The sequence below is a fragment of the Mycobacterium sp. IS-1496 genome (assembly GCF_001499995.1).
Taxonomy (GTDB): Bacteria; Actinomycetota; Actinomycetes; order Mycobacteriales; family Mycobacteriaceae; genus Mycobacterium.
Map to the genome: position 1 here is coordinate 54794 of NZ_LQIU01000006.1, position 55862 is coordinate 110655.

A 55862-nucleotide genomic window follows, 5' to 3' on the forward strand; every position below is an offset into this window, starting at 1 on the left:
TTCTCGTAGCGCGGCACGACGTCGACGAGCACCAACTGGGTCACCCGCTGCGGACCCGCCTCACGGGCGACCAGGATGCCGGTCAACCCGCCCATGCTCGCGCCGATGAGCGCCACCGGCCTGCCGATCTGCTCGAGCACCTCGCACGTGTCCGCGCACAGCGTCTCCACCGAGTAGTTCGCCTCCGGTGAGCGGTCGCTGTCGCCGTGGCCCCGGCTGTCGAGCGCCACCACGTGCAGCCCCGCGTCGGCCAGGATCTGCCCGGTCTTCTTCCACGAGAAGCGGTTCTGGCCGCCGCCGTGCAGCATCAGCACGGTGGGCCGGTCGGCGGCCGACTCCGCGCCGCGGTTCCATTCGTCGCCCACGAGTGTGAGCCCTTCTGCACCCCGGAACGACACGGTCTCTGCGGTACTCACGGACACGGGCGTCACGTTACTCGCGGCCGATCACGCCGACCGCGATGAGTTCGCTCGCCGCGGGCGGTCGTTACAGGCGTACCCGAGAAGCAAGGAGAGTCCCGATGCCGCAGATCACCCCGTCGCTCTGGTTCGACAACGACCTGGAGGAGGCCGTCGCCTTCTACACGTCGGTGTTCCCCAATTCCGCGGTCGAGAGTTTCAGCCGCTTCACCGAGGCGTGTCCCGGGCCGACCGGGGAAGTGGTGTCGGGGACGTTCGTCCTGGACGGCACCCGGTTCATCGGCATCAACGGCGGTCCGCAGTTCCCGTTCACCGAGGCGGTGTCGTTCACGGTGGCCTGCAAGGACCAGGACGAGGTCGACTACTACTGGGACCGCCTGGTCGACGGCGGCGAGGAGTCGATGTGCGGGTGGCTCAAGGACCGGTTCGGGGTGAGCTGGCAGATCGTGCCCGACCGTCTCACCGAACTGCTCGACGACCCCGACCCGGTGCGGGCGGCGGCGGCGTCGAAGGCGATGCTGGGGATGCGCAAGATCATCATCGCCGAACTCGAGGAGGCCGTCGTCGCCGCCTGAGCGGTGCGGCACGTCGCCGACTGACACCCGCGGCCCGCCACGTAACGTTTGGCGGAAGGCCGGGATGAGGTGATCCCGGGTGCCGCAGAGGAGCAGACATGGCAGACGATGCCCCCGCCCCCCACGGCGAACCGACCGCGGGTGCCGACGACGAGCCCGCGGTCGACCCCGCCGCCCAATCCGCCGGATCCGCCGAACCGGCCGAACCCGCCGAACCGGCCGACTCCGGCCCGGACGGTGTCTCGTCGGTACGGAAGGTGCTCGTCGCCGGGCTCGCGCTCGTCGTCGCCCTGGCCGCGCTGACCGGCTGGTTCGGGTACCGGGCCTACCAGAACAACCAGGACCAGAAGGAGCGGGAGCTCTTCCTCCAGGTGGGCCGTCAGGCCGCGCAGAACCTGACGACCATCGACTGGGAGCGGGCCGAGGCCGACGTGCAGCGGGTGCTCGACGTGGCGACCGGCACCTTCTACGACGACTTCCAGAAGCGGGCCGAACCGTTCCTCGAGGTGGTCAAGGAGGCGAAGTCCAAGTCCGTGGGCGCCCTCGGCGAGGCCGGAGTGGAGTCGATCTCCGGCGACGAGGCGGAGGTGCTGGTGTCGGTCACGGTGAAGTCGTCGAACGCCGGCGCACCCGAGCAGGCGCCGCGCGCGTGGCGCATGCGGCTCACCGTGCAACGGGTCGGCGACGGCGCCAAGGTCTCCCAGGTGGAGTTCGTACAGTGACCGGCACCCCGAAGGACGAAGAGACGACGGTCGAGCAGCTCGAACCCGAGTCGACCGCGGTCGAGGAGACCACTGCCGAGACGACGGCCGACGACACTGGGGCCGACGACACTGGGGCCGACGACACCGCGGCCGCCACACCGGCCACTGCCCGGCGCTCGCGGTCGTGGGCGCGGATCGTCGCCTTCGGTGTCGTGCCCGCGCTCGCGCTGGTTCTCGCGATCGCCGCCGGCTACCTGTTCTGGCGGAACTCCACGGCCGACGAGACGGACCGGGCGCGCGAGGACTCGGTCGCCGCGGCCCGCAGCATTGCGATCTCGATGCTCACCTACGAGCCGCAGACCGTCGAACAACAACTCGGGGCCGCCAAGGAGCAGCTCACCGGCTCCTTCCGCGACACCTACAGTTCGCTGATCGACACGGTCGTCGTACCGGGGGCCAAGGACAAGCAGATCTCGGCCGTCACCGACGTCCCCGCGGCCGCATCGGTCAGCGCGGAGGCCGATCACGCGGTGGTGCTGCTGTTCGTCAACCAGACGGTGACCGTCGGGGCCGAGCCGCCGACCAACACCGCCTCGAGCGTGCGGGTCACCCTCGACAAGGTCGGCGACCAGTGGCGGATCTCCGAATTCCAGCCGATCTGATGACGCCGCGCTGGTTGGAGGTGGCCACCCCCGCGGGGCAACTGCGGGCGCTGGTCTGGGGCCCGCAGGACGGCCCGGTCGCCCTGTGCCTGCACGGGTTCCCCGACACCGCATACGGATGGCGGAAACTGGCCCCGGCACTGACCGGGGCCGGCTGGCGGGTGGTGGCGCCGTTCATGCGCGGTTACGTGCCGTCGTCGGTGCCGTCCGACCGCAGCTACCACGTGGGGGCGTTGATGGACGACGCGCTGCGGGTGCTCGCCGCGGCGGGGCCGACGGGTCGTGACGTCATCATCGGACACGACTGGGGCGCCATCGCCGGGACCGGCCTGGCGGCGATGCCGCACAGCCCGTTCGAGCGGGCCGTCATCATGTCGGTGCCGCCGGCCGCCGCGTTCCGGCCGCTCGGCAAGGTGCCGAACGGGCTGCGGCTGGCCGCCCAACTGCCCCGGCAGATGCTGCGCAGCTGGTACATCTTCTACTTCCAGCTGCCCTGGCTGCCGGACCGGTCCGCGTCGTGGGTGGTGCCCCGGCTGTGGCGGCAGTGGTCACCCGGCTATCACGCCGCCGACGACGTGCGCCACGTCGACGCGGCCATCGGCGCGCGCCGGCGGTGGCGGGCCGCGCTCGGCTACTACCGCGACACCGTCCGCAACACTCGGCCACCCGCGCAGTACGCCGAGCTGCACCGGCACTGGCTGTCGGCGCCCGCACTGCCGACGCTGTACCTGCACGGCCGCGACGACGGTTGCGCCACAGCCGATTTCACGCCCTGGGTGCAGCGGGTGCTGCCCGAGGGGAGTGCGACCGCGGTCGTCGACGACGCCGGGCACTTCCTGCAGCTCGACCAACCCGACGTGGTCGGCCACCACGTCGTCGACTTCATCGGGACCGTCCGCTAGGAGCGCTTCACACCGGGGTGGGTGCGGCCCAGCATGGGCAGGAGCAACCGCCGGGGGGCAAGGTGGTTGAGCGCCGCGGCGACCCGGTTCGGCGTTCCGGGAACGATGACCGCCCGCCCCGCCGCCAACCCGTCGACCCCCGCCCTGGCCACCTCGTCGGCACCGCGCCAGAGGAACTTCGGCAGCATCTTCTCCGCCTCGTCGTCCGGGATACCGGCCTGTTCGCCGAAGCCGGTGCGGACCGGTCCCGGACACAGGGTCGCCGCCGAGACGCCGGTCCCGCGCAACTCCTCGTGCAACGCGTGGGTGTAGGACAGCACGAACGCCTTGGCCGCACCGTAGGTCGCCTGCCCGGGCACCTGGCCGAACGCGCCGACGGAGGCGACGTTGAGCACCGCGCCCCGGCCGCGCGCGACCATCCCCGGGACGAATCGGCTGCACAGGTCGACCACCGCGGCGACGTCGAGTTCGACCAGCCTCAGCTCGGCCGCCGGATCGGCCGCCGCGACGGGGCCCAGGTTCGCCATGCCCGCGTTGTTGACCAGGATGTCCACCTCGACGCCGAGAGCGCCGATCCGGTCCGGCAGGGCGGCGCGGTCCTGCGGGCGCGACAGGTCGGTGGGCAGGGCGTGCGCGGTGGGGCCGAGCTCGTCGGCCAGCGCCCGCAACTGGTCGCCGCGGCGGGCGACGAGCGCGAGACCGTATCCGCGCCTTGCCAATTCGCGGGCGATCTGCTCGCCGATCCCGGATGACGCGCCGGTGACGAGCGCCACCCCGGTGCTGCTGCTGGCCGGAAGCATGCGGCGAAGCCTAACCTCGGACGCTATGACGGCGCGGCGGCTCGCGGCGGTCGACGCCCAGAATCACTGGATGTCGGCCAAGATGCCGGACGACCAGTTCCTGGTCTACTGCTTCGCCGGGGTGCCGCGGGATCCGCCCCGCACGCTCGCCGCGGTGCTCCACCGGGCCCGGGCCTGCGGGGAGTTGCGGCTGCGGGTGCGTGACCGGGGTCGGCTGACGTATCCGGAGTGGGCCGACGGCGGCGTGGACGTCGGACAAGTGCGCACGCACACCGTCGCCGACTGGCCGGAGTGCCTGGCCGCGGTCTCCGCGCTGACCGCCGACCAACTCGACGCGCGGACGTCCGCCTGGCGCCTGCACGTGTTCACCGCGGTGCGGGGAGTGCCCGGAGTCGAGGGTGAGGGCACCGTGGCGGTGGTGCAGATGTCGCACGCGCTGGCCGACGGGAAGCGGTCCGCGGCGTTGGCGGCGTGGCTGTTCGGCAGGCCCACGCCGGTCGACGCGGTGCCGGTCGCGCCGTGGGAAACCGCGACGCTTCCGGTGCGGGCGGTCCGCGCGGCCCGCGGCCACCGGCAGCTGATGCGCGATGTGGATGCCGGAGTGGTTGCCGCACAAGCTGATCCGCGCCCCGCGCTGCGCAGCAACGCCCTCCCGGCCGAAGAACGGGGGCTGCGGGTCCTGATCCGCCGCCGCGCCGCATTGGGCACTGCCACGGTCACCGTCGGGGTGCTGGCGGCCGTCTCCCGGGCGCTGGCCGACCATCTGCGCGAACTGGGCGACGATCCGTCCTCTCTCGGCGCCGAGGTGCCGATGGCCGGCCCGGGGCCGCGGCGGGCCAACAACCACTTCGGCAACGTCGGGGTCGGGCTGCACCCGGACCTGCCGTACCCCGAGCGCAGAGCGCGCATCGCCGAGGAGTTGGCGCAACGCAGACAGCGGGCCGCACACCCGGGGATGCGGGCCGCCGCCCTGGCGTCGGCCGCCGTGCCCGCCCCGCTGGTCCGATGGGGCGTCCGCGCCTTCGACCCGTCGGTGCGCTCACCGACGGCGACCGGCAACACCGTCGTCTCCAGCGTCCACCGCGGCGCCGCCGACCTGTACTTCGGCGGTGCCCCGGTGGTGCTGACGACCGGGTGTCCGTCGGTGTCGCCGATGATGGGGCTGACCCACGGCGTTCACGGCATCGGCGACACCGTCGCGGTCAGCGTGCACGCCGCCGAGTCGGCCGTGGGGGACATCGACGCGTACGTGTCCCGGTTGGCCGGCGCGCTGGACAGACGCGCGTAGGCACCGGTGGGGTGGTCCCCGGCTTAACACATGGCCTAGATTCTGTTACATGACTGCCTACGACTGGGCCTCGGATACAGGCGTTCTGATCCTGCGAGTGGTGCTCGGCCTGACCATGGCTGCGCACGGCTACAACAAGTTCTTCGGCGGCGGCCGGATACCCGGCACCGCCGGGTGGTTCGACAGCATCGGCATGAAGCCGGGCATGTTCCACGCCCGGGTCGCCGCCACCACGGAGATGGCAGCGGGCATCGGACTCGCCCTCGGCCTGCTCACCCCGGTGCCTGCCGCCGGGTTCGTCGCGCTGATGCTGGTCGCCGCGTGGACCGTGCACCGCGCCAACGGCTTCTTCATCGTCAAGGAGGGCTGGGAGTACAACCTCGTCCTCGCCGCCGCGGCGGTCGCCATCCCGGCGATCGGGCCGGGCAGGCTCAGCCTGGACTACGCCCTCTTCCACGGCACGGCGGTGTGGGACGTGGTGCAGGGTTGGTGGGGTCTGGTGATCGCGCTGGCCCTGGGCCTCGCCGGCGGCGTCGGCCAGTTGGCGATCTTCTACAGCCCGCCGGCCAAGACCGGCGCCTGACATAGGCGCGGACATCCCACAACCCGTTCCGCGAGACTAGAACACGTTCTAATCTTTGGGGCATGGGATTTCTCAAGCCCGACATGCCCGTCGTCGACTTCGCCGAGTGGAGCAAGGGCACGCGCTCGGAGAAGATCCGGCCGATGGCCCGCCACTGGGCCGAGGTCGGGTTCGGCACGCCCGTCGTGATGCACCTGTTCTACGTCGCGAAGATCCTGCTCTACATCCTCGGCGGCTGGCTGTTCGCGCTGGCCACCCCCGGCGTCGACGGTTTCACCGACGTGGCGCAGTGGTGGACCGAACCGATCGTGTTCCAGAAGGTCGTGCTGTACACGATGCTGTTCGAGGTCGTCGGCCTCGGCTGTGGGTTCGGCCCGCTGAACAACCGGTTCTTCCCGCCGATGGGGTCGATCCTGTACTGGCTGCGGCCAGGAACCATCCGCCTACCTCCGTGGCCGGACCGGGTGCGGCTGACCAAGGGCGACACCCGCACCCCGGTCGACGTCGTGCTCTACGGGGCGCTGCTCGTGGTGCTGTTGACCGCGTTGTTCTCCGGCGGCACCGGGCCGGTTCCCGCGCTGGGGACGACGGTCGGTGTGCTGCCGCTCTGGCAGATCTGGACCATCCTCGGGCTCCTGGCAGTGCTGGGACTGCGCGACAAGGTGATCTTCCTGGCCGCGCGCGGTGAGGTCTACGGCTCCTTCACCGTCGCCTTCTTGTTCGTCGGCTACGGCGTGGACATGCTGCTGGCGGCCAAGCTCGTCTGCGTCGCGATCTGGATGGGCGCGGCGACCTCGAAACTCAACAAGCACTTCCCGTTCGTGATCTCGACGATGATGTCGAACAATCCGCTGATCCGGACGAAGTCGTTGAAGCGCAGATTCTTCGAGAAGTTCCCCGACGACCTGCGGCCCGGCCGCGTCTCCAGGTTCATCGCCCACTTCAGCACCGCCGTCGAGATGTTGGTGCCGTTGGCGCTGCTGTTCAGCCACGGCGGCTGGCCGACGGCGATCGCGGCGTTCGTGATGCTGATCTTCCACTTCGGCATCCTGTCGGCGATTCCGATGGGCGTGCCGCTGGAGTGGAACGTCTTCATGATGTTCTGCGTGGTGACGTTGTTCGTCGGCCACGCCGAACTCGGTCTGTCCGAGATGAGCACGCCGCTGCCCGCGGTGTTGTTCGCCGTGCTGGCCGTCACCGTCGCGCTCGGCAACCTGTTCCCCCGCAAGATCTCGTTCCTGCCCGGTATGCGGTATTACGCGGGCAACTGGGACACCTCGTGGTGGTGCATCAAGCCGTCGGCGAACGAGAAGATCGAGCGCGGGCTCGTGGCCATCGCCAGCATGCCCGCCTCCCAGCTCGAGAAGGTCTACGGCAGCCCTGAGCAGGCGATGATCTACCTCTACAAGGGATATGCGTTCCGGGGCTTCAACTCGCACGGCAAGGCGTTGCTGACCCTGGTGCACAACGCGCTCGCCGGACGGAACCAGGACGACTACGTCATCACCGAGGGTGAACGGTTGTGCAGCACCGCCGTCGGCTGGAACTTCGGCGACGGCCACATGCACAACGAGCAGCTGATCGCGGCCATGCACAAGCGTTGTCACTTCGAACCGGGAGAGGTGCGCGTCATCCTGCTCGACGCACAACCCATCCACCGGCAGCGGCAGGAGTACCGCCTGGTCGACGCCGCCACCGGCGAGTTCGAGCGTGGCTACGTCAACGTGGCCGACATGGTGACCGGTCAGCCGTGGTCGGACGACATCCCGGTGCATGTGACGTGGCGCAAGGACGCCGACGGCGCGCCGAGAGTGCGGTCAGATCGCGAATCCGCGCAGTGAGGCCGCTCAGCCCATGACGTCGCGGACCTTCACCGTCTCCAGGCCCTGAAGCAGCAGCGCGCGTGCGGTGTCGAGGTGTTTGCGCCAGTGCGCCTCGGCCGCCGCGCCGTCACCGGACCGCATCAGCTGCAGCAGCCTGCGGTAGGAGCGCATCAGCTTCTCGTAATCGGCCTTCGACGGCGGGTTGCTCTCCTTCATCGCGAACGCCGTGTGGCGCACGGTGATCTCGTGGAGCATGCCGGCCATGATGGTCAGCGTGGCGTTGCCGGACAGCTCGACCATGCGGCGGTGGAAGTCTCCGGTCGTCTCGGCGAGCCGGCCGGACTGCCAGCTGTGCGCGACGTGCTCGTCGAGGGTCCGCTCGAGTTCGTCGAAGGCGGCGGTGTCACCGGATTCGGTGAGCAACCGCACGGCCATCGGTTCGATGCCGGAGCGGGCGGTCATCACGTCGGCGATCGTCGCGCCGGACAACTCCAGCAGCAGCCCCGCCGGGCGCGCGACGATCTCCGGACCGGGCACCCGCACCCGGGCGCCGGTACGCGAACCGCGCCGGACCTCCACGAGGCGCTCGGATTCGAGGACCCGCACCGCCTCGCGCAGCGTCGGCCTGCTCACGCCGAAGTGGGCCATCAGCTCGGCCTCGTTGGGCAGGAAGTCGCCCTCCTTGAGCTTGCCGTCGACGACCATGCGGCGCAGGGTGCCGGCCACCAGTTCCGCCGTCTTGGGGGAGCGCACAGCGGTCGTCGAAGGGCTCGCCCCGATCATGGGGGCCAGCGGTGTCGTTCGAGCCACCTGATCTCCCGGGTCCGCGCCACGCCGGCCGGCGGCCAGCTGTACAACTCAGTAAACCATCTGGACAGGCTGGACTGCGGCAAGCCGGCCCCACCAACCAGTAGGTTGACCTAGTAAACCTTGTCCTCTACCGTCGTGTCCAAGTGTGTGGTTCGGTATCCGACTTCGAAGGAGAAGTGTCATGGCTGAAGCCGTCATCGTCGAGGCAGTGCGGTCGCCCGTCGGCAAGCGCAACGGCGGACTGTCGGGTGTGCACCCGGCCGAACTGTCCGCCCAGGTGCTCAACGGACTGGTGCAGCGCGCGGGCGTCGACCCGGCGCTGGTCGACGATGTCATCTGGGGCTGCGTCATGCAGGCCGGTGAGCAGGCCCTCGACATCGCGCGCACCGCGGTGCTGTCGGCCGGCTGGCCCGAGACCGTCCCGGGTGTGACCGTCGACCGCCAATGTGGTTCCAGCCAGCAGTCGCTGCACTTCGCCGTCGCCGGCGTGGTGGCCGGTCATTACGACGTGGTGGTCGCCGGCGGCGTCGAGTCGATGTCGCGGACCCCGATGGGTTCGTCGCTGGCCAACGGCGGCAACCCTTACGGCGAGTCGTTCAAGGCCCGCTACGACAAGACCCCCAACCAGGGCGTCGGCGCCGAGATGATCGCCGAGCAGTGGGGCCTCAGCCGCACCGAGCTCGACGAGTTCTCTCTGCGTTCGCACGAGAAGGCCGCCGCCGCACAGGATTCCGGTGCGTTCAAGGACCAGATCGTCGGGATCGAGACCAAGGACGCCGACGGGAACGACACGGTCGTGCTCGAAGACGGCGGCATCCGCCGCGGGGGCACCGTCGAGTCGATGGCCAAGATCAAGCCCGCTTTCCGTGAGGACGGCGTGATCCACGCCGGCAACTCCAGCCAGATTTCCGACGGTTCGGCCGCACTGCTGCTCATGTCGGCGGAGAAGGCCAAGGATCTGGGCCTCAAGCCGCTGGCCAAGGTGCACACCGCGGTGCTGGCCGGCGCCGACCCGGTCATCATGCTGACCGCGCCGATCCCGGCCACCCAGAAGGCGCTGAAGAAGTCCGGGCTGAGCCTCGACCAGATCGGCGCGTTCGAGGTCAACGAGGCGTTCGCGCCCGTTCCGATGGCCTGGCTCAAGGACATCGGCGCCGACGAGAACAAGCTCAACCCCAACGGCGGCGCCATCGCGCTCGGCCACCCGCTCGGCGGCTCGGGTGCGCGCATCCTGACCACGCTGCTGTACCACATGCGGGACAACAACATCCAGTACGGCCTGCAGACCATGTGCGAGGGCGGCGGCCAGGCCAACGCCACCATCCTCGAACTGCTGTGACCGAAACGTCGACGGCGCCCGCCGCACTCACCGAGCGGCGGGGCAGGAACGATGACGTACTGGTCATCACACTCAACCGGCCCGAGGCCCGTAACGCCGTCAACGGCGCGGTGAGCACCGCCGTCGGCGATGCGCTGCAGCAGGCGCAGGACGACCCCGAGGTGCGTGCGGTGGTGCTGACCGGCAACGGCCAGTCGTTCTGTGCGGGCGCCGATCTCAAGGCGATCTACCGCCGCGAGAACCTCTACCATCCCGAGCATCCGGAATGGGGATTCGCCGGCTACGTCCACCACTTCATCGACAAGCCGACGATCGCCGCCGTCAACGGCACCGCGCTCGGCGGTGGAACGGAACTGGCGCTGGCCAGCGATCTGGTGGTGGCCGAGGAACGGGCGAAATTCGGTCTGCCCGAGGTCAAGCGGGGTCTGATGGCCGCGGCCGGCGGGGTCTTCCGCATCGTGGACCACCTGCCACGCAAGGTCGCGATGGAGATGATCTTCACCGGTGAGCCGATGACCTCGGCCGACGCGCTGAGGTGGGGGTTGATCAACGAGGTCGTGCCCGACGGCACCGTGCTGGAGGCAGCGGTCGCGCTGGCCGAACGCATCACCGTCAACGCACCGCTGGCGGTGTGGGCCAGCAAGCGCGTGGCCTACGGCGCCGAGGACGGCGTGATCGCCGACGAGGAACCGTCATGGGCCCGCACCGCGCAGGAGATGCGCGCGGTGCTCAAGTCAGAGGACGCCAAGGAGGGGCCGCTGGCCTTCGCCGAAAAGCGTCAACCGGTCTGGAAAGCCAAGTAGGAGAGGCATCACAGGACAATGAAGCGAACGATCTACGACGCCGAGCACGAGGCGTTCCGCGAGACCGTCAAGGAGTACATCGAGCGTGAGCTCGTGCCCAACCACGAGAAGTGGGAGGCCGAGCGCATCGTCGACCGGTCGGCGTACACGGCGGCGGGCAAGTACGGGCTCATCGGGTTCAACATGCCCGAGGAGTACGGCGGTGGCGGCTCGGACGACTTCCGGTTCAACGCGATCATCGACGAGGAGATCGCCAAGGCCGGTGTCCACGGACCCGCACTGAGCCTGCACAACGACGTCGTCGGCCCGTACTTCAAGGATCTGACCAACGACGAGCAGAAGCAGCGTTGGCTGCCCGGCATCACCAGCGGTGAGACCATCATCGCGGTCGCGATGACCGAACCCGGTGCGGGCAGCGACCTCGCCGGCATCCGCACCTCCGCGGTGCGCGACGGCGACGACTGGATCGTCAACGGCTCCAAGACGTTCATCTCGTCGGGCATCAACTGCGACCTGTGCGTCGTGGTCGCCCGCACCGACCCCGAGGCCGGACACAAGGGCTTCACGCTGCTGGTGGTCGAGCGCGACATGGAGGGCTTCACCCGCGGCCGCAAGCTCGACAAGATGGGCCTGCACAGCCAGGACACCTCCGAACTGCACTTCGAGAACGTGCGGGTGCCGAACGCCAACGTGCTCGGCAAGGAGGGTCGCGGCTTCTACCACCTGATGACCAACCTGCCGTCGGAGCGACTGTCCATCGCGATCTCGGCGATCGCCGGGGCGCGCGCGGTGTTCCAGGAGACCCTGCAGTACACCAAGGACCGCAAGGCGTTCGGTCAGCCGATCGGCAGCTTCCAGCACAACCGCTTCCTGCTCGCCGAGATGGAGACCGAACTCGAGGTCACCGAGAACTACATCGACCGCTGCCTGCAGGGCGTCGTCGACGGTGAGCTGACAGCGGTCGAGGCGGCCAAGGCCAAGTGGTGGGCCACCGAGGTCGCCAAGAAGGTCGTCGATCAGTGCGTGCAGCTGCACGGCGGCTACGGCTACATGCTCGAGTACCGCGTGGCGCGGGCCTACGTCGACGGACGCATCCAGACGATCTTCGGTGGCACCACCGAGATCATGAAGGAGATCATCGGCCGCGACCTGGGCGTCTGAGTCGGCTCGCCGACGCGGCGTCTGAGTCGAACGAGAAGCGCCCCGGAACCGTCAGGTTCCGGGGCGCTTTCGCGTGGAGGAGCGTCAGCCCATCGGGGCGTCCGCGGCCGGGATGTCCGCCGCGGCCGCCGGGGTCGCCTCGGCCGGCAGCGGCGCCGACTCCACCGACTCCGCCGTCTCGCTCGAGGTCGACGACGCCGGTGAGGTGCCCGACGGCGTGATCGCATCGGGCGCCGCGGCCGGATCGAGCACGGTGTCGATCAGGTAGATGCGGGCGTTGGCGGCCGGGATGCCGCCGCAGATCACCTTGGTGGTGTCGTTGACCTTGATGTCGCCGTTGGTGCCCTCGACCTTGATCTCGGCGCCCTGCTGGGTGGCGCGCTGACCCTTGACGTCGGCGGGACCGAGCAGGCCGAGGAAGACGTGGTAGTAGTCCAGGTCGGTCAGCGCGGCCGGGTTGGCCTTGAGCGCCTCGAGCTGCCCCGGCGGCAGCTTCGCGAACGCCTCGTCGGTCGGCGCGAACACGACGTACGGGCCGTTGTCGAGCACCGAGGCGACGTTCACCGCGGGGTTGAGCCCACCGGAGACCGCGGCGCTGAAGGTGCTGATGTCCGGAATCTGGGAGAGGACCTGGCTCACCGGCTGGTTGATGAAGCTCTTCCACGTCGGCACGGCGGCCCGGAACGGATCGCAGTCGCCCTCGAGGTTGGGCAGCGGGGTCTCCACCGACGACGGTTCCGCCGGTTCGGCGTATGCGGTCGCCGAAAGGGGCAGCGACACGGCGATGGCGGCGACGCCCACAGCGGCGCCCAGTGTCCTGGTACGGGTCTTCACGATCGGCTCCTCAGCTCGTCAGGACGCCTGCCGATGGGCGGCGTCGGGCCGGCTACCTATGCGGCGCCGCTTCGGATCGTAAGGGCACGAATTGGTCACGGCCAAGTCGTCCCCGACCTCCAGAGCCGTGTGAAGGGGTCTGACCTGCGGCGTTGCGGTTTGTTACGTTGGTTGTCTCACACTCCGGCGGGCCGCCTACGATGTCGCCATGCCGGAACCGCTGATTGTCGCCCTGGGCGAGCACGCCCCTGACTTGCACGACACGGCGTGGGTGGCGCCGAACGCCGCCGTGATCGGTCGGGTGACGCTGTCCGCCAAGGCCAGCGTCTGGTACGGCGCCACCCTGCGGGCCGAGGCCGAGCCCATCGAGGTCGGCGCGGGCAGCAACATCCAGGACGGGGTGACCATTCACGTGGACCCCGGTTTCCCCGCCGCCATCGGCGCCAACGTCAGCGTCGGGCACAACGCCGTGCTGCACGGGTGCACGATCGAGGACGACTGCCTGATCGGGATGGGTGCGGTCGTTCTCAACGGGGCCCGGATCGGTCGTGGTTCGTTGGTCGCCGCCGGGGCGGTGGTCGCCCAGGGTGTCGAGGTCCCGCCCGGTTCGCTGGTCGCCGGGGTGCCGGGCAAGGTCCGCCGCGAACTGAGCGAGCAGGAGGTCGACGGCACCCGCACCAACGCGCTGCTCTACCAGCATCTGGTGGACATGCACCGCCAGCCGTGACGGCGAATGTGGCGTAGCAAACGGCGTTACGACGGTTCCCATCCGCCGGGCCCGGGTACCTAGCTACGGTGAAAAACGTGCGAGTCCTGGTCACCGGCGCCACCGGATACGTCGGATCGCGGCTGGTCAGCGCTCTGGTGGACGTCGGCGCCGACGTGGTGGTGGCGAGCCGCAACCCCGAGCGGCTGCGCACCTTCGGGTGGTACGACGATGTGACTTCCGTCGCACTCGACGCCCAGCAACCGCAGTCGGTCAGGCAGGCTCTCGCCGAAGCGGGTTCCGTCGACGTCATCTACTACCTGGTGCACGCGATCGGCCAACCGGACTTCCGCGACACCGACAACCGGGCCGCCGAGAACGTCGCCGAAGCCGCCCGGGAGGCCGGGGTCAAACGGATCGTCTACCTCGGCGGGTTCGTCCCCACCGACGAGACGCTCTCCGAGCACCTGGCCGGCCGCGCCGAGGTCGCCGAGGCGCTCACCGTCCCGGGCGGGCCCGACGTCGTGTGGCTGGGGGCGGCGATCATCATCGGTGCGGGGTCCACCTCGTTCGAGATGCTCCGGTACGTCGCCGACCGGTTCCTGGTGCTGCCGATGCCGAAGTGGGCGGCCAACCCGATCGACCCCATCTCCGTCCGCGACGCGCTGCACTATCTGGTCGCCGCCGCCGACATCGAGAGGGTGCCCGCGGGCGCGTACGACATCCACGGCCCGGAGACCACCACCTACGGCGAACTGCTGCAGGCCTACGCCCGTCTGGCCGGCAGGAAACGTGCCCCGCTGCCGGTGCGCGGCATCGACACCTCGCTGGTCTCCCAGCTGAGCGGGCTCGTGCTACCGGTGCCCGGGGGGCTGGCGGGCGATCTCATCGAGAGCCTCGACCACCCGATGACCGCCTCCAAGGACGGGCTGCGGGACTTCGTCGACGACCCGGCGGGCGGGTTGACCGGAGTTGACGAGGCGATCCGGCGCTCCCTGTCCCCGCAGCGCCCGCGACCGGTCAACAGGCTGGTCGACGTGCACCACCTCGCCGACACCGATCCGGTCTGGGCCGGCGGCGACAATGAACGCATCACCCGACTGGTCCGCCCCGTCACGCCGCCCATCGCTCGGCCGGCGCTCGGGTTGCTCGGCCTGGTCCCCGGACCGGTGGCGGCCGCGATGCGCACCGGTCTGGACACCCTCGTGAACCTGGTACCGAAAGGGAAGCCGGCATGACCGAAACCGACCAGTCGTCACCGACCCCCGCGCCGTGCGACGAACGGACCGGTTTCTTCCGGGAGGCCCGCGGCGTCGTCCTGAGCGTCGCGTCCCCGGCGGCCGAGTGGCCCGCGGTGATCCGCCGCCGCCGGATCATCGTCGCGATCTTCGTCGTCATCGGGTTCGGCCTGCTCGGCTACTCGCTGTCGATCCCGCCGGGTGACCCCGACTTCTACTGGTTCACCGCCGGACTGGCCGTCTGGTGGACCGCCGGCGCGTTCCTGTCCGGGCCACTTCATCTGGGCCGCATCTGTTTTCGCAGCCGTAACCAGCGGCCGGTGATCACCGGCACCGCCGTCGGGCTGGCGCTGGGCGGTGCGTTCCTGGTCGCCGGGTTGGTGGCCCGCGAGATCCCGCTGATGCGGGAGTACGCCGTGCGCGTTCTCGAACACGCCAACGTGGGTGCGCTGTGGCTGGTCGTCATCATCACCGTCGTCAACGGTCTGGCCGAGGAACTGTTCTTCCGGGGTGCGCTGTACACCTCGCTGGGCAACCGGTGGAACGGCTGGTGGGCGGTGCTCTGGTCCACGGCCGTCTACGTGGTCGTGACGGGTGTGAGCACGCAGAACTTCATGCTGGCCATCGCGGCGACCGTGCTCGGCGCCGTGTGCGCCCTCGAACGCCGCGCGACCGGGGGAGTGCTCGCCCCCATGCTCACCCATTTCTTCTGGGGTCTGGTCATGGTGTTGGCACTGCCCCCGATCTTCGGCGTCTAACGGGTCAGAACAGGTCGTCGAGAGAGGGCGGACGGCCGACGAGTTTGGTGATCGCCCACTGGTTGAGCGACACGCCCTGCTCCGCCGCCTCCACGGCGAGTCTGCCGTGCAGATCAGGCGAGGCGCGCACGACGAACGTGCCGCTGTAGTGCTTGTCGGTGAGGGAGGGCGGGGGGTCGACACGGTCGGCCATCTCAGCGGTGATCTCCCGCTCGAGGGTCTCGATCGCCTCGGCGGCGGTGGGTCCGCGCTTGATCCAGCCGGAGAACTCGAGACACCGCGCTTCGTATTCGCCTCGGCTGGGCGACCATTCGGCTCGATAGGTGTAGGAAGGCATGCCGGAATTCTGGCGCGGGGGTCTGACAAAGTAGGTGCTCGGCGGCGCCCTGGTCGCCGGTGTTTTCTGAAATCCGATATCGCGGGTGATATCAGCTATCGCGGGTGATATCGGATTTCAGAAAAGGGCGCGCCTCCTCGAGCGTGCTCGCTGCGACCCGCTCAGTGATCGGTGAAGGAGGCGCTGCGGCGTTCCTGGAACGCCCGGGTGCCCTCGCGGAAATCGTGCGCAGACAGCAGCTCGAGCTGTCCCTCGGTCTCCCGGCCCAGCGCACCTTCGAGTTCCGTCAGCGTCGACGCGTTGATGGCCTGCTTGGTCTTCCGCAGCGCCACCGCCGGACCCGACTTCAGCAGCGCCAGCACCTTGTCGACCTCCGCGTCGAACTCCTCGGCGGGATGGACCGCGGTCACCAGACCCCAGTCGTACGCCTCGGCCGCCGGGATCCGCTCCGCCAGCAACGCCATCCGCATCGCGCGGATCCGCCCCACCGCCGCGGCGAACAGCGCCGACGCGCCACCGTCGGGCATCAGCCCGATCTTGGTGAACGCCAGCATGAAGAACGCCTTCTCCGAGGCGATCACGACATCGCTGGCCAACGCCAGCGAGGCCCCGACGCCTGCCGCAGGCCCCTGCACCACCGCGACCACCGGCTTGGGTGCCGCGACGATCGCGCGCACCGCACGGTTGGCCGCGTCGAGCACGGCGTTGATCCCGATCTCCGCCTTCTTCGTCTGATCCTCTGCGCTGATGCCCGCGCCGGAGCTGAATCCGCGCCCGGCGCCGCCGAGTCGCACCACCTTCACCGCCGGGTCGTCGGCGGCCCGGTCCAGTGCGTCGGCGATCCCGTTGAGCATCTCGGCGGTCAGCGAGTTGAGGCTGTCCGGCCGGTTCAGCGTCACCGACAGCACCCCGTCGTCGAGCGCCACGGTGAGGTCGTCGATGCTGACGTATGTGCCGGTATCGGAGTCGGTGGTCGTCATGGCTACACCTTCGCATGAGCGGGGCCGTTGGCCCGTGGCCGGTCGAGAAGGTTATACAAGTAAGCTATGTCGGCGGTCAACTACTCCGAAGGGGCGGTAGAAATGGCGGGACCACTGCAAGGTCTGCGTGTCGTGGAATTGGCCGGTATCGGCCCCGGTCCGCACGCGGCGATGATCCTCGGCGACCTGGGTGCGGACGTCGTCCGCATCGAGCGCCCCGGCAAGGGCCCAGGGATCCCGGCGAAGGGGAGTGACCACCTCCTGCGCAACCGGCGGTCGGTCGGTGCCAATCTCAAGACCGACGAGGGCCGCGAGCTGGTGCTCAAGCTGATCGCCAAGGCCGACGTGCTCATCGAGGGCTTCCGGCCCGGCGTCACCGAGCGGCTCGGGCTCGGCCCGGAGGACTGCGCCAAGGTCAACGAGCGGCTGATCTACGGGCGGATGACGGGCTGGGGTCAGACCGGTCCGCGTAGCCAGCAGGCCGGACACGACATCAACTACATCTCTCTCAACGGCGTGCTGCACGCCGTCGGCCGCGCCGGCGAACGGCCGGTGCCGCCGCTGAACCTCGCGGGCGACTTCGGCGGCGGGTCGATGTTCCTGCTCGTCGGCATCCTGTCGGCGCTGTGGGAGCGGGAACGTTCCGGCAAGGGTCAGGTCGTCGACGCGGCCATGGTCGACGGATCCAGCGTGCTGGCACAGATGATGTGGGCCTTCCGCGCGATGGGGATGTGGTCCGACGAGCGCGGGGTCAACATGCTCGACACCGGCGCTCCGTACTACGACACCTACGAGACCTCGGACGGGCGCTACGTCGCCGTCGGTGCGATCGAACCGCAGTTCTACGCCGAACTGCTCGACAAGCTTGGCCTCGACCCGGCCGGACTGCCCGATCAGAACGACATGAGCCGCTGGCCGGAACTGCGCGAGGCGCTCACCAAGGCGTTCGCCGAACACGACCGCGACCACTGGACGAAGGTCTTCGCCGGCAGCGACGCCTGCTGCACCCCGGTGCTGTCGTTCGCGGAAGTGGAGCAGGAACCGCACAACACCGAACGCGACACCTTCTACCGGGAGGGCGACTTCCTCTTCCCGGCGCCGGCACCGCGGTTCTCCCGCACCGTGCCCGCGACGCCCACCCCTCCCGGCGCACCGGGCGCCGACACCGAATCAGTGCTCAACGACTGGGTCTGATCTCAACCAACAGAAAGGTATGTGCGAGTGGAAATCAAAGACGCCGCCGCCGTCGTCACCGGCGGAGCATCGGGTCTCGGCCTGGCCACCACGAAGCGGCTGCTCGACCGGGGCGCCTCCGTCGTGGTGATCGACCTCAAGGGTGAGGAAGCCGTCAAGGAACTCGGCGACCGGGCCAAGTTCGTGCAGGCCAACGTCACCGATCCCGAGCAGGTCAGTGCAGCGCTGGACGCCGCGGAGCAGATGGGGCCGTTGCGCATCAACGTCAACTGCGCCGGTATCGGCAACGCGATCAAGACGCTGAGCAAGAACGGCGCCTTCCCGCTCGACGAGTTCAACAAGGTCATCCAGGTCAACCTGGTCGGCACCTTCAATGTGCTGCGGCTGGCGGCCGAGCGGATCGCCAAGACCGACCCCATCGGTGAGGAGCGCGGCGTCATCATCAACACCGCATCGGTCGCGGCCTTCGAGGGCCAGATCGGCCAGGCGGCGTACTCGGCGTCCAAGGGCGGCGTGGTCGGGATGACCCTGCCGATCGCCCGCGACCTGTCGCGTGAGCTGATCCGCGTCTGCACCATCGCCCCCGGCCTGTTCAAGACCCCGCTGTTGGGCTCGCTGCCCGAGGAGGCGCAGCGCTCGCTCGGCCAGCAGGTGCCGCATCCGGCGCGGCTCGGCGATCCCGACGAATACGGTGCGCTGGCGACCCACATCGTCGAGAACCCGATGCTCAACGGCGAGGTGATCCGCCTCGACGGCGCGATCCGGATGGCGCCGCGATGAGCCTGACGACGAAGTTCACCGAGACGTTCGGTGTCGAGCACCCGATCGTCCAGGGCGGTATGCAGTGGGTCGGCCGTGCCGAACTGGTCGCCGCCGTGGCGAATGCGGGGGCGCTCGGCTTCATCACCGCGCTCACCCAGCCCACGCCGGCCGACCTGGCCAACGAGATCGCGCGCTGCCGGGACCTCACGGACAAGCCGTTCGGGGTGAACCTGACGATCCTGCCGACGATCAACCCGCCGCCGTACGACGAGTACCGCCAGGTCATCGTCGACGCCGGCATCAAGATCGTCGAAACGGCGGGCTCGAACCCGGCGCCGCACCTACCGATGTTCCACGACAACGGCATCAAGGTGCTGCACAAGTGCACCTCGGTGCGCCATGCGGTCAAGGCGCAGAGCCTCGGTGTCGACGGCATCAGCATCGACGGCTTCGAGTGCGCCGGTCACCCCGGGGAGGACGACATTCCGGGCCTGGTGCTGATCCCGGCGGCGGCGTCCAAGATCGACATCCCGATGATCGCGTCCGGCGGATTCGCCGATGCCCGCGGCCTGGTCGCCGCGCTGGCGCTCGGGGCGGACGGCATCAACATGGGGTCCCGGTTCATGTGCACCGAGGAATCGGCCATCCACCAGAAGGTCAAGGAAGCGATCGTCGCGGGCACCGAGCTCGACACGGAGTTGATCTTCCGGCCGCTGCGCAACACCGCGCGGGTGGCGAGCAACACCGTCTCGCGGGAGGTCGTGGAGATCCTCAACCGCGGCGGGCAGTTCGAGGACGTGAAGGATCTGGTCGCCGGCAAGCGCGGCGTGAAGGTCTACGAGATCGGCGATCTGGACGCCGGCATCTGGAGCGTCGGAACGTCGATGGGTTTGATCAACGACATCCCGACGGTGGGTGATCTGGTGAGTCGGATGGTCGAGGAGGCCGAACAGCTCATCACCGGTCGACTGGCCGGGCTGGTTAAGCCCGCTGAGGAGCCGGTCGCGGTCTGACGCAGGTCAACAGTTGACCGCGCAAGGGCCAGCAAACTGCTGATGGACACGTGCGCCCGGTTGGGCGCACGTGTTCATCCGGCTTGAGCGAGCGGGCTCCAGTCATCGAGCTGCTCGGAGGTGTCTCCCTCGACGAGGAAATCGCCGTGGTAGAGGGCCTCGAAATCAACCTTGATGACATCGGCACTGGTGTCGTCGATCCACATGACACTGAGCGTATGAGTCACCATTAAGGATTCATTGAGTCACGTTTCGGAAAATGGTGGCAATCCTACTTTTGGGTAGGTTTCTCGCCAGTAGGTGCCGTGACGTGGAGGGGATTGGTCCCGTTCAGCGCGATCCAGGTCACCACCGCGGCCACGACCGCCACCGCCAGCAGGATCCACGCCGTACGCGTCGACCAGCGGATTCGGGTCGGCAGCCGGGCGTCGACGGAGTAGGCGCCCGCACCGGCGAACAGCAACGCCGTCGCCCCGATCGCCACCAGGAACGGCACGTTGAACGGCTCGGACCAGAACGCCGCGCCGGACACGTTGACCGCCCAGGCGTCGAGCATCGCGGCGATCACCGCCGTCGCCGCCAGCGGGGTGAGCACCCCGAGCAGCAGCCCGATACCGCCGAGCGTCTCCGCCGCGGTGACCATGAACGCTCCGAGTTCGGGCAGGCGCCATCCGCCGGCCCCCATGAAACCCGCGGTGGTGGTGAAGTCGAAGGCCTTGATCAGGCCCGCCTGCAGCATCGTCGCGCCGACGCCGAGGCGCAGCACCAACAGCGCGATGTCCGTGCCGGTTGACGTACGAGTGGGGGCGGTGGTTTCCACATCTGTGCTGGCCATGGTCTCCATACCTGGTGTGTCGACTGGATGGGAGGCGTTCCCATAATCGTCTAGACCGGCCGGCGCGTCCTTTCTCATCGCCGGGTCGGCGTCATGAGTTTGAAAGATTCACCAACCGTTCTCGTGGTTACAAGTAGCGAATCGGTTTGGGCGAGAGGACGCGGACGGTGCTGTCACGAATTGCCAGGTCGGCGATCGCCTCGCCGAAACGGATATTGGCCATCGCCGCCCTGGTGGTGGTGGCGGCCGCCGTCTTCGGTCTGCCGGTGAGTCGCAGTCTGTCCGCAGGCGGATTCCAGGACCCCACCTCGGAGTCGGCGCGCGCCACCCAGACGCTCGTCGACACCTTCGACCAGGGCGACATGGACCTGATCATCAGCGTGACGTCCGACGACGGCGCCCGAGGTCCGGCGGCCACCGCCGTCGGCACCGGCATCGCCGCCGAACTCGAAGCCTCCCCGCACGTCGCGGGGGTGACTTCGACCTGGACCGCGCCGCGGGAGGCGGTTCCGGCCCTGCTCAGCCAGGACCGCAGGACCGGCCTCATCATCGCGGGGATCACCGGCGGAGAGAGCGGTGCGCAGAAGCACGCCAAGGAGCTCGCCGACCGGCTCGTGTACGACCGCGACGGCGTGACGGTCCGCGCCGGCGGTGAGGCGATGACCTACGTCGAGATCAACCGGCAGACCGAGAAAGACCTGCTGACCATGGAGCTGATCGCGATCCCGCTCAGCTTCGCGGTGCTGGTGTGGGTCTTCGGCGGGCTGCTGGCCGCGGCGCTGCCGGTGGTGGTCGGGTTGATCGCGATCGTCGGGACGATGGCCGTGCTGCGGCTGCTCACGATGGTGACCGATGTGTCGATCTTCGCGCTGAACCTGTCGATCGCGATGGGTCTCGCCCTGGCGATCGACTACACCCTGCTGATCGTGAGCAGGTTCCGCGACGAGCTGGCCGACGGCGTCGACCGCGAGCGCGCGCTCATCCGGACCATGGCCACCGCCGGCCGCACCGTGCTGTTCTCGGCGCTGACCGTGGCGCTGTCGATGGCGACGATGGTGCTGTTCCCGATGTACTTCCTCAAATCGTTCGCCTACGCCGGCCTCGCGGTCGTGGGGTTCGCCGCGACGGCCGCGATCGTGGTCGCCCCGGCCGCGATCGTCCTGCTCGGGGAACGCCTCGACGCCTTCGACGTGCGCCGGCTGCTGCGACGCCTGCGCGGCAGACCCGAACCCACGCCCAAGGCCGTCGAGCAGACGTTCTGGTACCGGTCGACGAAGTACGTCCAGCGCCGGTCCATCCCGATCGGCGTGGCGATCGTGGCGCTGCTGCTGCTGCTCGGCGCACCGTTCCTCGGCATCAAATGGGGTTTCCCCGACGACCGCGTGCTGCCGCAATCGTCGTCGGCGCGCCAGGTCGGCGACCAACTGCGCAACGACTTCGCCGTCGACACCGCCACCGACGTCACCGTCGTCGTCCCGGACACCGGTGGTCTGACGCCCGCGGACATCGACGGTTACGCCGCGGACCTCTCCCGTGTCCCCGACGTGCTCAGCGTCGCCGCCCCGGGTGGCACCTATGTCACCGGGGCCCGGGTCGGCCCGCCCTCGGCGGCCAGCGGGCTCAGCGCCGGAAGCGCCTACCTCACCGTCGCCACGAACACCGAACTGTTCTCCGACGAGTCGGAACGACAACTCGACGCCCTGCACGCCGTCGCGACTCCCGGCGGACAGGACGTGCAGTTCACCGGCACCGCGCAGACGAACCGCGACAGTTCGGAGTCGATCACCTCCCGGCTGCCGCTGGTGCTCGGCATCATCGCGGGGATCAGCTTCGTGCTGCTGTTCCTGCTGACCGGCAGCGTGGTGCTTCCGCTGAAGGCGCTGCTGCTCAATGTGTTGTCGCTGTCGGCCGCGTTCGGCGCGCTGGTGTGGATCTTCCAGGAGGGCCACCTCGGGGCGCTCGGGACCACACCGACGGGGACGTTGGTCGCCAACATGCCGGTGCTGCTGTTCTGCATCGCTTTCGGTCTGTCGATGGACTACGAGGTCTTCCTGATGTCGCGGATCAGGGAGTTCTGGCTGAGGTCCGGCCGCCCCCGTGCCGACGGGACCGTACCCGCCCCCCGCGTCCGCAACGACGAGAGCGTCGCGCTGGGCCTGGCCCGGACCGGGCGCGTGGTCACCGCCGCGGCGTTGCTGATGACGATCTCGTTCGCCGCGCTGATCGCCGCGCAGGTGTCGTTCATGCGGATGTTCGGGGTCGGGTTCACGCTGGCTGTGCTCGCCGACGCGACCCTGATCCGGATGCTGCTCGTGCCGGCCTTCATGCACCTGATGGGGCGCTGGAACTGGTGGGCACCCAGGCCGCTGGCCCGCCTCCACGAACGCTTCGGCATCAGCGAATCGGAGGAGATCGAGCACCCCGAACCGGTGGCGGCGCGGCCTGCCTGAGTAGAGGATGGGACCGGTGAGCGCCGACGTCGACAACCCGTTCTTCGCCCGCCTGTGGACGGCCATGTCCGGTCACGAGACCGAACAGATGCGGCGGATGCGCCGCGACAACCTCGCCGGACTCGCCGGCCGGGTGCTGGAGGTCGGCGCGGGCACCGGAACCAACTTCGCGCACTATCCACCGTCGGTCACCGAGGTGGTCGCCATCGAACCGGAGCGCCGGCTGGCCGCGCACGCCCGCGATGCCGCGGCGCATGCGCCCGTCCCGGTGACCGTGACCATGGACAGCATCGAGGACTTCAGTCCCGGGGAGCCGTTCGACGCCGTCGTCTGCTCGCTGGTGCTGTGCTCGGTCGACGACCCGGACGGCGTTCTGCGGCAACTGTTCTCACTGGTGCGGCCCGGCGGCGAACTGCGTTACCTCGAGCACATCGCCGGGACGGGCGCGCGGGCCGGACTGCAGAAGTTCGCCGATGCGACGGTGTGGCCCAGGATGCTGGGTAACTGCCACACCCATCGCCACACCGAAACGGCGATCACCACGGCGGGCTTCCAGGTCGAGGACGCCCGCCGGGAACGGATGTTCCCGTCCTGGGTGCCACTGCCCGTGTCGGAGGTCGCGCTGGGCCGGGCGGTGCGGCCCGCCTGAGCGGCCGCCGGCTACGGCAGGAGTTCGGGGAGGCGTTGCAGCAGGGTCGGCAACGCACCCGCGGCGGTCTCCCGCAGCGACACCGTCGCGCTGTCCGTCAGCGGGGTGCGCTCCGGGTTGATCTCGACGACCGCCGTCCCGCGGGCCAGCGCCATCTCGGGCAGTCCGGCGGCGGGGTAGACGATCGAGGACGTGCCCACGACCACCACGACGTCGGCGGTGAGCACCGCGTGGACCGAGCGCTGCCAGGCGGCCTCTGGCAGTGCCTCTCCGAACCACACCACATTGGGGCGTATCAGCCCACCGCACGGGCACTGCGGCGGGTCGACCGCCTCGACGGGTTCGGGCATGGTCGGCAGCGTGCCCTCGAAGCGCGAGCCGCAGGCGTCGCACTGGAACTCGAACAGGCTGCCGTGCAGGTGGTAGACGTTCCGGCTGCCCGCCCGCTCGTGCAGGTCGTCGACGTTCTGGGTGACCACGTGCACGTCGGCGTGGTCCTGCCACGCCGCGACGGCGCGGTGGCCGTTGTTCGGTTGGACCGCATCCATCATGTAGTGGCGCCACAGGTACCAGGCCCAGACCTTCTCGGGGTTCGCCCGCCACCCCTCGGCGCTGGAGATCTCGTACGGATCGACCTTGGCCCACAGCCCCGTCTCGACATCACGGAAGGTCGGCACCCCGCTCTCCGCGGAGATGCCGGCCCCACTGACCACCGTCACCTGCACATGTCCAACTTAACCGGTGTGCGGGATACTGGGCACGTGGCCGGTTTGGGGGAGTGGTTGTCGGTCGACGCGAGAGCGGCCCGGCCCCTGTTCGACCAGTTGCGGACCCAGATCATCGACGCCGTCCGCGACGGCAGACTCCTGCCCGGAACCCGGCTGCCGACGGTGCGCGAACTCGCCTGGCAGATGGGGCTCGCGGTCAACACGGTGGCGCGGGCGTACCGCGAACTGGAGAGCGCGGGTGTCCTGGAGACCCGCGGACGGTTCGGCACCTTCGTCTCGCGCGTGGACCCCGCCGACACGGCGATGGCGACCGCCGCGCAGAGCTTCGTCGACACGGCCAGGGCGCTCGGCGTCGAGAAGTCCGAGGCGCTGCGCTACGTCGAGTCGGCGTTCGACTGAGGCGGCGCACTCAGCCGAATTCGAGCAGCGTCCAGACCGGGCGTACGGCGTCGAACGCCGGGATCCGCTGGACCGTCCACAGCAGCGCGTTGAGCACCCGTCCGCGGCCCTCGGGCAGTGGCACGTCGTGCACGGCGCGAATGCCGGGCACGGTGTCCACCAGCGCGGCGGCCTCACCGGGGCTGAGGCTGAACGGCATCGGGGGCACCTTGTAGCGCAGCGACGTCCGCATGCCGTGGCGGGCCCACCACGCGAACCACGACGGCGGCAGATCGAACATCATCTGACCGCCCGGGAATCGCTGCGCGCACGCCCTGATGAGCGACATCGCCTCCTCGGGCTGCAGGTACATCAGCAGTCCCTCGGCGGTGATGAACACACCCTCGGAGTCGTCGACCCGGTCCATCCAGGTGAAGTCCAGCGCCGACTGCGCGCACATCTGGACCCGGTCCGACGGCGGCAGCAGTTTCTGCCGCAACTCGATCATCGGCGGGAGGTCGACGGTCAGCCAGCGGAAGTCATGGCCGGCGCCGGACGCGTCGAGCCGGTGGAAGCTGGTCTGCAGGCCCTCGGCGAGCGCGACGACGGTGGCTCGCGGATGGGTGCTCAGATAGCGGCGCGTGTAGTGGTCGAAACCCTTGGCCCGCAACGCCATGTCCTGGCGGCGGCTCGGGCCGAACTTGCCGAAGTCGAAGTCGATCGACTCGACCAACCGGACCGCCATCGGGTCGTCGATGAGCCCGTCCGGGCGGCGTGCCTCGTTGGCGCGGACCTGCAGGGTGAGCAGCGCCGTCTCCGAGACCCCGGTCAGCGCGCTGCCGTCCACCTTCGGCGGTGTGTTCGTCACTTCGCCGAATCTACCGAACGCAGCACCTTGTCCAGGGTGCGCAGATTGCGCGTGGTGGTCGAGGACTTGTAGCGCTTCTTGCCCATCGTCTTGCCGATGGCGGTCTCGAGAGTGGCCGATTTCGGCACCTGCCAGTACACGACACCGTCGCCGCGCTGGATCTTCTCCTCGGCGCCGGCGGTGTCCGCCAGCGCCGCGAGTTCGTCGAGCACCTGCTCGTCGGTGACGAACGTGACGTAGGAATGGTGGCCCTCGACTTCGCGCTCGAACGGGTACGCCGCCGCGACGGCCGCCACGGTGGCGACGTCGTATGCCAGTACCCAGGCGTCGTAGCCGAACCGCTCGCGCAGCGCCTGTTCGGCGGTGCGGCGCACCGCCGTCACGTCGGCGTCGCTGTCGAGCAGGACGTTGCCGCTGGCGAGGACGGTCTTCACGGCGGTGAAGCCGGCGTCTTCGAACGCGGCCGCCACGTCGGCCATCTTGAGGTTGACGCCGCCGACGTTGACCCCCCGCAGGAACGCCACGAAGCGGGTCATGACGCGAACTCCAGCACAGTGATGCTCGGCCGGCCACGGCGGTGCACGGGCACCCGGTCCAGCGGCGGCCAGAACAGCGCGTTGAACAGCCCGCGCCCGCGCGGCATGGGGATGTCGTGGGCGGCCGCGACGCCGGGGATCCGGCCGGGCAGGGCGAGGGCCTCGTCGGCGGTGAGGGCGAACGGCATCGGTGGCGTCACATACCGGTCGGACAGTTTGAGGCCCTTGTGGGTGCGCCGACTCAGCCAGTGCGGGATCGAGTCGAACATCATCCGGCCGCCGGGGAAGCGCGCGGCGCATTCGGCGATCAGCGACGTCACCTGCTCGGGCTCGAGGTACATCAGGAGCCCCTCGGCGGTGATGAACACCCCGTGCGCGGCGTCGACCCGGTCCGTCCACGTGAGGTCCAGCGCGGACTGCGCCAGCGCGACGATGCGGTCGTCGGCCGGCAGCAGCCGTTCGCGCAGCGCCATCACCGGTGGGAGATCGATTGAGTACCAGGTCAACTCGTCGGCCACCCCCATCCGGTCCAGCCGCCACAGGCTGGTCTGCAACCCTTCGGCGAGCGCGACCACCGACGCCTTCGGGTGTGCGGTGAGGTAGTCGGCGGTGGCCGTGTCGAAGGCGCGCGCCCGCAGCGCGTGCGACTGGTTCGGCTTGCCGAACTTGAGGTAGTCGTAGTCGATCGCGTCGAGCAGTGTGACGGCCCACGGGTCGCGGATCGTCCCGTCGGAGCGCTTGGCCTCCGTGGCCCGGTTGTGCAGCGTCCACAGCGTGGTCGCCGAGACGCCCTCCAGAATGCTGCCGTCGATAGCCGCCATGTGCCGAGTATGGAACGTAGGCTCGCAGCATGGTGCGCCAGGTGTTCGACGACAAGCTGTTGGCCGTGATCAGCGGTAACTCACTGGGCGTGCTCGCCACCATCAAACGCGACGGCCGGCCCCAGTTGTCGAACGTCTCCTACCACTTCGACGCCAGGGCGGTCGCGCTCGAGGTGTCCATCACCGAGCCCAGGGCCAAGACGCGCAACCTGCGCCGCGATCCGCGGGCGTCGATCCACGTCACCGCCGACGACGGATGGTCCTACGCGGTCGCCGAGGGTGACGCGATCCTCACCGCACCCGCCGCCTCACCCGACGACGACACCGTCGAGGGGTTGATCACGTTGTACCGCAACATCGCCGGCGAACATCCCGACTGGGACGACTACCGGCGGGCGATGGTGGACGACCGTCGGGTACTGCTCACCCTGCCGATCACCCATCTGTACGGGATGCCGCCGGGCATGCGGTGAACGCGCCGCGATAAACGAGACGACGGCGGGCACGCGCACGCGTTACGCTGCCGGCATGGCTGAGCAACCGGAAGACGACACCAGGCGCAAGTTCCGGGAGGCCCTCGAGCGTAAGAAGGCCAACTCGGGCGGTGCCGCCGGGCAGCGCAGCGGCGGACCGAAGCAACCCAAGGCGCACGGCCCGGTCGAGAACCGCCGCGAATTCCGCCGCAAGAGCGGCTAACCCACGCGGTTCCGCTCCCGCGACAGGATGGCGGTCAGGCACACCGTGGCGAGAACCGCGACGGCGATCGCGAACCCGACGCCGGCGGTCTGCAACCCGACTGCCTGCGCGGCCAGGCCTTCACCGATCACGGGCAGCGCGATCGCCACGTAGGCGACGACGAAGTAGGTGGAACTGACCTCGGCGCGCCGTTCGGGCGGTGTGCGTTCGGCGACGGCGGCCAACCCGCGGCTGAAGCTCATCCCCTGACCGGCGCCGGCGATCACCGCCGCGGCGATGAGAGCGGGCAGCGACGAGAAGTGCAGCGCCGCAGCGAGAACCGTCATACCGACCACGAGGACCGCGCAGCCGACGGCCACCGCCCGTGGCGGCGGGATCCGGTTGGCCGCGACCTGGGTGACCGCGGAGGTGGCGAAGATCGAGCAGACGATCGCGCCTGCCACCGCGTGATTCTCGATGCCGACGACCTCGGCGAGGAACGACGGCGCCACCGCGGTGAACAGCCCGGTGACCGCGAAACCGGCGAAGGCCGCCAGGGCCGCGATCACGAACACCGGCCGCGCCTCGGGCGGAACGGAGAGCCGCTGCCACCCGATGCGGCCGCTGCGCGGTGAGGTCTCGGGAACGACGAGCACGGCGACACCGGCCAGGACCGCCATCGCGATGTGGACGGTGAACACCAGATCCAAGGGCTGCGGGGCGTACTGGACGAGCAGGCCGGCCAGTAACGGTCCGGCGCCGAGCCCGCCGATGTTGGCGACCGTCGCCACCGCGGCCGCCCGGGAGCGCCAACGGTCCGGCGCGGCCTCGATGACCGCCGCAGTCCCCGTCCCGGTGAACAGGCCGGCCGACAGGCCCGACAGCACGCGCCCGGCCAGCAGTGCGGCCACCGAATCGGCGACCAGGAACACCGCGGCGCCGGCGATGGCGAACCCCACCCCGGCCAGCAGCATGGGCCGTCGGCCGACCGCATCGGACCACCGCCCGAATGCCAGGAGCGCCACCAGCACGCCACCCGCGTACGCCGCGTAGATCACCGTGGTGGTGAACAACGCGAAGTCCATCCGCTCGGCGTAGAGGGCGTAGAGCGGAGTGGGCACCGTGGTGCCGAGCATGGTCACCGCGAACGCGTAGGCCAGCAGGGCGAAAGCGAATCGGCTCAGGGGACGCGGCACGGCATCCGACGGTAGGGGACGGTCGACAACGCCTTCGCGCCGGCTCAGTGGGCTGACATCAGTGGGCGACGGCCTTCTCCGCACCCACGCCGGTCAGCGAGCGCACCTCCATCTCGGCGGCGATCGCCGGGTCCTCGTCGTCCGGCGACGTCAGCGTGCCGACGATGCCGAGGACGAACGCCAGCGGGATCGACACGATCCCGGGGTTGGCCAACGGGAACCACGCGAAGTCGACACTCTTGATCATCGAGGTCGCGGTGCCGGAGACCGCGGGTGAGAACACGATCAGCACGACCGTCGAGATCAGCCCGCCGTACATGCTCCACAGCGCACCGCGGGTGTTGAAGCGCCGCCAGTACAGCGAGTAGAGGATGGTCGGCAGGTTCGCCGCTGCCGCCACCGCGAATGCGAGCGCCACCAGGAACGCGACGTTCTGTTCGCGGGCCAGGATGCCGAGCCCGATGGCGAGCGTCCCCAGCACCACCGCGGTGATCCGGGAGATCTTGACCTGTTCGCTCTCGGTCACCTGGTGGCTCTTCATGACGCTGGCGTAGATGTCGTGCGCGAAGGACGCCGATGCGGTGATGGTCAGACCGGCGACCACCGCGAGGATGGTCGCGAACGCCACGGCCGAGATGATGCCCAGCAGCACGACACCGCCGAGTTCGAATGCCAGTTGAGGCGCAGCGGAATTCACACCGCCGGGGGCGGCCAGGATGCGGTCGGGACCGACCAGCGCCGCGGCGCCGTAGCCGAGCACCAGGGTGAACAGGTAGAAGGCGCCGATCAGCGCGATCGCCCAGACCACCGACCGGCGCGCCTCCTTGGCGGTGGGCACCGTGTAGAAACGCATGAGCACGTGCGGCAGGCCCGCGGTGCCGAGGACCAGGGCCAGCGCCAGCGAGATGAAGTTGATCTGCGTGGTCAGCGAGGCGCCGTACTGCGCGCCGGGCGCCAGCACATCACGCGAGGCGACCTTGGCGTCGGCACTGCCGCTGACCATCGACTGTGCGGCGCCGAGGATCTCGGAGAGGTTGAAGCCGAACTTGGCCAGCACCATCACGGTCATGATGCCTGCGCCGCCGATCAGCAGCACCGCCTTGATGATCTGCACCCAGGTGGTGCCCTTCATCCCGCCGACCAGGACGTAGACGATCATCAGGATGCCGACGACGGCGATCACGATCGACTGCCCGAGGCCGCTCTCGATGTTGAGCAGCAGCGCGACCAGCACGCCGGCGCCCGCCATCTGGGCAAGCAGGTAGAACAGCGACACGGCCAGGGTGTTGGTGGCCGCGGCGAGACGCACCGGACGTTGTTTGAGCCGGAAGCTCAGCACGTCGGCCATGGTGAATTTGCCGGTGTTGCGGAGCAATTCGGCGACCAGCAGCAGCGCCACCAGCCAGGCGACCAGGAATCCGATCGAGTACAGGAACCCGTCGTAGCCGTAGACGGCGATGGCGCCTGCGATGCCGAGGAAGCTCGCGGCCGACAGGTAGTCACCGCTGATCGCGATGCCGTTCTGCGGACCGGTGAAAGCGCGGCCCGCGGTGAAGAACTCGGTGGCGGTGGCGTTCTTCTTGCTGGCCTTGATGACGATGAAGAGCGTCACGAGGACGAACAGCGCGAAGATCGCCATGTTGGCGACGGGGTTGCCGATGGTCTCGGCGGCGAGCACGGTCACGGTGCGTGGCCTTCCAGTTCTGCGCGGATCGCCGCGGCGCGCGGGTCGATCACCTTGTTGGCGTAGCGGACGTAGATGCCCGTGATGAGGAATGTGGTGACGAACTGACCGATACCGATCAGCAGGCCGACGTTGACGTTGCCGAACACCCGGATCGCCATGAAGTCGGTGGCGAACGTGCTCAGCAGGACGTAGGTGGTGTACCAGATGAGGAACGCCGCACTCATCGGGAACACGAAGCGGCGCAACCTGTTCCGCAGGTCCACGAACTCGGGACTGGCCTCCATGGCCAGATACTGGTCACCGCTGGGCATCCCTGCCTCCCGCGGTGGAAGATCCGTTTCGGACACCGTGACTCCTGACCTCGTCGTGTGAACCAGTTCTCGGCTGAAACTAGATGAGATGCAGGTCACATACCCGCACCTTGGGCCGGTCACACGGTGAAGACCGGCAGCGGTGCGGTGAACGGTCGGATGCCGGCGACGAACGGCGCCGCCGGTTCAGCCCCCGGGGAGGCGTTCGACGCCCATGCCCAGCCGTTCGGGCACGTGCATCCGCGCGAAGATCTGCGCGACGTCCGGCGGGGCGCTGCGCCGGGTGAGCCGGCTGACGACGATCATCGTCGCGAAGGCCAGCGGAACGGTGACCGCGGCGGGATAGCCGACCACCACCGCGGCCCACCCGCCGAGCGCCTGCTCGTCGACCGCGCCGGCGATCGCGAGCGCCACCGCCGACCCCGCGGCCAGCCCGCCGACCACCAGGCCGCACGACGCGCCGATCGCGGTCAGCCCGCGCCACCAGATGCCGAGCACCAGCAACGGGCACAGTGTGGACGCGGCCACCGCGAACGCCAGCCCGACGCTGCGCGACAGCTCCAGGCCGGAGGTGATGAGCGACAACGGGATCGGGATCAGGCCGCCGACGAGCGCGGCGATGCGGAAGTCGCGGACCCGTCCGCGCAACACATCGGTGGCCAGCGCGCCGGCGAGGCTCACCAGCAGGCCCGACGACGTCGCGAGGAATGCCGCGATCGCGCCTGCGGCCACGAGCGCGGCGAGCAACTGGCCGAACACCCCACCGATCGCGGCGGCGGGGGCCAGCAGCACCGCGGCGTCGGCGGCGCCGGTGATGAGCAGTTGCGGCACGTAGAGCCGGGAGAACACGCCGATCAGGGTGGGGAACAGGTAGAACAGGCCGAGCAGCGCGATCACCGCGAGCGCGGTGCGGCGGGCGACCCGGCCGTCGGGGTTGGTGTAGAAGCGCACCAGCACGTGCGGCAGCCCCATCGTGCCGAGGAACGTCGCCACGATGATCGACAGCACCTGGTAGAGCGGATGTGCGCCGCCCAGGCCGCCGCCGGAGGCGAGCCAGTCGCCGCCCGCCGCGGGTGTGCCGGCCAGTACGGGGGTGGCGGCGCCGTCGGCCAGCGTCAGCGTGGTGTTCTCGCCGAGTTCGTGTTCGCCGGGCGCACCGATGGGCGCGGCGGTGACGGGCCTGCCGTCGAGGGTGCCGGTCACCGTGACTCCGGCCGGTTCGGTGACCTGGACGACGACGGCGGTCTCGACGGCCACGGTCGTGTCCTGGGTGACGACCGGCGGGAGCGGGCCACCCAGTTCTCCGCGGTCGGCGAAGAACAGCCCCAGCAGCGCGAGCGCCGGGATCGCGATGGCGGTCAGCTTGAGCCAGTACTGGAAGGCCTGGACGAACGTGATCGAGCGCATGCCGCCGGCCACCACGTTCGCGATGACGATGCCGCCGACCACGACCGGGCCGATCCACACCGGCATGCCCAGCAGTGTCTTGAGCGCGAGGCCGGCGCCCTGGTACTGCGGTACCAGGTACACCACGCAGATCACGATGACGACGAGCATCGCGACCTTGCGCAACCGCGGTGACCCGAGCCGGAACTCGGCGAAGTCGGGCACGGTGTAGGCCCCCGAACGGCGCAGCGGCGCGGCCACGAACAGCAGCAGGCCCAGATAGCCCGCGGTGAAGCCGACGGGGTACCACAGTGCGTCGGCGCCGTATTTCGCGATCAGCCCGGCGACGCCGAGAAACGATGCCGCGGAAAGGTATTCACCGGAGATCGCGGCGGCGTTCCACTGCGGCCCGACGGTGCGGGAGGCCACCAGGAAGTCGGAGGTGGTGCGGGAGAACCGGACGCCGTAGGCGCCGATCGCGATGGTCGCCACCGCCGCGGCGAGCAGCGCGGCCGCCGTCAAGGCCGATCCGGTCATGGCTCGCTGTCGATGACGCGGACGAAGTCGCGCTCGGCCTGTTCGGCCAGCCGAACGTACAACCGGCCCACCCCGTACAGCAGGGGATACGCCAGCAGCCCGAGCGCCAGCCAGTTGAGCCGCACGCCCGCGACGGTGAGCGCCGCCCAGCCCGGGAACACCGCCGAGGCCAACGGGATCGCCGCGACGACGCACACCACCACGGTCGCCAGGCGCAACGCCAGCCCCAGCTGCGCGCGCACCAGGCCCCGCACGAGCGCGTCACCGACCTGGGTCTGCTCCTGTACCTCGACCCTGGTCCGCACCATGCGCGCACCGCGGCGGTGGGCCAGCACGACCCGCTCGCGCTGCGGGCGGCCCGGCTCAGTCATCGCCGCCGGCGGGTCGCAGGTGCCGCAGCGGGTCCCGCACCAACCGGTCCCGCAGTTCGCGGGCCTGACGACGGCTCACCGGCAACTCGACGGCAGGCGAGGAACCGTTGGCGCGCAACCGCACGAGCACCGCGCCGTCGCTGGTGCGCAACCCCGTCACCAGCCGCAGCGCCACCAGGTACGAGCGGTGGATCCGCTGGAATCCGCGCTCCCGCCAACGGGTTTCGAGGGTGCTGAGCGGGATGCGCACCAGGTGCGACCCCGACGCCGAGTGCAGCCGGGCGTAGTCGCCCTCGGCCTCGACCCAGCCGATGCTGTCGCGGGGGACCAGGTGGGTGATCCCGCCGAGTTCGGCGGGTACGACGTCGGAGTCGGGTTCCTCGTCGGCGGCCGCCGGTTCGGCGCTGCGGGCCGCACCGGCCGATTCGGCGCTGCGCGCCGAGACCACCCGTCGGACCGCTTCGTCGAGGCGGTCCTGCCGGATCGGTTTGAGCAGGTAGTCGATGGCCCCGACGTCGAAGGCGGCGACCGCCTTGTCGTCGTGGGCGGTGACGAACACGATGGCCGGCCGGTGGGCGAAGTTGGCCAGCACACCGGCCAATTCGATGCCGGACAGGCCGGGCATGTTGATGTCGAGGAAGATCGCGTCGATGGTGTGCTGGTTGAGCTCACGCAGCGCGGAGGTGGCGTCGTTGACGCGGAACACCTCGCCGATGTCGGGGTGGCGGCCCAGCAGGTAGGCCAGTTCGTCGAGCGCGGGCATCTCGTCGTCGACGGCGAGCACGGTCAGACCGGACCTGTTCACCCGTACGCACCTCCGCCGGCCCGCACACCGGACCGGAACTTGGGTACCCGCATGATGACCTTCGTGCCCGCCCCGATCGCCGTCTCGACCACCAGACCGTAGTCGTTGCCGAACGCCGCGCGCAGGCGGTGGTCGACATTGGTCAGGCCCACGTGAGCGCTGTGACCGGGGGCAGGGGGGCCATCGGAATGGACCCCGCCACCCAGCGCATCGCCCGGCCCGGTGCGCAGCACGGCGGGGTCCATCCCGACGCCGTCGTCCTCGACCGTGATGACGCAGTCGGAGCCCTCGTCGCGGGCGACGATCTCGATCGATCCGCCGCCGCGGCCGGCCAGTCCGTGCCGCACGGCGTTCTCGACCAGCGGTTGCAGCGCCAGGAACGGCACCACGACGCCGAGCACTTCGGGGGCCACCTGCAGGCGGACGTCCAGCGATGTCCCGAAGCGGGCGCGCTCGAGGGTCAGGTAGCGGTCGATGTTGCGCAACTCCTCGGCCAGCGTCGTGTACTGCCCGGCGGCGCGGAACGAATAGCGGGTGAAGTCGGCGAACTCGAGGATCAGTTCGCGGGCCCGGTCGGGGTCGGTGCGCACGAACGAGGCGATGGTGTTGAGCGCGTTGTAGATGAAGTGCGGGCTGATCTGCGCCCGCAGGGCGAGCACTTCGGCACGGTCGAGGCGGGCCCGGGAGGCGTCGAGTTCGGCGAGTTCGAGTTGTCCTGCGGCGTAGCGCGCGACCTCTCCGACCGCGCCGAGCATGCCGGGGCCCGGATCGCGGGAGGTGACGACCGTGAGCACCCCGAGCAGGTCGCCGGCATCGGTCAGCAGGGGTTGGGCGATGACCGTCGCGGCGCGCACCGAGGTGAGCACCCGGCGCTCCCCGGCGATCGATTCGCGGACGGTGCGCGCCGCGTCGTCGGCCACGTCGGACGTCCAGACCGCGCCGTCCTCGGGTTCGCGGGCGAGCAGTTGGCCCTCGCCGTCGAACAGCGCGATGCCGTCGGTGCCGGTGAGCTCGCGCAGGAACGGCGCCGCCGACTCCGCGGAGGTGGTGTCGAGGCCCTGACGCAACGCGCGTGCGGCCAACGACGCGGTGTGCAGCGCGGCGTGGACGGCACGTTCGGTCGGGGTCGCCACCACGCGCCGGGTGCGCACGACGACCACCGCGGCGGCCACGGCTGCCACGATCAGCACCGCCGCCAGGACTATCGCGAGTTCGCCGGACATCCGCTGTAGGTGCTCCTCGCGTCCGCGTCACCACATGGGGTTTCGGCCACCTTAAACTGGCGGCGTGGCGAAACTGCAGCTTGTCCAGGATCCGGCGGCCGACGCGCTGCTCGAGGCAAATCCGTTCGCGCTGCTGGTCGGCATGCTGCTCGACCAGCAGTACCCGATGGAGGCCGCGTTCGCGGGGCCGAAGAAGATCGCCGACCGGATGGGCGGTGTCGACCCCCGCGAGATCGCCGACCACGACCCGGAAAAGTTCGCCGCGCTGTGCTCGACAACCCCTGCGGTGCACCGCTTTCCCGGGTCGATGGCCAAACGCATCCAGGCGCTGGCGCAACTCGTCGTGGACCGCTACGACGGTGACGCCGCCGCGCTGTGGACCTCCGGTGACCCGGACGGGGCTGAGGTGCTGCGCCGGCTCAAGGCGCTGCCCGGATTCGGCGAGCAGAAGGCGAAGATCTTCCTGGCACTGCTGGGCAAGCAGTACGGCGTGACACCGCAGGGCTGGCGTGAGGCCGCGGGCGACTACGGCAAGGCCGGAACGTACATGTCGATCGCCGACGTGACCGACCCCGGTGCGCTGGAGAAGGTGCGCTCGTACAAGAAGCAGGCGAAGGCCGCCGCGAAAGCCGCCAAGGGCTGACTCATATGCCGACTTGCGAATAGGCTGGGCCACATGAAGACACACTTGAACTGCCCGTGCGGTGAGGCCATCACCGGCAAGGACGAAGAGGACCTGGTCGAGAAGGCGCAGAAGCATCTGTCGGAGGCCCATCCCGGCCGCGAATACGACCGCGACGCGATCCTGTTCATGGCGTACTAGCCCGCAACGAGAAATCCCCGGCCGCGCATCGCGACCGGGGATTCGTCGTGTCGGGGGTCAGGGCACGACCGTCGATCCGATGGTCGGCATGAACTGGCACTGCTTCTCGGTGGTGGTGACCTGGCCGAAGATCGTGGACATGATGCTGCCCGATCCGGTGTCGACGATGGCGGTCAGCGTCGTCGGGCCCTCCGGGTTGATGTCCGAACGCGGTTTGAGCGTCGCGCTGCCGGACTTACCGGTGGTGAGGTTCACCCACGTCACGTTCAGCGGCAGCTTCTGCTCGGCCGCCGGTCCCGGCGTGCCCACAGCGGTGAACACGTACGCGGTCTGGCCGGGCCCCGGTCCGGGTGCAGGGATCTTGGCCGGCCCCGCCACCGAGATCGCGGTGGCGAGGACGTTCCCGCCGTCTGCCAGGCATCCGTTGCTGATCGACGGATACATGAAGTCCTGCGTCGGCGGGGCGTCCGGGCCGAATCCCGGCGGACCCGGTGTGGGAGCCGGCGCAGGCGCAGGCGCAGGCGCCGGTCCGGGCAACGCTCCGGCCGCCTCGGCGACCGGCGCAGCCACCGGGGCCGCGATCGGTGCCGCCGGTGCCGGCGCTGGTGCTGGTGCGGCCGCGGGGATCGCGACCGGATCGACAGCCGGCGCGGCGCTCGGCTCCGGACCCGGTGCGGGCGGGGTGGCGCCCGCAGGCAGGGGGCCGACCGCGTGGGCCGGGTTGACCCCTGCAGGCAGGTGCGCCTGAGTCCCGGGAACGGCCCCCGCAGCGGGGACATGCGCCGCCGGGTCGGCCACGAACTGGTTGACCGCCGAGGCCACGTCGCGGGACGAGGCGGGGGCCGCCGCATCTCCGGCGAACACGGCGGCTGCGGCCATCAGCATCGAGGCGGCGTTGTTCGGGTCGGCCGCCGCCTGCTGGATGACCGGACCGAGGCTTTCCATCGCGGGCAGACCGGGCGCCTGAAGCGCGTCGATCGGAAGCCCGGGAGCGGGCTCGCCGGTGGCCGTCGCACTGCTGAAGAGCAGTGCGACGGACGCGCCGAGCCCGGCCGCGGTCGTCAACAGAGTTCGAGTCGGTGACATGTCACTCCTCGCGAGTTTCGGTCAGGGCACAGTCGATCGGGCGGCGATCAGGGCAGGGCTGACACCGGGAAGATCGGCGGAGTCGCCGGGGCGGCCGCTCCTCCCGCGGGCGGTGCGCGGGCGGCCGGTGCGGCCGGCGTCGCCGCGGGCAGCAGGCTCGTCAGCGGGGAACCCGCGGGCATCAGCGAGGCCAGGCCGGTCGGCACGTTCACCCCGGGCAGCGGTGACGTGGCGGCCGGCGTGCCGGGCAGCGCGGACGCCGCGCCGGGCAGCGCCGGGGTCTGCGGCAGCGTGATCGACGCCGTCGCGCCCGGTGCGGCGGCAGGCGCGGCGGGGGTCGCGGGGGTCGAGGCGGGCATGCCGGTGCCGGCCAGGGCCGAGGCGAACGTCTGCAGCAGCTGCGGCGCGTTGCCCAGTTGATCGAGGAACGGAATGCCCGGCGCGGGCGGCGCGGGGGCTGCCGGCTGGGCGGCGGCGGGCGCACTGAGGGCAAGAGCGATCGGAACCGCCCCAGCCGCAGCAATCACGCTGGTCACGAGGGTTTTTCTGGTGAGTTTCATGGATCTCCCAATCCGTTGACAGCACGTCTGCGCCCGACGCTACGCAGTTACTGGTGTTACTCAAGTGACATGTGTGGCATTTATTCAACCGTTACGGAGGTGACGGGAATCGGTTACCGGATCAGTAGAGTCGGGCGGATAAGCGACTCCACCGCCCCCACCGCCGACGCGGCGACCCCCACCCGACTGCCGAGCCGACTGGCCGCGGCGGCGCCCGTGCTGCTCGTGCTGAGCATCGCGGCGCGGCTCGCGTGGACCTACCTCGCCGCCAACGGCGCGAACTTCGTCGATCTGCACGTCTACGTCGGCGGGGCGGGGGCCCTCGACGAACCGGGCACGCTCTACGACTACGTCTACGCCGATCAGACGCCGGACTTCCCGCTGCCGTTCACCTATCCGCCGTTCGCCGCGGTGGTCTTCTATCCGCTGCATCTGCTGCCGTTCGGCCTGGTCGCCTTCACATGGCAGATCGGCATCATCGCCGCGCTGTACGGCGTGGTCCGCCTCAGTCAGCGGTTGCTCGCCGACGGCGGCGACCGCCGCACCGCGATGCTGTGGACCGCGATCGGCATCTGGCTCGAGCCGCTGCGCAGCACCTTCGACTACGGGCAGGTCAACGTGCTGCTCGTGCTGGCGGTGCTGGCGGCCGTCCTCAGTTCCCGCTGGTGGTGGTCGGGCCTGCTGGTCGGCCTGGCGGCCGGGATCAAACTCACGCCCGCGGTGTCGGGCCTGTACTTCGTCGGCGCGCGGCGCTGGAAGGCCGCGGTCTTCTCGGCGGTGGTGTTCGCCGGCACCGTCGCGGTGTCCGTGGCCGTGGTGGGCCAGCAGGCGCGGTACTACTTCACCGACCTGCTCGGCGACGCCGACCGCGTCGGCCCGATCGGCACGTCGTTCAACCAGTCCTGGCGCGGGGGCATCTCCCGCATCGTCGGGCACGACGCCGGATACGGCCCGGTGGTCGTCGCGGCGATCGTCGTCACCGCGGTCCTGGCGCTGCTGGCCTGGCGGGCGATCGGGGGCAGCGCGGACCGGTTGGGCGCCATCGTGATCGTGCAGCTGTTCGGCCTGCTGCTGTCACCGATCTCGTGGACCCACCACTGGGTGTGGTTGCTGCCGCTGATGATCTGGCTGTGGCACGGCCCGCTCCGGGAGCGGACCGGGGCGCGGGTGCTGCGGTGGGGCTGGCTGACGCTGACGCTGGTCGGCGTGCCGTGGCTGCTCAGCTTCGCCCAGCCGACGATCTGGGAGATCGGCAGGCCCTGGTACCTGGCGTGGGCCGGGCTGATCTACATCGTCGCCACGCTGGCGACGCTGGCGTGGGTGGCCACCGCCGCCGCTACCGGTCGAGGATCGCGTCGATCTCCCGAGCCATCTGCACGTCCTTCTCCGTGATACCACCCTCGGAATGCGTGACGAGTGCGAAAGTCACTGTCCGCCAACGGATGTCGATATCGGGATGGTGGTCTTTCTCCTCGGCGCGCTCGGCCACCCGGCGCACCGCCTCGATGCCGTCGAGGAACGCGGGGAACTTCACCGAACGTCGCAGCGCCCCGCCGGCGCGCTCCCAGCCGCCAAGGTCCGGCAGCGCGGCGTCCACCTGTTCGTCGGTCAACACAGCCATACCGTCGACGGTATACCGTCACCGCTGATGGCAGAGCAGATCGTCGTGGCCGGTGCCCTGATCGCGGGGTCGGAACTACTGGTCGCCCAGCGCAACCGGCCGCCGGACCTGGCCGGGCTGTGGGAGTTGCCCGGCGGGAAGGTCGCGCCGGGGGAGAGCGACGCCGCGGCGCTGACGCGAGAGTTGCAGGAGGAGTTGGGCATCGACGTCGCGGTGGGTGCGCGCATCGGCGACGACATCGCCCTGAGCGCGACGACCGTGCTGCGCGCGTATCTCGTCACGCACACCGGTGGGGATCTGCGGCCGATCGACCACCGCGCACTGCGGTGGGTGGGGGTAGACGACCTCGACGGCCTGCCGTGGGTGCCCGCGGACCGGGCGTGGCTCGGCGCGCTCGGTCGTGCGTTGCGTGACGGCGCCGGATAGCCGGGCGCTCAGTACCGCAGGCGGTCGTCGATCACGCGCACGCGTCCGGTGCCGCGGGGGTGATGTACCGCATACAACGGATGCGTCAACACCGGGTGGCGGCAGTGCGGACATGATTGCTGCGGTTGTCTGGCCGAGGCCACCGTGAGGTGGTGACAGGTGCTGCAGTGCACGACGTGCGCGGCGCCGACCCAGTTCATCAACCCGATGTAGAGCGCGGCGACGGTCGCTATGGCCAACACGATGATCAGGGCGACGGTGAGCGCCTGGTAAACCGCCATGATCGCACCTCCAAGCACGTACGACAGATCTCGACGGGCGTCATCCACGGTACTCGCCGAATGACGGCCCCGGCGGAGAATTCACAGGTCAGCGGGGTGGTCAGGCCTTACGTGCGCGTTTGTAGACCTTCTCCAACTCCTTGCCCCTGATGCCCATGTGCTCGGCCTTGAGCACCTTGTGCACCACCAGCGGGCACCGTTTGCACCGGGGCTTGCTGCGGCAGCACTTCTTCTTCGGTTTGAGATCGGCGAACTTGCTGGACTTCACGGTTCGGACGGGATCCTGACGGTGGCTGGTCGGGGGGCAGGACGGGCGCCATCACATTGCCACGGCACGAGTGGGCGGCGGTGACCTCCCTCGCGCGCCGGCACCGCGCATTTCGCGATCGAGTCACCGCACTGCGACAATCACCGACGTGGATTTACCCAATGACTTCCGCAATGTCGCCATCGTCGCCCACGTCGACCACGGCAAAACGACCCTGGTCGATGCGATGCTGCGGCAGTCCGGTGCGCTGAGCCACCGGGGCGATGACGCGGTCGAGCGGTTGATGGACTCCGGTGACCTGGAGAAGGAAAAAGGCATCACGATCCTCGCCAAGAACACCGCGGTGCACCGGCATCACCCCGACGGGACGATGACCGTCATCAACGTGATCGACACCCCGGGCCACGCCGACTTCGGCGGTGAGGTCGAGCGCGGCCTGTCCATGGTCGACGGTGTGCTGCTGCTGGTCGACGCGTCCGAGGGGCCGCTCCCACAGACCCGCTTCGTCCTGCGTAAGGCGCTGGCCGCGCACCTGCCCGTCATCCTGGTCGTGAACAAGACCGACCGCCCCGACGCCCGCATCGCGGAGGTGGTCTCCGAGAGCCACGACCTGCTGCTCGACGTCGCGTCCGACCTCGACGACGAGGCGCAGAAGGCCGCCGAGGAGGCGCTCGGGCTGCCGGTGCTGTACGCGTCCGGCCGGGCCGGCATCGCGAGCACCACCGAACCCGCCAACGGCGAGAACCCGGACGGGGAGAATCTCGACCCCCTCTTCGACGTGCTGCTCGAGCACATCCCGCCGCCGCAGGGCGACCCAGACGCGCCGTTGCAGGCGCTGGTGACCAACCTCGACGCCTCGGCGTTTCTCGGCCGGCTCGCGTTGATCCGCATCTACAAGGGCCGCATCCGCAAGGGGCAGCAGGTGGCCTGGATGCGCGAGGTCGACGGCCACCCGGTGATCACCAATGCCAAGATCACCGAACTGCTGGTCACCGTCGGCGTGGAGCGAACCGCCACCGAGGAGGCCGTCGCCGGTGACATCGTGGCCGTCGCCGGGATCCCGGAGATCATGATCGGCGACACGCTGGCCGATCCTGACCACGCGCACGCGTTGCCGCGCATCACCGTCGACGAGCCCGCCATCTCGGTGACCATCGGTACCAACACCTCGCCGCTGGCCGGAAAGGTGTCCGGGCACAAGCTCACCGCCCGGATGGTCAAGTCGCGCCTTGACTCCGAACTCGTCGGCAACGTGTCGCTCAAGATCGTCGACATCGGCAGGCCGGACGCCTGGGAGGTGCAGGGCCGCGGCGAGTTGGCGCTGGCCGTGCTCGTCGAGCAGATGCGCCGCGAGGGCTTCGAGCTCACCGTCGGCAAGCCGCAGGTGGTCACGCAGACCATCGACGGCAAGCTGCACGAACCGTTCGAGGCGTTGACCATCGACTGCCCCGAGGAGTTCGTCGGCGCCGTCACGCAGCTGATGGCCGCCCGCAAGGGCCGCATGGAGGACATGGCCAACCACGCCGCGGGCTGGGTGCGGATGGACTTCATCGTGCCGAGCCGCGGACTGATCGGCTTCCGCACCGACTTCCTCACCCTGACCCGCGGCACCGGCATCGCCAACGCGGTGTTCGACGGCTACCGCCCGTGGGCGGGGGAGATCCGCGCCCGCCACACCGGCTCGTTGGTCTCGGACCGCAGCGGTTCGGTGACGCCGTTCGCGATGATCCAGCTCGCCGACCGCGGCCAGTTCTTCGTCGAGCCGGGCGACGACACCTACGAGGGCCAGGTCGTCGGAATCAACCCGCGCGCCGAGGATCTCGACGTCAACGTCACCCGCGAGAAGAAGCTGACCAACATGCGTAGCTCCACCGCCGACGTGATGGAGACGCTGGCCCGTCCGCTCGAACTCGGTCTCGAACAGGCCATGGAGTTCTGCGCCGAGGATGAATGCGTCGAGGTCACCCCTGAGGTCGTGCGGGTGCGCAAGGTCGAGCTGGACGCCACGCTGCGGGCGCGCGCGCGCTCGCGGGCGAAGGCGCGGAACTAGCGGCCGATACGCTGAGCAGCGTGCCGACCCGTCCCCGCCGTTACCGCGTAACGCTCGGGGCGCTCGTCTCCGCCACGGCGCTGCTGCTGGGCGGGTGCACCGTGAGCCCGCCGCCTGCGCCGCAGAGCACCGAGACGCCGGAGACCACCCCGCCGCCTGCGCCCAAGGCGACCCAGATCATCGTCGCGATCGATTCGATCGGCCCAGGGTTCAACCCGCACCTGCTCTCCGATCAGTCGCCGGTCAACGCCGCGATCGCCGCGCTGGTGCTTCCGAGCTCGTTTCGGCCGATCCCGGATCAGAACACGCCGACCGGGTCGCGGTGGGAGATGGACCCGACGCTGCTGGAATCGGCCGAGGTGACCGATGAGAACCCGTTCACCGTCACCTACAACATCCGGCCCGAGGCGCAGTGGACGGACAACGCGCCCATCGGCGCCGACGACTACTGGTATCTGTGGCGCCAGATGGTCAGCCAGCCCGGTGTCGTCGACCCCGCCGGCTACGACCTGATTACCGGCGTGCAGTCCGTCGAGGGCGCCAAGCAGGTCGTCGTCACGTTCTCGCAGCCCTACCCCGCGTGGCGCGAGCTGTTCAACAACATCCTGCCCGCGCACATCGTCAAGGACGTGCCGGGCGGCTTCGGCGCCGGCCTGGCCGAGGCGATGCCCGTGACCGGCGGACAGTTCCGGGTGGAGACCATCGATCCGCAGCGCGACGAGATCCTGCTGGCCCGCAACGACCGGTACTGGAGTGCACCCGCCAAACCCGACCTGGTGCTGTTCCGCCGGGGCGGAGCCCCTGCGGCGCTGGCCGACTCGATCCGAAACGGTGACACCCAGGTCGCCCAGGTGCACGGTGGCGCAGCGACTTTCGCGCAGCTCAGCGCGATCCCGGATGTGCGGACGGCACGCATCGTGACGCCGCGGGTCATGCAGGTGACGCTGCGTGGACAGCTGCCCGAACTCGCCGATCCGTCGGTTCGCCGGGCGATTCTTGGTCTGCTCGACGTCGACCTGCTGGCATCGGTGGGCGCAGGTGACGACAACACCGTCACGCTGGCCCAGGCGCAGGTGCGTTCACCGTCCGATCCCGGATACGTGCCGACGGCCCCGCCGGCGCTGGGCACCGACGCGGCCCTGGAACTGCTGGCCGAGGCGGGATACCAGATGGCGCCGGTGGGGGATGCGCCGCCGGCCGAGCCCGGTGCGCCCGCGCAGGACCACAGCCGAGGGCGGATCGCGAAAGACGGTGTGCCGCTGACCCTCGTGCTCGGGGTGGCCGCCAACGATCCGACTTCGGTCGCCGTGGCGAACACCGCCGCCGATCAACTCCGCAACGTCGGCATCGAGGCGTCGGTGCTGGCCCTGGACCCGGTGACGCTCTACGGGGAGGCGTTGGCCGAGAACCGGGTCGACGCCGTCGTGGGCTGGCATCAGGCCGGGGGAGACCTGGCGACCGCGCTGGCGTCGCGGTACGGCTGTCCGGCGCTGGAGGCGACGCCCGTGGCGACCGCGCCGCCTGCGCCCGGACCGTCCCGGCCCGCCCCGACTCCGTCGCCCACGACGACGACTCGCGCCACTCCGACCGCCACACCCACCAACACGCCGAGCCCCGCACCGGAATCCGGCGCGCTGGTGCAGGCGCCGAGCAATATCACCGGTGTGTGCGACCGCAGCATCCAGCCGAAGATCGATGCCGCTCTCGACGGCCGCGAGCCGATCGCCGAGGTGATCGACGCCGTGGAGCCACGGCTGTGGAACATGTGGACGGTGCTGCCGATCCTGCAGGACACCACGATCGTCGCGGCCGGTCCGAGTGTGCAGAACGTGAGCCTCTCCGGCGCCGTGCCCGTCGGCATCGTCGGTGACGCGGGCAGGTGGGTGAAGGCCCCGCAGTGACGAAACGGGCCCCCACCCCGAGGGGGTGAGGGCCCGCTGGTCCGGCGGCCCGATCAGGCTTCGGCGCCTTCGGTCTCGTTCTCGCCGGTCTCCTTGTCGCCGGTGTCCTTGTCGCCGGTATCGTCCGCGTCGTCGCCCGACGGCGCCTGCTCGGTGGTGCCGTCGTCCCCGGTCTCCTCCTCGGGTGCGTCGGTCTCGAGCACGTCGTCCTCGGTTGTGTCGTCGACCGCGTCCTCGGCGGGGAGTTCTTCCTCGAGGGCCTCCTCCTCGGAGGCTTCGCCCTCGGAGGACTCTTCTCCGGTGGTCAAGTCTGTCTCCTCGTCACCCGCCTTCTCGCCGACCGTCTCGTCCACGGCAGCCGCGCCGTCACCCGGCTCCGGGGCGGGATTCTCGGACACGTCGCCGGCGGGTGCGCTCGTGAACGCTGCAGGCGTCACACCCGATTCGGTGATGTCGAAGGTCACCGTCGGGGCGGGCTCGGTGTTCGTCGACGAGACGTCGGCGACGCGCGACACCGGCGCTGCGGGTTTGAGCGCATCGGCGATCATCTGACGCAGGTTGAGCAGACCCGCGATCGTCCCGGACCCAGCCGTCAGCAGGCCGCCGTCGAAGCCGAACCCGTTGAGGAAGGCGCCGGTGACGACGCCGGGGACGTCGAGCACGGCCGTCACCGCACCGAGGATGTCGCCCTCGACCGCGGCGTCCACGATCGCCTGGGTGGCGGCGCCCAACCCGCTGAACACGCTGGCGACCGGGAGGATCGCGCCCAACGCCACCGTCGCGAAGGCCGTCACGGCCATGTTGGCGACGTCGAGCATGTTCTCCGCGCTGGCCGTGATGACTTCCTGCACACCCATCAGCACGCCGAGCGCGGGGAACAGGATCGGGGTGAGGAACGCCTGGAAGAGTGCCGGGAAGCCTTCCGCCGGATTACCCGTGACGATCTGCTCGACTGCGGCGTGGACGTTCGCGGGGATGCCGTCGGGGTTCGATGGGTTCAGGGCCGCGACGAAACCTTCGGCGAATTCCTGGAACGCGGGCGTCAGTTGTTCGATGTACGACAGCTGGTTCTGGATCACCTGCTGCAGGATCGGTGCCGGATTCTGCGCCACCGACTGCCCGAGGATCGAGAGGTTCTCGGCGGCCTCGCCGAAGACCTCGATCCAGGTCTGGATCGGGTTGACGGCGGCGTTCAGTTCGACGCCGATCGTGGACAGCGATGGCACCTTCGCATCGGGTAGAGGCGGTGCGACCGGGCTGATCGCGATCGCTCCGGCTCCGACCAGTGCCACCCCGGTGGAGAGATAAGAACGGGCTGCGATGTGCATGGGGTCTCCTTACGTCGACGTAAATGTTGACGCCCGACAACTTACCTCTCGGTAAGATCACGGATAAGTGAATTGGCAAACTTTTTTTGCCGTGAGTCGCCCAGTGCGTGGTGCGTTGCTCTACGCGGCTCGGCCAGGGAAAGTCCACGTAAAAGCCATGATCATTGTTCCGATGTCTCTGCACGCATGCGTCTGACGCTGACAGTTGACAGTCTCTGGCAACATCAAGATCGTGATCAATCGGTTGAAGAATCAAACGACAATTTGCCAGCTGGCGGGTCGCGTCTGATCTTGATGCAGGTAACGCCTTCGTCAATAACTGTTCGGACTTTGCGGGCAGGCGTCACACGCGACGATCGAGCATGCCCACCGACAACGCAGCGCGGCCCCGGACTCGAGAGTCCGGGGCCGCGTGCGTCGGTGCTACTGATTACTCCGAATCGGAGGCGCCGGCCGACTCCGTCTTCTTGGAGGTGTCAGCCGATTCTTTCTTCGTCGATTCGCTGCTCGGCTTCTTGGTGCCGCCGACAGCGTTCTCGATGTTCTTCCGGACCCCGTCGAGGTTCTTGCGGGTCTGCTCCGCTGCTCCCTCGAGGTTCTTGCGGGTCTGGTTCGCCGCTCCCTCGAGGTTCTTGCGGGTCTGCTCCGCCGCCCCCTCCAGGTTCTTGCGGGTCTGGTTGAGCCCGTCGTTGATCTGCTTGCCGGCGGTGTCGAGAGCCTCGCGCAGCTGCACCTGGCCCTGGGTGATCTGCTTCTGCAGATCAGCCGCCGGGTTGGCGGGCAGCACCGGATTGATCTTCACCTCCGGCAGCTTCGCCTCGGGAGCCGGTGCCTTCTCTTCAGCGGGAGCCGTGGCCACCGAGAAGGTCTGGGACTCCGGCGCGATGCGGGTCGAGTTGATCTCCGACGATGCGGCCTCGTTCGTACCCGCGCTGAGCGTGTTGATCCCGCCACCGAGCTCACCGCCGAGGCTGCCCCCGAAACCACCCAGCGCCCCGCGGATGGCGCCACCGATCGCGGCGCTGATCGCACCGCCGATGTTGACGTCACTCGCGGCCTCGGCGAACGCGTTCACCGCGGCGTAGATGCCGGCTCCGATGGCCTGGAGCGCGTCGTTGCCGTTCTCCAGGGCCGACACCGCCGTCGCGCGGAACGCCTCGACCACGGCGTTGGCCGCCGCGGCGAAGTTGTTGACCGCGTCGACGCCGATCTCGGTGACGGCGTCGGCCGCCGCACCGAACTGCGCACCGGCTTCCGCGAAGGACCCGATGAACTCGGCGGGGGTCGGCAGGCCCTCCAGGCTCGCGCCGATCGCCGCGGAGAGCTCCCCGCCGATCTCGGCGAAGCCCTCCAGCGCCGCGGCACCCAGGTCGAGACCCGCTTCGAGGCCGGCCTCCAGGGAGGCGCCGAGGTCGGCCAGCACCGGTCCGAGCGAAGCCGACGCCTCGATCAGAGCGCCGATGAACACCTCGGGGCTGGGCAGGTTCTCCAGCGCGGCCTCGAACGCGGCGGTGAGCGTGCCGCCGCCCTCGACCAGTGCCTCGAGGAAGGCGTTGAAGGCAGGGCCGCTGATGTCGATACCCGACTGGATGGCGGCGGTCAGCGCGGCCGACAGGTTGCCGAGGGCTTCGGCGGTCGCATCGGCGATCGCGTTGAAGCCGGGTGCGAAGGCCCCGATGGCGCCCTCGATCGCAGCGGCGAACTCCGCCGGAGTCGGGAAGCCCTCGAACGCCGCGTTGAAGGCCGCGGCCAGCTCCGCTCCCGCGTTCACGAGGGCATCGGCGATCACGCCGGCATCCAGGTCGACGCCGAGGTCGACGATGAGCTCCAGTGCCGCCTCAAGGGAGGCGCCGAGGTCGACGTCGATGGCCGCGAACGCGTCCACGAGAGCATCGATGAACACCTCGGGCGTCGGGAACGCCTCCAGTGCGGCCTCGAACGCGGCGGCCAGCTGGCCCCCAGCGTCCTGCAGTCCGGCGATGACCGCCTCGAAGGCGGTCTCGCCTGCGGCGATGCCGGCCTCGATGGCGGCGGACAGCGCCCCCTCGAAGTTCGCGAGCGCCGTGGCGGTGGCATCGGCCAGCGCGTTCAGCCCCGGGATCACCCCTTCCAGAGCCGCCTCGAAGGCCGCGACGAACTCGGCGGGTGACGGGAAGCCCTCGAGCGCGGCGTCGAAGATCGCCGCCAGCTCCGCACCCGCTTCGGCGAGCGCCTCGCCGATCGCGGTGGCGTCGAGGTTCAGCCCCAGCTCCACGACCACCTCGAGCGCGGCGTCGATGGCGCCGGCAAGGTCGACGTCGATGGCGCCGAAGGCCGAGACCAGGGCGTCGATGAACGCCTCCGGGGTCGGGAAGGCCTCGATCGCGGCGTTGAACGCCGCGGCGAGCTCGCTACCCGCGTCGAGCAGACCCGCGACGATGGCGTCGAACGCCTCCACCCCTGCGGCGAATCCGGTCTCCAGCGCCGTCGTGAGGGCACCCGAGAGGTCGGCGATCACCTCTGCGGTGGCCGCGGCGAGCGCATCGAAGCCCGGGATGACGCCCTCGAGGGCGGCGTTGAAGGCCGCGATGAACTCTTCCGGGGCCGGGAAGCCGTCGAGCACACCGTTGAACAGCGCGGCGAACTCGGCGCCGGCCTCCAGGAACGCATCGGCGATCGCGCCGGCGTCCAGCTCCACGCCCAGGTCGACGAGCGCCTCGAGCGCGACGTCGATGGCGCCGGCCAGGTCGACGTCGATGGCGCCGAAGGCCGACACCAGCGCGTCGACGAACGCCTCGGGCGTCGGGAACGCCTCAATGGCCGCCGCGAACGCGGTCGCCAGCTCACCACCGATGTCCTGCAGTCCGGCGATCACCGACTCGAAGGCGTCGAGACCCGCGGCGAAACCGGCCTCCAGCGCGCCCGAGAGCGCACCCGACAGGTCGGTGAACGCCTCGGCGGCGGCTTCGGCGAAGATGTTGAAGCCCGGGACCAGTCCGGCGATGGCGGCGTTGAAGGCGGCGACGAAATCAGCCGGGGTCGGGAATCCTTCGATCGCGCCTTCGAACACGACGGCCAGATCGGCGCCGGCCTCGATGAGCGCCTCGGCGATGGCCCCGGGGTTCAGGGCGATGTCGACGAGCGCTTCGAATGCGACGTCCAATGCCGCACCCAGGTCCACATCGATGGCGGCGAACGCGTCCACCAGCGCGTCGAGGAACACCTCGGGCGTGGGGAACGCCTCGATCGCCGCGGCGAACGCGGCGGACAGGTCGCTACCCGCGTCGAGCAGGCCGGTGACGATGGCGTCGAACGCCTCGATGCCGGCCGCCGCGCCCGCGTCGATGGCCGCGGCCAGCGCACCCGACAGGTCGGTGAGCGCCTCGGCGGCGGCCTCGGCGAACGCATTGATCCCCGGCAGGGCGCCGGCGATCGCGGCGTTGAAGGCGGCGAAGAACTCGGCCGGCGTCGGGAAGCCCTCGAAGACTCCCTCGAAGGCCGCGGCCAGGTCGGCGCCGGCCTCGATGAACGCGTCGGCGATGGCGCCGGCGTCGATCTCGATGCCCAGGTCGACGAGCGCCTCGAGCGCGACCTCGAGGGCAGCGCCCAATTCGACGTCGATGGCGCCGAAGGCCGACACCAGGGCGTCGACGAACGCCTCGGGCGTCGGGAAGGCCTCCAGGGCGGCGTTGAACGCGGCGGCCAGTTCACCACCGGCGTCGAGCAGTCCGGCGACGAACGCGTCGAAGGCGGTGACGCCCGCGGCGATACCCGCATCGATCGCGGCGGCGAGCTCAGCCGAGAGCTCGGTGAACGCCTCGGCCGCAGCGGTCGCGACGGCGTTGAAGCCCGGGATCACCCCACCGAGGGCGGCCTCGAAGGCGGCGACGAACTCCTCCGGCGTGGGGAAGGCGGCCAGCGCGGCGTTGAACGCGGCGGCCAGTTCCGCACCGGCCTCGAGGAACGCCTCGCCGATGGCGCCTGCGTCCAGTTCGATGCCCAGCTCGAGGGCGGCCTCGAGCGCGACCTCGATGACACCGGCCAGGTTCAGGTTGACCGACGCGAACGCCGACACCACGGCGTCGACGAACGCCTGCGGCGACGGGAAGTTGGCGATGGCGTTGTCGATCGCGGTCGCGAGCACGCTGCCGCCGTCGAGCAGACCGTCGACGACCGCCTGGAAGGCATTGTTGCCCTGGCCGACGGCTTCGACCAGCGCGGCCTCGAGCGCGCCGCTCAGTCCGACGATCGCGGCCTGGGCAGCCTGAGAGGCGCTGTCCACCGCGCCGCCGATGGGTGCCCACGCGGCCTGCGCGGCGGCGATCAGATCAGCCAACGAGGACAGCGACACGTCTTCGAGCACGGCGACCATCCGGTCGCCCCGAATCTGGAAGTCCGGCGGCAGTACCTCGACCGGAGCCAACGCGATCGATGTGGCGCCTACGACGGCCACACCGGCGGTCAAGTATGACCGAACAGCAACTTCCATGACATCCCCTCAGAGTCAAAAACAGCCCGACGGAGCAAAACATACCTGAGAACTACCTAAGTAACAAAGCGATCTACGGCTTTTTCTGTGACCCCTTTTCACGGCTGCTCACGACGTTTGCCTGTGTCTTCGTGACGCGAATTAGCCTTCGCGGCTGTTGTGTACGGAGAAGTGCTCGAATGGCAAATGAACCGGCAACTCTGCGAGGGGCGCACCACAACGGAACGTATTTCGTTCGCATGGCGAACGAACATTGCTGAAAGCGGTATCGACGGGTGTTGTGGCTGGACAGCGCCGCCGCCCTGTAGGCGCGTCGGTGTTGCCACATTGACGGGTATGTGCACAGTTGGCCGCGGGGCACCACCTGGACCAGCCCGGAGTGGTCGAGATGTTGTTGTCCTAGCAAGGATCAACCCGACGGTGCCGCGTTTTCGCAGCTCTTCGCTGGTTCTCGGGTTACCGGGGAGTTGGCGATCGGAGCCCGATGCGGCGGATTCCCGAGATTGCCGGCCGCGTCGTCGTGGCGGGTAGCGGAACCCCGGCGGGTCCGGCCGTGCGGGCGATCTGGCGCCGATTCGGGGCAATCCTGCTGCTAGGCGACGTGTTTTGACGCAGACGAAAACGGGTATCTGCTCAGGGCCTCTATGTCGTCGTGCCGTCTCGGAGTAGGGGGTTTATCCTGTTGGTTCCCGGTGCTCTGGCGACATCGCGAACCTGTGGTCCGAGCGGGCTCGGCGCGTTTCGCGGAAACGTTGCTGACAGGTAGCTGACAAGCGAATTCCGGCTGTCAAACTGATTAGCCACTTTGTCAAAGACCCTGTTTCCTGAGAGCGAGCTGAGTCGTTCAGTTAACTTCTTTCAGCGCTGCGCAGCGAACAATCAGGTGGGCGGCACAACCGTGTCGACGGGCGCTTGCTGGGGTCGCGACCACCGCGGGTGGGGCGGTTCGAGCCCACCGTCGGGGGCCGTGGCGTGTGGGCTTGCCAGCGGCTGCTGAAGAGGCGGGCGCGCGACGTCGACTCGAGCGAGTGAGCGAGTGTGCCGAACCGTCACAGTGACGATTCGCGCCACTTACTCCTGGGTGCCGCGCTCGGCGGGCGCATCGTCGTTCTGCGACGGTGCGTCGTCCGTGGAGCCGGACGTGGGCTGCTTGTCGACGGTGTCGTCGTCTTTGTCGCCCGCAGTCGCGTCGGTCTTGGCGTCGTCCTCGGCCGGAGTCGCCTTCTTGCCGCCGGGCGTCAGCCGCTTGATCGTCGAGTGGAAGTTGTCGATGCCCTGTTGGACGCGAATGCCGAGATCGCGAGCCAGTTCACCGGGCTTAGGCAGTTTCGGCGTCTTCGGGTGAGAAGGAGCCTGACTCGCACCGGCGGGGTCCCCGTCGGGATCGATCACGAGTTCGGGCAGCGGCACTTCCGCTTCCGCTCCGGACTGCAGTTGCGGGGGTTGCGCGGTGGCTGCCGGCGACGGCTGGACGCCGTTGCGGATGTCGGCGGCGACATCGTTCACGGTCTGGTCGACCTTTTCGATCAGACCGCCGGCCTGACCGATCGGCCTCGGCAGGACGCGCATCAGGGCGCGGATGAGGGGCTTGAGCGCGCTCTCGTGGAAGGCCTCGTCGATCTCTTTGATACCCGTCAGGTTCGGGTGTCCGACCAGCAATGCGGTGAGCGGTTCCACGATCAGCCGCCGGAGTGCGTCGTCGGGACCGATTTCGCCGGCGATCAGTTGAGTGACGACCTGCTGCGTCAGCACGAACGCAACGGCGGGAGCCAGGCTGACCTGCCTGACGAACGTGATGCCGGCTTCACCGAAGCTGGTGCCGATGTCGGTCAGCGCTCCGACGACTCCCTCGATCGCCTCGCTGGGCGCGACGGGGGCCAGCGGGGTGTGCGGGACCAGGGTCCGCTCATGAGCGGCGGTGAACTCGTCGACCGGTAGGGAGATGGCGGGTTCGGTGATGCTCACCCCGGCGCCGAATGCCGAGATCACCGAATCGCGGCCGGTGTTCGACACGTCGTTGAAGAGGCGCTGCAGTTGCTCGATGGAACTCAGCCAGTCCTGACGGATCGCGCCGATCGATTCGAGGAATGCAGGATCAAGGACGTCGAGCCGGTCGCCGTCGGCGGTGAAGTCCGATGCCGAGACGCGGATGTCGGAAGGGAGGGGGACGACGGGGTTCGCCACGACCACGGCGGCACCGGACAACACGACCCCGGTGGCCAGGAAAGGGGCGATGGCCCGCCGCATGGCGCCTCCCCACGTGCGCAGCGTTCAATCGGTACAGCGTAGCTGAGACCGACCTGAGAATACAGCAGGTCGAAACGGTTGATTCCTGAGAATCTCGCCCGTTGTGTTTGAAATCCGCCGGGAGGAAACGGTCCCCGGGCCACGAACGAGGCGTCCGGGGGAACGGGCTTTCGAGGCGGGATGTTGCGTCACGGCTTCATCAGGCGCGTCCGGTCCGCTGGCGTAGATTCACCGCTGATGTCCTCACCTCGCCTGCTCTTCGTCCACGCCCATCCAGACGACGAGACGCTCACCACCGGCGGCACCATCGCCCACTACGTCCGCCGGGGCGCGGACGTCCGCGTGATCACCTGCACCCTCGGGGAAGAAGGTGAGGTGATCGGGGAGCGGTACGCCCAACTCGCCGTCGACCATGCCGACCAACTCGGCGGGTACCGGATCGCCGAACTGACCACCGCGCTCGCCGCGCTCGGCGTCGGCGAACCGCACTACCTCGGCGGACCCGGCCACTGGCGCGACTCCGGGATGGCCGACACCCCCGCGCGTCACCACCGGAGATTCGTCGACGCCGACATGGCCGAAGCCGCCGGCCTGTTGGCCGCGATCCTCGACGAATTCCGCCCCCACGTCGTGGTCACCTACGACCCCGCCGGAGGGTACGGACACCCGGATCACATCCAGACCCACCGCGTCACCACCACCGCCGTCGAGCGTGCGCGGTGGCAGGTGTCGAAGCTGTACTGGACCGTCATGTCCAAGAGCGGTATGGGCGACGCCTTCGCCGTTGCCCGTGACGTCCCCGATGAGTGGCTCCAGGTGAGTGTCGACGACGTGCCGTTCCTCTATCCCGACGAGCGGATCGACGCCGTCGTCGACGTCGGGGACAGCCTCGAGGCGAAGATCGCCGCCATGCGCGCTCACGCCACGCAGATCTCGGTCGCGCCCAACGGACAGTCGTGCGCGCTGTCGAACAACATCGCGATGCCGATCCCCACCCTGGAGCACTACGTCCTCGCGTCCGGCGTACCGGGCCCGCGCGACGAGCGGGGTTGGGAAACCGACCTGCTCGCCGGATTGGACCTGGCGTAGCGAATTCGGCTCGCGGTAAGCTCCCCTCATCCGGCGACCTCGAAGGGGCATCCATGGATCCCGACCTTGATCCGAACCTGCAGCACTGGCAGGACCGCCTCGACAACTTCCAGTGGGTGGTCGGTTCGTTCGTCGCGCTGTTCGACAGCATCCCGACCTGACGGCGCCGCCGCGCGGCTACAGTCCGGCCGCGGTCGCGTTCCGTTGCGTCGTCCTGACGCTGCTCACCCTCGACGGTGTGCTCACCGCGGTCCTCGGTGCCTTCTTCCTGCCCCTGCGTATCGGCACGGCGCCGTTCCCGCTCAGCGCGCTCATCGTCGGCGTGGTCAACGCGGCGCTGGTCTGGGCGGCCTACCAGTGGACCGACTCCGGCCGGGTCGCCGCGCTACCGCTGTGGGGATGGTTGGTCACGCTCGCCGCCCTGGCCGTCGGCGGCCCCGGTGAGGACATCGTCTTCGGCGGGCGTGACGTCATGGCCTTCGGCCTCGTGATCTACACCGCGGTCGGGACCGCCCCGGCCGCCTGGCTGCTCTGGCGTGCGCGTGTCAGCTGACGGGCCGCGGACTACTGTGGCCGGTATGCCGGACCCAGTGCTTCCAGGATGTGAGACACGCGGATGAAAGTTGCCATCGCGGGGGTTAAAGGGGAGTGGCCCTGAACCCCCAGCACGGCGCTGATCTACCGAGCCCGGCGGTCCCGCCGCAGTCTGCAGTGCCCACCTCCGCCGCGATGAGGCGCGTACTGCGCCGGGCTCGCGACGGCGTCGCGCTCAATGTCGACGAGGCCGCGATCGCGATGAGCGCGCGCGGCGAAGACCTGGCCGACCTCTGCGCCAGTGCCGCCCGTGTGCGCGATGCGGGGTTGACCTCCGCCGGTCGTCTCGGGCCGAACGGGCGGCTGCCGGTCACGTACTCCCGCAAGGTCTTCATCCCCGTGACGCACCTGTGCCGCGACACCTGCCACTACTGCACGTTCGTCACCGTGCCCGGACGGCTGCGCGCCCAGGGGGCGGGCATGTACATGGAGCCCGACGAGATTCTCGACGTCGCTCGTCGTGGTGCCGAAATGGGCTGCAAGGAAGCACTTTTCACCCTGGGAGATCGTCCGGAGGCCCGCTGGGACGAAGCGCGTCAGTGGTTGGACGAACGCGGTTACGACTCGACGCTCGACTATGTCCGCGCGATGGCCATCCGCGTACTCGAGGAGACGGGCCTGCTCCCGCACCTCAACCCCGGAGTGATGAGCTGGTCGGAGCTCTCCCGGCTCAAACCCGTTGCGCCGTCGATGGGCATGATGCTCGAGACCACCTCCCGGCGGCTGTTCGAGACCAAGGGGCTGGCACACTACGGCAGCCCGGACAAGGATCCGGCCGTCCGGTTGCGCACGCTCGACGACGCCGGACGCCTGTCCATCCCGTTCACCACCGGCCTCCTCGTCGGAATCGGCGAGACGCTCACCGAACGCGCCGAGACCATGCATGCGATCCGCAAGTCGCACAAGGAATTCGGTCACGTCCAGGAAGTGATCGTGCAGAACTTCCGGGCGAAGGAGCACACCGCGATGGCGTCGTCACCGGACGCCGGTATCGACGACTTCCTCGCGACGGTCGCGACCACCCGCCTCGTGCTCGGTCCGAAGGTGCGGGTGCAGGCGCCGCCGAACCTGGTGTCGCGTGAGGAGTGCCTTGCCCTGATCGCCGCCGGGGTCGACGACTGGGGCGGCGTGTCGCCGCTGACCCCCGACCACGTCAACCCCGAACGGCCGTGGCCCGCGCTCGACGAGTTGGCCGACGTGACCGCCGTGGCGGGATACGACCTGGTCCAGCGGCTCACCGCGCAACCGCAGTACGTGCAGGCCGGCGCCGCGTGGATCGATCCACGGGTGCGCAGCCACGTCGACGCGCTGGCAGATCCGGAGACGGGTTTGGCGCTCGACGTCAACCCCGTCGGCCGCCCGTGGCAGGAGCCCGACGAGGCGCTGCAGTCGCTGGGACGCACAGACCTGCACGAGGCGATCGACAGCGAGGGTCGACTCACCGACACGCGCAGCGATCTCGGCAGCGCCTTCGGCGACTGGGAATCGATCCGCGAGAAGGTCCACGAGCTGGCGGCGCGGGCACCGGAGCGGGTGGACACCGACGTGCTGGCGGCACTGCGCGCCGCGGAGCGGGATCCGGCGTCGCTGTCCGACGACGCGTACCTGGCGCTGGCCACCGCGGACGGCCCGGCCCTCGATGCCGTTGCCGCGCTGGCGGATTCGCTGCGCCGCGACACGGTGGGCGACGACGTGACGTTCGTGGTCAACCGCAACATCAACTTCACCAACATCTGCTACACCGGGTGCCGGTTCTGCGCGTTCGCGCAGCGCAAGGGTGACGCCGACGCGTATTCGCTGTCGACCGACGAGGTCGCCGACCGCGCGTGGGAGGCCCACGTCGCAGGGGCGACCGAAGTGTGCATGCAGGGCGGCATCGACCCCGAACTGCCCGTGACCGGATACGCCGACCTGGTGCGTGCGGTCAAGAAGCGGGTGCCGTCGATGCACGTGCACGCGTTCTCGCCGATGGA

General features: G+C 69.5%; 57 protein-coding genes (2 of these 57 running past the window's edge). 30 read left to right on the forward strand and 27 right to left on the reverse strand.

What is annotated here, in order from left to right; genetic code table 11:
* Window positions 1–431, reverse strand: partial view of an alpha/beta fold hydrolase gene (locus tag AU195_RS04560; protein ID WP_502687314.1) — the 5' end (the start) only. 436 nt of this gene lie to the left of the window's left edge; only the first 431 of its 867 coding nucleotides appear in the window; it begins with the start codon at window positions 429–431; its stop codon lies beyond the left edge, outside the window.
* Window positions 432–520: 89 nt separating this feature from the next.
* Here AU195_RS04560 and AU195_RS04565 point away from each other — a divergent pair, with 89 nt between their 5' ends.
* The 4 genes from AU195_RS04565 to AU195_RS04580 all read left to right on the forward strand — a co-directional run bounded on the left by AU195_RS04565 (window position 521) and on the right by AU195_RS04580 (window position 3262).
* Window positions 521–994, forward strand: coding sequence for a VOC family protein (locus AU195_RS04565; protein ID WP_059157877.1), 474 nt, complete (start codon window positions 521–523; stop codon window positions 992–994).
* A gap of 98 nt (window positions 995–1092) precedes the next feature.
* The gene (locus AU195_RS04570) at window positions 1093–1716 is read left to right on the forward strand and encodes an Rv1363c family protein (RefSeq protein ID WP_059157878.1); all 624 of its coding nucleotides are present in this window, start codon (window positions 1093–1095) and stop codon (window positions 1714–1716) included.
* Window positions 1713–2360, forward strand: coding sequence for an Rv1363c family protein (locus AU195_RS04575; protein WP_059157879.1), 648 nt, complete (start codon window positions 1713–1715; stop codon window positions 2358–2360). Before AU195_RS04570 ends, AU195_RS04575 begins: the two co-directional genes overlap by 4 nt.
* Window positions 2360–3262 carry an alpha/beta fold hydrolase gene (locus AU195_RS04580; protein WP_059157880.1) on the forward strand — a complete coding sequence of 301 codons (903 nt, stop codon included), beginning with the start codon at window positions 2360–2362 and terminating at the stop codon, window positions 3260–3262. The genes AU195_RS04575 and AU195_RS04580 overlap by 1 nt, the downstream gene beginning before the upstream one ends.
* Here AU195_RS04580 and AU195_RS04585 read toward each other — a convergent pair.
* Window positions 3259–4062: an SDR family NAD(P)-dependent oxidoreductase gene (locus AU195_RS04585; protein ID WP_059157881.1), complete on the reverse strand. Its 804-nt coding sequence runs from the start codon at window positions 4060–4062 to the stop codon at window positions 3259–3261. The two genes, AU195_RS04580 and AU195_RS04585, sit on opposite strands and share 4 nt — an antisense overlap.
* 25 nt (window positions 4063–4087) lie before the next feature.
* Between AU195_RS04585 and AU195_RS04590 the strand changes: the two genes are divergently transcribed.
* The 3 genes from AU195_RS04590 to AU195_RS04600 all read left to right on the forward strand — a co-directional run bounded on the left by AU195_RS04590 (window position 4088) and on the right by AU195_RS04600 (window position 7774).
* On the forward strand, window positions 4088–5350 hold the full coding sequence (locus AU195_RS04590) for a WS/DGAT domain-containing protein (protein WP_059157882.1): 1263 nt from the start codon (window positions 4088–4090) through the stop codon (window positions 5348–5350).
* A 49-nt stretch (window positions 5351–5399) separates the two neighbouring features.
* The gene (locus AU195_RS04595) at window positions 5400–5933 is read left to right on the forward strand and encodes a DoxX family protein (RefSeq protein ID WP_059157883.1); all 534 of its coding nucleotides are present in this window, start codon (window positions 5400–5402) and stop codon (window positions 5931–5933) included.
* A 62-nt stretch (window positions 5934–5995) separates the two neighbouring features.
* Window positions 5996–7774, forward strand: coding sequence for a DUF3556 domain-containing protein (locus AU195_RS04600; RefSeq protein WP_059157884.1), 1779 nt, complete (start codon window positions 5996–5998; stop codon window positions 7772–7774).
* A gap of 6 nt (window positions 7775–7780) precedes the next feature.
* Here the strand turns inward: AU195_RS04600 and AU195_RS04605 are convergent, their stop codons facing one another.
* Window positions 7781–8566: a FadR/GntR family transcriptional regulator gene (locus AU195_RS04605; RefSeq protein WP_059094342.1), complete on the reverse strand. Its 786-nt coding sequence runs from the start codon at window positions 8564–8566 to the stop codon at window positions 7781–7783.
* A 181-nt stretch (window positions 8567–8747) separates the two neighbouring features.
* Between AU195_RS04605 and AU195_RS04610 the strand changes: the two genes are divergently transcribed.
* Genes AU195_RS04610 through AU195_RS04620 form a run of 3 tightly spaced genes read left to right on the forward strand, consistent with a single transcriptional unit; the run spans window position 8748 to window position 11869 of the window.
* Window positions 8748–9905, forward strand: a complete 1158-nt coding sequence (locus AU195_RS04610; RefSeq protein ID WP_059157885.1) for a thiolase family protein — start codon at window positions 8748–8750, stop codon at window positions 9903–9905.
* The gene (locus AU195_RS04615) at window positions 9902–10708 is read left to right on the forward strand and encodes a crotonase/enoyl-CoA hydratase family protein (protein ID WP_059157886.1); all 807 of its coding nucleotides are present in this window, start codon (window positions 9902–9904) and stop codon (window positions 10706–10708) included. The genes AU195_RS04610 and AU195_RS04615 overlap by 4 nt, the downstream gene beginning before the upstream one ends.
* An 18-nt stretch (window positions 10709–10726) precedes the next feature.
* On the forward strand, window positions 10727–11869 hold the full coding sequence (locus AU195_RS04620; protein ID WP_059157887.1) for an acyl-CoA dehydrogenase family protein: 1143 nt from the start codon (window positions 10727–10729) through the stop codon (window positions 11867–11869).
* A gap of 84 nt (window positions 11870–11953) precedes the next feature.
* On the opposite strand, the gene AU195_RS04625 is transcribed toward AU195_RS04620, so the two are convergent.
* The gene (locus tag AU195_RS04625) at window positions 11954–12703 is read right to left on the reverse strand and encodes a fasciclin domain-containing protein (protein WP_059157888.1); all 750 of its coding nucleotides are present in this window, start codon (window positions 12701–12703) and stop codon (window positions 11954–11956) included.
* 208 nt (window positions 12704–12911) lie between these two features.
* On the opposite strand from AU195_RS04625, the gene AU195_RS04630 reads away from it, so the two are divergent.
* From AU195_RS04630 to AU195_RS04640, 3 genes are all read left to right on the forward strand, one after another.
* Window positions 12912–13430: a gamma carbonic anhydrase family protein gene (locus AU195_RS04630; protein WP_059157889.1), complete on the forward strand. Its 519-nt coding sequence runs from the start codon at window positions 12912–12914 to the stop codon at window positions 13428–13430.
* A 68-nt stretch (window positions 13431–13498) separates the two neighbouring features.
* Window positions 13499–14647 carry an NAD(P)H-binding protein gene (locus AU195_RS04635; RefSeq protein WP_059157890.1) on the forward strand — a complete coding sequence of 383 codons (1149 nt, stop codon included), beginning with the start codon at window positions 13499–13501 and terminating at the stop codon, window positions 14645–14647.
* Window positions 14644–15405 (forward strand): CPBP family intramembrane glutamic endopeptidase, encoded by a 762-nt coding sequence (locus tag AU195_RS04640; protein ID WP_059157891.1) that lies wholly within the window; start codon window positions 14644–14646, stop codon window positions 15403–15405. Before AU195_RS04635 ends, AU195_RS04640 begins: the two co-directional genes overlap by 4 nt.
* 4 nt (window positions 15406–15409) lie before the next feature.
* Here the strand turns inward: AU195_RS04640 and AU195_RS04645 are convergent, their stop codons facing one another.
* Together AU195_RS04645 and AU195_RS04650 are read right to left on the reverse strand one after the other, a co-directional pair.
* The gene (locus AU195_RS04645) at window positions 15410–15742 is read right to left on the reverse strand and encodes a type II toxin-antitoxin system HicB family antitoxin (protein ID WP_059157892.1); all 333 of its coding nucleotides are present in this window, start codon (window positions 15740–15742) and stop codon (window positions 15410–15412) included.
* Between the two features lie 161 nt (window positions 15743–15903).
* Entirely contained in the window at window positions 15904–16722 is an 819-nt protein-coding gene (locus tag AU195_RS04650; RefSeq protein ID WP_059157893.1) for an enoyl-CoA hydratase, read from the reverse strand.
* 102 nt (window positions 16723–16824) lie between these two features.
* Between AU195_RS04650 and AU195_RS04655 the strand changes: the two genes are divergently transcribed.
* The 3 genes from AU195_RS04655 to AU195_RS04665 are packed head-to-tail and all read left to right on the forward strand — an operon-like array spanning window position 16825 to window position 19691.
* A complete protein-coding gene (locus AU195_RS04655; protein ID WP_059157894.1) occupies window positions 16825–17916 on the forward strand; it encodes a CaiB/BaiF CoA transferase family protein in 1092 nt (363 codons plus the stop codon).
* A gap of 27 nt (window positions 17917–17943) precedes the next feature.
* Entirely contained in the window at window positions 17944–18696 is a 753-nt protein-coding gene (locus tag AU195_RS04660; protein ID WP_059157895.1) for a 3-hydroxyacyl-CoA dehydrogenase, read from the forward strand.
* Complete coding sequence (locus AU195_RS04665; protein WP_059157896.1) at window positions 18693–19691, forward strand: NAD(P)H-dependent flavin oxidoreductase; 999 nt, start codon at window positions 18693–18695, stop codon at window positions 19689–19691. The genes AU195_RS04660 and AU195_RS04665 overlap by 4 nt, the downstream gene beginning before the upstream one ends.
* 74 nt (window positions 19692–19765) lie before the next feature.
* On the opposite strand, the gene AU195_RS26115 is transcribed toward AU195_RS04665, so the two are convergent.
* Complete coding sequence (locus AU195_RS26115) at window positions 19766–19897, reverse strand: hypothetical protein (protein ID WP_011561444.1); 132 nt, start codon at window positions 19895–19897, stop codon at window positions 19766–19768.
* Between the two features lie 65 nt (window positions 19898–19962).
* The gene (locus AU195_RS04670; RefSeq protein WP_059157930.1) at window positions 19963–20526 is read right to left on the reverse strand and encodes a DoxX family protein; all 564 of its coding nucleotides are present in this window, start codon (window positions 20524–20526) and stop codon (window positions 19963–19965) included.
* A 167-nt stretch (window positions 20527–20693) separates the two neighbouring features.
* On the opposite strand from AU195_RS04670, the gene AU195_RS04675 reads away from it, so the two are divergent.
* Window positions 20694–22976 (forward strand): MMPL family transporter, encoded by a 2283-nt coding sequence (locus AU195_RS04675; protein WP_059157897.1) that lies wholly within the window; start codon window positions 20694–20696, stop codon window positions 22974–22976.
* Between the two features lie 16 nt (window positions 22977–22992).
* The gene (locus AU195_RS04680; RefSeq protein ID WP_059157931.1) at window positions 22993–23625 is read left to right on the forward strand and encodes a class I SAM-dependent methyltransferase; all 633 of its coding nucleotides are present in this window, start codon (window positions 22993–22995) and stop codon (window positions 23623–23625) included.
* 11 nt (window positions 23626–23636) lie between these two features.
* Here the strand turns inward: AU195_RS04680 and AU195_RS04685 are convergent, their stop codons facing one another.
* Window positions 23637–24350 carry an NAD-dependent deacylase gene (locus AU195_RS04685; RefSeq protein WP_059157898.1) on the reverse strand — a complete coding sequence of 238 codons (714 nt, stop codon included), beginning with the start codon at window positions 24348–24350 and terminating at the stop codon, window positions 23637–23639.
* A 36-nt stretch (window positions 24351–24386) separates the two neighbouring features.
* Here AU195_RS04685 and AU195_RS04690 point away from each other — a divergent pair, with 36 nt between their 5' ends.
* Window positions 24387–24752, forward strand: coding sequence for an Rv1152 family transcriptional regulator (locus AU195_RS04690; RefSeq protein ID WP_157531027.1), 366 nt, complete (start codon window positions 24387–24389; stop codon window positions 24750–24752).
* A 10-nt stretch (window positions 24753–24762) separates the two neighbouring features.
* On the opposite strand, the gene AU195_RS04695 is transcribed toward AU195_RS04690, so the two are convergent.
* The 3 genes from AU195_RS04695 to AU195_RS04705 are packed head-to-tail and all read right to left on the reverse strand — an operon-like array spanning window position 24763 to window position 26956.
* Window positions 24763–25599 carry a class I SAM-dependent methyltransferase gene (locus AU195_RS04695; RefSeq protein WP_059157900.1) on the reverse strand — a complete coding sequence of 279 codons (837 nt, stop codon included), beginning with the start codon at window positions 25597–25599 and terminating at the stop codon, window positions 24763–24765.
* A complete protein-coding gene (locus AU195_RS04700) occupies window positions 25596–26135 on the reverse strand; it encodes a DUF1697 domain-containing protein (protein ID WP_059157901.1) in 540 nt (179 codons plus the stop codon). Before AU195_RS04700 ends, AU195_RS04695 begins: the two co-directional genes overlap by 4 nt.
* Window positions 26132–26956, reverse strand: coding sequence for a class I SAM-dependent methyltransferase (locus AU195_RS04705; RefSeq protein WP_059157902.1), 825 nt, complete (start codon window positions 26954–26956; stop codon window positions 26132–26134). Before AU195_RS04705 ends, AU195_RS04700 begins: the two co-directional genes overlap by 4 nt.
* 29 nt (window positions 26957–26985) lie before the next feature.
* Between AU195_RS04705 and AU195_RS04710 the strand changes: the two genes are divergently transcribed.
* A complete protein-coding gene (locus tag AU195_RS04710; RefSeq protein WP_059157903.1) occupies window positions 26986–27429 on the forward strand; it encodes a PPOX class F420-dependent oxidoreductase in 444 nt (147 codons plus the stop codon).
* A gap of 55 nt (window positions 27430–27484) precedes the next feature.
* Window positions 27485–27652, forward strand: a complete 168-nt coding sequence (locus AU195_RS25900; protein ID WP_172800470.1) for a DUF5302 domain-containing protein — start codon at window positions 27485–27487, stop codon at window positions 27650–27652.
* On the opposite strand, the gene AU195_RS04715 is transcribed toward AU195_RS25900, so the two are convergent.
* From AU195_RS04715 to AU195_RS04745, 7 genes are all read right to left on the reverse strand, one after another.
* Window positions 27649–28827, reverse strand: a complete 1179-nt coding sequence (locus AU195_RS04715; protein ID WP_172800471.1) for an MFS transporter — start codon at window positions 28825–28827, stop codon at window positions 27649–27651. The two genes, AU195_RS25900 and AU195_RS04715, sit on opposite strands and share 4 nt — an antisense overlap.
* A 58-nt stretch (window positions 28828–28885) precedes the next feature.
* Window positions 28886–30511: a monocarboxylic acid transporter gene (locus AU195_RS04720; protein WP_502687315.1), complete on the reverse strand. Its 1626-nt coding sequence runs from the start codon at window positions 30509–30511 to the stop codon at window positions 28886–28888.
* The gene (locus tag AU195_RS04725; RefSeq protein ID WP_353612151.1) at window positions 30508–30861 is read right to left on the reverse strand and encodes a DUF485 domain-containing protein; all 354 of its coding nucleotides are present in this window, start codon (window positions 30859–30861) and stop codon (window positions 30508–30510) included. Before AU195_RS04725 ends, AU195_RS04720 begins: the two co-directional genes overlap by 4 nt.
* A 150-nt stretch (window positions 30862–31011) precedes the next feature.
* The gene (locus AU195_RS04730; RefSeq protein WP_059157905.1) at window positions 31012–32748 is read right to left on the reverse strand and encodes a sodium/solute symporter; all 1737 of its coding nucleotides are present in this window, start codon (window positions 32746–32748) and stop codon (window positions 31012–31014) included.
* Entirely contained in the window at window positions 32745–33119 is a 375-nt protein-coding gene (locus tag AU195_RS04735) for a hypothetical protein (RefSeq protein WP_059157906.1), read from the reverse strand. The genes AU195_RS04730 and AU195_RS04735 overlap by 4 nt, the downstream gene beginning before the upstream one ends.
* The gene (locus AU195_RS04740; RefSeq protein ID WP_059157907.1) at window positions 33112–33924 is read right to left on the reverse strand and encodes a LytR/AlgR family response regulator transcription factor; all 813 of its coding nucleotides are present in this window, start codon (window positions 33922–33924) and stop codon (window positions 33112–33114) included. Before AU195_RS04740 ends, AU195_RS04735 begins: the two co-directional genes overlap by 8 nt.
* A complete protein-coding gene (locus AU195_RS04745; RefSeq protein ID WP_059157908.1) occupies window positions 33921–35147 on the reverse strand; it encodes a sensor histidine kinase in 1227 nt (408 codons plus the stop codon). The genes AU195_RS04740 and AU195_RS04745 overlap by 4 nt, the downstream gene beginning before the upstream one ends.
* A 64-nt stretch (window positions 35148–35211) precedes the next feature.
* Between AU195_RS04745 and AU195_RS04750 the strand changes: the two genes are divergently transcribed.
* The gene (locus AU195_RS04750; RefSeq protein ID WP_059157909.1) at window positions 35212–35790 is read left to right on the forward strand and encodes an HhH-GPD-type base excision DNA repair protein; all 579 of its coding nucleotides are present in this window, start codon (window positions 35212–35214) and stop codon (window positions 35788–35790) included.
* Between the two features lie 33 nt (window positions 35791–35823).
* Window positions 35824–35970 (forward strand): DUF1059 domain-containing protein, encoded by a 147-nt coding sequence (locus tag AU195_RS25055; RefSeq protein WP_011561426.1) that lies wholly within the window; start codon window positions 35824–35826, stop codon window positions 35968–35970.
* A 57-nt stretch (window positions 35971–36027) separates the two neighbouring features.
* On the opposite strand, the gene AU195_RS04755 is transcribed toward AU195_RS25055, so the two are convergent.
* Together AU195_RS04755 and AU195_RS04760 are read right to left on the reverse strand one after the other, a co-directional pair.
* The gene (locus AU195_RS04755) at window positions 36028–37056 is read right to left on the reverse strand and encodes an Rv1157c family protein (RefSeq protein ID WP_059157910.1); all 1029 of its coding nucleotides are present in this window, start codon (window positions 37054–37056) and stop codon (window positions 36028–36030) included.
* 47 nt (window positions 37057–37103) lie between these two features.
* A complete protein-coding gene (locus AU195_RS04760; protein WP_059157911.1) occupies window positions 37104–37616 on the reverse strand; it encodes a hypothetical protein in 513 nt (170 codons plus the stop codon).
* A gap of 69 nt (window positions 37617–37685) precedes the next feature.
* Here AU195_RS04760 and AU195_RS04765 point away from each other — a divergent pair, with 69 nt between their 5' ends.
* A complete protein-coding gene (locus tag AU195_RS04765; RefSeq protein WP_059157912.1) occupies window positions 37686–39008 on the forward strand; it encodes a mannosyltransferase in 1323 nt (440 codons plus the stop codon).
* Here the strand turns inward: AU195_RS04765 and AU195_RS25060 are convergent.
* Complete coding sequence (locus AU195_RS25060; protein WP_082702962.1) at window positions 38953–39237, reverse strand: 4a-hydroxytetrahydrobiopterin dehydratase; 285 nt, start codon at window positions 39235–39237, stop codon at window positions 38953–38955. The genes AU195_RS04765 and AU195_RS25060 overlap by 56 nt on opposite strands.
* 27 nt (window positions 39238–39264) lie before the next feature.
* Between AU195_RS25060 and AU195_RS04770 the strand changes: the two genes are divergently transcribed.
* The gene (locus AU195_RS04770; RefSeq protein WP_059157934.1) at window positions 39265–39663 is read left to right on the forward strand and encodes a (deoxy)nucleoside triphosphate pyrophosphohydrolase; all 399 of its coding nucleotides are present in this window, start codon (window positions 39265–39267) and stop codon (window positions 39661–39663) included.
* A gap of 8 nt (window positions 39664–39671) precedes the next feature.
* On the opposite strand, the gene AU195_RS04775 is transcribed toward AU195_RS04770, so the two are convergent.
* Together AU195_RS04775 and AU195_RS25620 are read right to left on the reverse strand one after the other, a co-directional pair.
* Entirely contained in the window at window positions 39672–39944 is a 273-nt protein-coding gene (locus AU195_RS04775) for a hypothetical protein (RefSeq protein WP_059157913.1), read from the reverse strand.
* Between the two features lie 100 nt (window positions 39945–40044).
* Window positions 40045–40212 (reverse strand): hypothetical protein, encoded by a 168-nt coding sequence (locus tag AU195_RS25620; RefSeq protein WP_157531029.1) that lies wholly within the window; start codon window positions 40210–40212, stop codon window positions 40045–40047.
* A 148-nt stretch (window positions 40213–40360) separates the two neighbouring features.
* Here AU195_RS25620 and typA point away from each other — a divergent pair, with 148 nt between their 5' ends.
* Both typA and AU195_RS04785 read left to right on the forward strand, forming a co-directional pair.
* Complete coding sequence (typA, locus tag AU195_RS04780; protein WP_059157914.1) at window positions 40361–42262, forward strand: translational GTPase TypA; 1902 nt, start codon at window positions 40361–40363, stop codon at window positions 42260–42262.
* A gap of 20 nt (window positions 42263–42282) precedes the next feature.
* Entirely contained in the window at window positions 42283–44163 is a 1881-nt protein-coding gene (locus AU195_RS04785) for an ABC transporter family substrate-binding protein (RefSeq protein ID WP_059157915.1), read from the forward strand.
* A gap of 53 nt (window positions 44164–44216) precedes the next feature.
* On the opposite strand, the gene AU195_RS04790 is transcribed toward AU195_RS04785, so the two are convergent.
* From AU195_RS04790 to AU195_RS04800, 3 genes are all read right to left on the reverse strand, one after another.
* Window positions 44217–45491, reverse strand: coding sequence for a hypothetical protein (locus AU195_RS04790; RefSeq protein ID WP_059157916.1), 1275 nt, complete (start codon window positions 45489–45491; stop codon window positions 44217–44219).
* Window positions 45492–45921: 430 nt separating this feature from the next.
* Window positions 45922–49923 carry a hypothetical protein gene (locus tag AU195_RS04795; RefSeq protein ID WP_286149129.1) on the reverse strand — a complete coding sequence of 1334 codons (4002 nt, stop codon included), beginning with the start codon at window positions 49921–49923 and terminating at the stop codon, window positions 45922–45924.
* A 1107-nt stretch (window positions 49924–51030) separates the two neighbouring features.
* Window positions 51031–52206 carry a hypothetical protein gene (locus AU195_RS04800; protein ID WP_286149130.1) on the reverse strand — a complete coding sequence of 392 codons (1176 nt, stop codon included), beginning with the start codon at window positions 52204–52206 and terminating at the stop codon, window positions 51031–51033.
* Between the two features lie 237 nt (window positions 52207–52443).
* On the opposite strand from AU195_RS04800, the gene mshB reads away from it, so the two are divergent.
* The 3 genes from mshB to AU195_RS04815 form a co-directional block, all read left to right on the forward strand.
* Complete coding sequence (gene mshB / locus AU195_RS04805; RefSeq protein ID WP_059157918.1) at window positions 52444–53295, forward strand: N-acetyl-1-D-myo-inositol-2-amino-2-deoxy-alpha-D-glucopyranoside deacetylase; 852 nt, start codon at window positions 52444–52446, stop codon at window positions 53293–53295.
* 238 nt (window positions 53296–53533) lie between these two features.
* Complete coding sequence (locus AU195_RS04810) at window positions 53534–53848, forward strand: hypothetical protein (RefSeq protein ID WP_286149131.1); 315 nt, start codon at window positions 53534–53536, stop codon at window positions 53846–53848.
* Window positions 53849–53943: 95 nt separating this feature from the next.
* A protein-coding gene (locus tag AU195_RS04815) for a bifunctional FO biosynthesis protein CofGH (RefSeq protein ID WP_059157920.1) crosses the window boundary here: on the forward strand, window positions 53944–55862 show its 5' portion. It continues 661 nt past the right edge of the window; only the first 1919 of its 2580 coding nucleotides appear in the window; its start codon is at window positions 53944–53946; its stop codon lies beyond the right edge, outside the window.

Excerpts from the sequence above, each read along its gene's own strand:
- AU195_RS04640 (WP_059157891.1), top strand. The coding sequence starts at position 14,644 with ATGACCGAAACCGACCAGTCGTCACCGACCCCCGCGCCGTGCGACGAA.
- AU195_RS04760 (WP_059157911.1), bottom strand. The coding sequence starts at position 37,616 with ATGAAACTCACCAGAAAAACCCTCGTGACCAGCGTGATTGCTGCGGCT.
- AU195_RS04790 (WP_059157916.1), bottom strand. The coding sequence starts at position 45,491 with ATGCACATCGCAGCCCGTTCTTATCTCTCCACCGGGGTGGCACTGGTC.
- AU195_RS25060 (WP_082702962.1), bottom strand. The coding sequence starts at position 39,237 with ATGGCTGTGTTGACCGACGAACAGGTGGACGCCGCGCTGCCGGACCTT.
- AU195_RS04700 (WP_059157901.1), bottom strand. The coding sequence starts at position 26,135 with ATGACCCGCTTCGTGGCGTTCCTGCGGGGGGTCAACGTCGGCGGCGTC.
- AU195_RS04645 (WP_059157892.1), bottom strand. The coding sequence starts at position 15,742 with ATGCCTTCCTACACCTATCGAGCCGAATGGTCGCCCAGCCGAGGCGAA.
- AU195_RS04705 (WP_059157902.1), bottom strand. The coding sequence starts at position 26,956 with ATGGCGGCTATCGACGGCAGCATTCTGGAGGGCGTCTCGGCGACCACG.
- AU195_RS04600 (WP_059157884.1), top strand. The coding sequence starts at position 5,996 with ATGGGATTTCTCAAGCCCGACATGCCCGTCGTCGACTTCGCCGAGTGG.
- AU195_RS04765 (WP_059157912.1), top strand. The coding sequence starts at position 37,686 with ATGTGTGGCATTTATTCAACCGTTACGGAGGTGACGGGAATCGGTTAC.
- AU195_RS04775 (WP_059157913.1), bottom strand. The coding sequence starts at position 39,944 with ATGGCGGTTTACCAGGCGCTCACCGTCGCCCTGATCATCGTGTTGGCC.
- AU195_RS04665 (WP_059157896.1), top strand. The coding sequence starts at position 18,693 with ATGAGCCTGACGACGAAGTTCACCGAGACGTTCGGTGTCGAGCACCCG.
- AU195_RS04565 (WP_059157877.1), top strand. The coding sequence starts at position 521 with ATGCCGCAGATCACCCCGTCGCTCTGGTTCGACAACGACCTGGAGGAG.
- AU195_RS26115 (WP_011561444.1), bottom strand. The coding sequence starts at position 19,897 with ATGTGGATCGACGACACCAGTGCCGATGTCATCAAGGTTGATTTCGAG.
- AU195_RS04655 (WP_059157894.1), top strand. The coding sequence starts at position 16,825 with ATGGCGGGACCACTGCAAGGTCTGCGTGTCGTGGAATTGGCCGGTATC.
- AU195_RS04595 (WP_059157883.1), top strand. The coding sequence starts at position 5,400 with ATGACTGCCTACGACTGGGCCTCGGATACAGGCGTTCTGATCCTGCGA.
- AU195_RS04800 (WP_286149130.1), bottom strand. The coding sequence starts at position 52,206 with ATGCGGCGGGCCATCGCCCCTTTCCTGGCCACCGGGGTCGTGTTGTCC.
- AU195_RS04770 (WP_059157934.1), top strand. The coding sequence starts at position 39,265 with ATGGCAGAGCAGATCGTCGTGGCCGGTGCCCTGATCGCGGGGTCGGAA.
- AU195_RS04755 (WP_059157910.1), bottom strand. The coding sequence starts at position 37,056 with ATGTCACCGACTCGAACTCTGTTGACGACCGCGGCCGGGCTCGGCGCG.
- AU195_RS04580 (WP_059157880.1), top strand. The coding sequence starts at position 2,360 with ATGACGCCGCGCTGGTTGGAGGTGGCCACCCCCGCGGGGCAACTGCGG.
- AU195_RS04730 (WP_059157905.1), bottom strand. The coding sequence starts at position 32,748 with ATGACCGGATCGGCCTTGACGGCGGCCGCGCTGCTCGCCGCGGCGGTG.
- AU195_RS04710 (WP_059157903.1), top strand. The coding sequence starts at position 26,986 with ATGGTGCGCCAGGTGTTCGACGACAAGCTGTTGGCCGTGATCAGCGGT.
- AU195_RS04610 (WP_059157885.1), top strand. The coding sequence starts at position 8,748 with ATGGCTGAAGCCGTCATCGTCGAGGCAGTGCGGTCGCCCGTCGGCAAG.
- mshB (WP_059157918.1), top strand. The coding sequence starts at position 52,444 with ATGTCCTCACCTCGCCTGCTCTTCGTCCACGCCCATCCAGACGACGAG.
- AU195_RS04585 (WP_059157881.1), bottom strand. The coding sequence starts at position 4,062 with ATGCTTCCGGCCAGCAGCAGCACCGGGGTGGCGCTCGTCACCGGCGCG.
- AU195_RS04590 (WP_059157882.1), top strand. The coding sequence starts at position 4,088 with ATGACGGCGCGGCGGCTCGCGGCGGTCGACGCCCAGAATCACTGGATG.
- AU195_RS25900 (WP_172800470.1), top strand. The coding sequence starts at position 27,485 with ATGGCTGAGCAACCGGAAGACGACACCAGGCGCAAGTTCCGGGAGGCC.
- AU195_RS04650 (WP_059157893.1), bottom strand. The coding sequence starts at position 16,722 with ATGACGACCACCGACTCCGATACCGGCACATACGTCAGCATCGACGAC.
- AU195_RS04620 (WP_059157887.1), top strand. The coding sequence starts at position 10,727 with ATGAAGCGAACGATCTACGACGCCGAGCACGAGGCGTTCCGCGAGACC.
- AU195_RS04630 (WP_059157889.1), top strand. The coding sequence starts at position 12,912 with ATGCCGGAACCGCTGATTGTCGCCCTGGGCGAGCACGCCCCTGACTTG.
- AU195_RS25055 (WP_011561426.1), top strand. The coding sequence starts at position 35,824 with ATGAAGACACACTTGAACTGCCCGTGCGGTGAGGCCATCACCGGCAAG.
- AU195_RS04670 (WP_059157930.1), bottom strand. The coding sequence starts at position 20,526 with ATGGCCAGCACAGATGTGGAAACCACCGCCCCCACTCGTACGTCAACC.
- AU195_RS04735 (WP_059157906.1), bottom strand. The coding sequence starts at position 33,119 with ATGACTGAGCCGGGCCGCCCGCAGCGCGAGCGGGTCGTGCTGGCCCAC.
- AU195_RS04570 (WP_059157878.1), top strand. The coding sequence starts at position 1,093 with ATGGCAGACGATGCCCCCGCCCCCCACGGCGAACCGACCGCGGGTGCC.
- AU195_RS04745 (WP_059157908.1), bottom strand. The coding sequence starts at position 35,147 with ATGTCCGGCGAACTCGCGATAGTCCTGGCGGCGGTGCTGATCGTGGCA.